Consider the following 53,551-nt stretch of genomic DNA (forward strand, 5'->3'; position numbering starts at 1 on the left):
CTGCCGGGCAGTGACTGCCTGTCTGTCAAAGTCCGTCTGCTCAAGATCGCCTCCCGTTTTTGATCTTGAATCAAACGAAAGATGATTTGGGAATCCCCTAAATGCAGACGCCGCCTAGTCCAGCGACTTCAGCACGTCCGACAGTGTTCCGATCAGTGTGTCGATCTGATCCTTGCTGATGATCAGCGGTGGGCTTAGCGCAATGGTGTCGCCGGTGGTGCGGATCATTACGCCTTTTTCATAGGCGTTCAGGAAGGCGGTGAAGGCGCGCTTGGTGGGCTGGCCTTCGATGGGTTGCAGTTCAACCGCGCCGATCAGGCCCAGGTTTCGGGTGTCGATGACATGCGGATGATCCTTCAGCGAATGCACCGCATCGGCCCAGTATTCCGACATCTCATCCGCGCGGGTCAAAAGACCCTCTTCGGCATAGGTTTCCAGCGTTGCCAGACCAGCGGCTGACGCAACCGGATTGCCGGAATAGGTGTAGCCGTGGAACAGCTCGATCATGTGCTCCGGACCCTGCATGAAGGCGTCGTGAATCTCTTTGGTACACAGAACGGCCCCCATTGGGATCACGCCGTTGGTCAGGCCCTTCGCGCAGGTGATCATATCAGGCATGACATCGAAATATTCCGCTGCAAACGGCGCGCCGATGCGGCCGAAACCGGTGATCACCTCGTCAAAGATCAACAGGATGCCGTGTTTGGTGCAAATCTCGCGCAGGCGTTTCAGATAGCCCTTGGGCGGGATCAGAACGCCGGTGGACCCGGCCACCGGTTCCACGATCACCGCCGCGATGGTCGAGGCATCGTGCAATGCCACGATCCGCTCCAGTTCATCGGCGAACTCCATACCGTGTTCCGGCAAGCCGCGGCTAAAGGCGTTACGCTTGGGGTCATGGGTATGTGGCAGGTGATCGACGCCCGTCAGCAGGGTGCCAAAGCTGCGGCGATTGGTGACGATCCCACCAACCGAAATTCCGCCAAAACCGACACCGTGATAGCCCCGCTCGCGTCCGATCAGGCGGGTACGTGTGCCGTTTCCTTTGGCCTGATGATACGCTAGGGCAAGCTTCAAAGCAGTGTCGACCGCTTCTGACCCGGAATTGACAAAGAACGCGTGTTCAAAAGGCTCCGGTGCCAGGTCAGTCAGTCGGTTAGCCAGTTCGAATGCCTTGGGATGACCCATCTGAAAGGCAGAGGCATAGTCAAGTGTTGCAACCTGTTCCTGCACGGCTTCGGTGATCTTGGGCCGGCAATGGCCGGCATTGCAGCACCACAGGCCGGCGGCACCATCCATCACCTGACGCCCATCGGCAGTGGTGTAATGCATGTCCTTCGCGCCGACGATCAGGCGAGGTTGCTTTTTGAACTGCCGGTTGGCCGTAAACGGCATCCAAAAGGCATTCAGGTCATTCGGTACGCTGCGTTGGGACATCGCCGCCACTCCTGCAAAGGGTTAGATTGCAGTATGCTATGCTTATTGAAATTGACGTCAAGAAAACTCTTAAGTCTTTGGTAAGGGCCGCAGCGCTTTGATATCCTGAACAAGATTGCGCCAGGTGATACCGTCCCGCACGTCAGCCAATCGCAGCGCCCGATACAGTACCAGACAGACCAGCCCGCAGATCAGTGCGGAAAACAGCGTGTCGGACAGGAAATGCCGTCCCATGATGATCCGAAGGCCCGCGCCAATTGTGCCGCCGGCTATGGCTATGCCAAGGATGATCTGCCGCCACCCCCGATCCCGCCCGGTCATGAACAGTATCGCCAGCACAATCGTGGCAACCGTGATCGCCGCCCCCTCGCCCGAGGAAAAGGCGCAGTTGCGGGGGCATTGGTCTGTCATCAACAGGGGGGGCGTGAATTCCATAGGCCCGCCAAACGGCTCAACCAACGCAGGGCGGGCGCGGCCCCAGTGCGATTTCAGGACCAGATTGACGATGGCCCCTGCGCCAATGGCAAAAGAGCCCAATACCCAAACATGAAACCGGCCGGGCAGATGCGGTGCGCGGGCTTTCCATAGGCTGGCGATCAGCAAGACCAGCGATATCAGGATGATCAGGCTGTAGCTGATCTGAAAAACGTGCCGTAGCCCCTGCATCACCGGATTGCGGTTCAGTGGAAAGCTTTTGCCCGGTTCATAGAACAGGCCAGACACGGCGAGGTCGATCTGCGGGGCGGCCAGAAACAGCACCGAACAGCCGAACAGCGCGCCAAAAAACAGCGTCAGGTGAGACATAAAACGGTCGTCAGGCGGCATGTGCGGCAAGTCCAAGCATCCGGCGGGCCTGCGCAGCCGTTGCCACGGGGCGCGCATGTTTTTCGCACAGATCCGCCGCGCGCTGGACCAGCGCTGCGTTTGACGGGGCCAGTGTGGCGCGGTCAAGGCGGATGTTATCCTCCAACCCGGTGCGCACATGGCCCCCGGCGGCGATACACCATTCGTTCAAAACGATTTGCCCCGGGCCGACGCCCGCGCCGCACCATGTCGCATCGGGCAGCAGGCGTTTGGTGGTCTGGACGTAGAAATCAAACACATCGCGATCCACAGGCATCGCGTTCTTGACCCCCATAACGAACTGCACATGCAGCGGGCCGGTCAGCCGCCCGTCATCCAGCATTTTGCGGGTCTGGAATAGATGCGACAGGTCAAACGCCTCGATCTCGGGCCGCACATCATATTTGTGCATTTCCGCTGCCAGCCAATCGACCAGATCGGGCGGGTTTTCATAGACGCGGGTCGGGAAGTTGTTAGAGCCGACGGTCAGCGAGGCCATATCGGGCCGCAGAGACAGCATCCCGCCACGCTCTTGCCCGGCACCAGAGCGCCCCCCCGTTGACAACTGGATGATCATGCCGGGGCAGTGGGTTTTAAGCCCCTCCATCAGTTGCGCGAATCGATCCGGGTCCGAAGTCGGGGTTTCGTCATCGTTGCGCACATGGCAATGCGCGATTGAGGCCCCGGCCTCGAATGCCACCTGCGTGCTTTCGATTTGTTCGGTGATGGTTGTGGGCACCGCCGGATTGTCTGCCTTGCGCGGGACAGAGCCGGTGATGGCAACGCAGATGATACAGGGATCAGACATTCAGATATCCAGAAAAACCGTTTCGTTCGGACCCTGCAGATGAATATCGAAACTGTAAACCCCATCGCCCTGGGCCTGTGCGATCAGGGTTTTGCGCCGCGCCGTCAGCTCAATGCGGTTTAGCAGCGGATCATCGGCATTTGCGGCCTCTTCATCGCTGAAATAGCACCGGGTGTGCAGGCCCAGATTGATGCCGCGTGCCACGATCCACAGGGTGATATGCGGAGCCTGATCCTGACCATCGGGGAAAGGCACCTTGCCCGGCTTGACGGTTTCAAAGCGATACTCGCCGGTCTTGGCATCTGCCGGACAGCGGCCAAACCCGGTGAAATGCGGATCCGGCGTGCCGCGTGTTTCTGCGGGCGCATTGTGAAACCCGTTCGCATCCGCCTGCCAGATCTCCACCATTGCGTCGCGCAGCGGCGTGCCGGTCCCGTCAATTACCCGGCCCGTCAGGGTGATGCGCTGTCCCTGCACATCGCCGGTGATCATGGTTGCGCCCAGATCACCGGGATACACCCCGTCTATCCCGGCGAAATTCGGCGTGCAGCCGATATGAACATAGGGTCCGGCGGTCTGCGAGGGGCTTTCGGGCAGGTATCTGGGTTGGTTGAACATCACGCCCCCTCCGCCCGGTTTTCGAACATGGTCTGGCGACGCCCGCGCAGCACGATGTCAAAGCGGTAGGCCTGCGCATCCATTGGCACAGTCGCGCCCATGTCCAGCTTGGCCGTCAGCTGGTCAATCGCGTCGTTGTTAGGAATGGTGCGCACAATGGGGCAGAGCGGAACCAGTGGGTCGCCCTCGAAATACATCTGGGTAATCAGCCGCTGCGCAAACCCGTCCCCGAAGACCGAGAAATGAATATGCGCCGGGCGCCAGTCGTTTGGCCCGTTTGGCCAAGGATAGGGGCCGGGCCGTACTGTGCGAAAGTGATAATTCCCCTCCGCATCCGTAACGCAGCGCCCGCAGCCGCCGAAATTGGGGTCCAGCGGTGCAAGATAGCTGTCATTGCGGTGCCGATAGCGCCCGCCGGCATTGGCTTGCCAGACCTCGATCAGGGCCCCGGCAACCCCGTGTCCGTTTTCATCCTGCACCCGGCCATGCACAATCAGGCGCGGACCGATGGCAGCCTCGCCCGGTTGGGCGAAATTGACGATCAGGTCATTGTCCTGCGGGCCAAGAACGGTGTGACCAAAGACCGGGCCTGCCACCTCGGACAGGGTGGAGGGCATCGACAGTTTTGGCAGATGCGGTGCCCGCGCGACCGAGGTTTTGTAACCCGGCGCATAGGCGGGTGGGTGCCGCGTCAGGTTGCGGGTCATAAACCGGTCAGAACTGGTCATCCGCTGCCTCCATCTCTGCGTAGGTTTGCTTGATGATCTTGATGGCATGATTGGCCCGTGGCACGCCAGCATAGATCGCGACATGTAGCATCGCTTCAATCAGGTCTTCCTGACTGGCACCGGTATTGACGGTTGCACGGGTGTGCATGGCCAGTTCTTCGAAATTCCCAAGTGCGGCCAGCAGCGACATCGTCACGATGGACCGTTCGCGCATTGTGAAGTGTGGCCGCGACCAGACAGAGCCCCACGCCCCTTCGGTGATCAGGGTCTGGAACGCGTCGTCAAAATCGGTTCTGGAGGCTTCCGCCCGATCCACATGCGCATCCCCCAGCACCTTGCGGCGGATCGCCATGCCTTTTTCATATGTTTCGGACAACCGGTCCTCCCCGCGTATGGTGCTGATATTTCTACAGAGCTTTGCGGGTCTTGTCAGCCAGACAGTTTGCACGCGGGGCTTAGGTTGTGTCCCCGGACAGGCCCTGCAGGATCGGACAATCCGGGCGGTCATCGCCCTGGCAGCGTTGGACAAGCTCTGACAGGGTCGCTTTCATCGCCAGCAACTCCGTGACTTTCTGGTCAATCGTGTCCAGATGCCGGTTCGCTACGGCCTTGACCTCGGACGAGGCCCGCGCGCGGTCATCGTAAAGGGCCAGCAGGGTCCGGCAATCTTCGATACTGAAGCCGAGCGAGCGGGCGCGAGAGATGAAGATCAGGCGGCTGACAGCCTGTTCCGAAAAGTCCCGATACCCATTGGCGCGGCGGTCGGGTGCGATCAGGCCGATCTGCTCGTAATAGCGGATGGTCTTTGGGGGCAGGTCTGCGGCCTTGGCGGCTTGGGCGATGTTCACGACGGCCTCCAGCGTTTCAGCAGCAGAGAGTTGCTGACGACCGAGACGGAGGACAACGCCATGGCCAGCCCGGCCAGCATTGGCGACAGATAGCCAAGGGCGGCGACGGGGATCAGCACCACGTTATAGGCAAAGGCCCAGAACAGGTTTTGCCGGATTTTTGCAGCCGTCGCGCGGGCGATATCCAGCGTGGCGGCAACCAGTGAGGGCCGGGGCCGCATCAGCGTGACACCGGCGGTCTGCAGGGCAACATCTGTGCCGCTGCCCATGGCGATGCCCAGATCGGCCGCTGCCAGGGCCGGGGCATCGTTGATCCCGTCGCCGATCATGGCCGTTTTGGCACCTGCGGCGGCAAACGCCTGAATGGCGGTGGCTTTGTCTTCAGGCCTCATGCGGGCGCAGACCTCATCCAGACCAAGTTTCTCGCCGATTTCGCTGGCGGTGCTTTCTGCATCGCCCGTCAGCAGAACGGTTCGGATGCCACGCGCCTTGAGGCTTTGGATGGCCGCCTTTGCATCCGGTCGCGGCTGATCGGTCAAGGCAATCAGGCCAAGCGCGGTGCCTGAGCGTGCGACCCAGACCACTGTTTTCCCTTGTTCCGTCAGGGCTGCGGCGGATGCTTCGTCCGCATCCGGTGCGGCGAAGTCATGGGTGCCAATCCGAACCTGTTCGTCGTCAACCCTGCCTTCGATCCCGGCCCCGACACGTGCATGGATATCGGCGGCATCAGGCAGCGCTCGGTTGCGGGCCTCTGCCGCTTGCACAATTGCCTTACCCAAAGGGTGTTCTGACCCGATTTGAACGGCTGCGGCGGTTGCCAGCAAAGCCTCGTTCGTGCCGTTGAAGGCCAGAATATCGGTCACAGTCGGTTTGCCCTCGGTCAGGGTGCCGGTCTTGTCGAACACCACAAGATCAATACGGCCCGCCCGCTCCAGCGTGTCGATATCCTTGATCAGGATACCGGCCTTGGCTGCTGCCCCTGTTCCGGCGACCAGGGCGGTTGGTGTGGCAAGGCCAAGCGCACAGGGGCAGGCGATGACCAGAACGGAAATGGCGGCGACCAGCGCAGGCTCAAACCCTGCTCCGGCAAGGATCCAGCCCAATAGCGTCAGCGCCGCGATGCCCAGCACCACCGGAACAAACACGGCGCTGATCCGGTCGATCAGCCGTTGAACGGGGGCTTTGCCTGTTTGCGCGTCGGCGACCATTTGGGCGATGCGCGCGAGTGTCGTATCCGCGCCGATCCGCTCGGCCCGGACCAGAATGCGGCCTGTGCCGTTGATCGCCCCAGCGATCACTGGGTCGCCGGGGCGGCGCAGAACCGGCAGAGGTTCGCCGGTCACAAGGCTTTCGTCCAGCTCGCTATCGCCGTCCAAAACCACACCATCCACGGCAAGGCGCTCGCCCGGGCGCAAAATCACGGTGTCGCCCATCAGAATGTCAGACGCGGGCAGGGTAATTTCCTGCCCGTCGCGCAGCACCTGCGCGCTTTCGGGCCGCAGCGCCAGCAACGTGCGCAGCGCTGCCGCTGCGCTGGTCTTGGCGCGGGCCTCAAGAAACTTGCCCGCCAGCACCAGCGTGATCACGACGGCGGATGCCTCAAAATAGAGATGCCCTGTTGCTGCGGCCCCGTCGCGCAGCAGCACCCAGAGCGAATAGAAAAACGCGGCAGAGGTGCCCATGACCACAAGATGATCCATGGTGCCGGTCCGCGCCTTCAGCGCGGCCCAGGCGCGGATATAGAACTGTCGTCCGATGATGAATTGCACCGGCGCGGCCAGCGCCAGTTCGGCCCAGGGCGGCAGATGCCAGCCCAAACCCAGCCACATCGCGACCATTTGTGCCAGCAGGGGCAGGGTCAGCGCTGCGGCAAGGATCAGTTCGGTCAGCCCGTCCGCGTGATCTTTGTCCGCCGGGGTGGTGTCTTCGGGCAGGCGGCTTTCGAACCCGGCCTCGGTAACGGTGTTGACCAGATTATCCGGGCTGACCCGTGCTGGGTCGAAGGTGATCGCAGCCGTCTCAAGCGCAAGGTTCACGCTGGCATCGGCAACGCCGGGCACAGCGCCCAGCGCGGCCTCCACCCGTCCTGCGCAGGAGGCGCAGTGCATGCCGCTGACCGGTAGGGTGATCCGGGATGTTGGTGGGTGCATACCTGTGACTGTCATAAGGGGGCCTTTCTTATGGCTGGAGATAGTGGTTCCAGTAACTGGAAGGTCAAGGGGTGCAGCGCGGATTGCCAAAGCGCGGTCATCTCTGGCACAAAAGCGCAGGATCATCCCCGGGGGAGTTGCCGGATGCGCGAAACCTTTGTTGTTGCCGATGACGCTCTGGCGGAGGGCTTGTCCGGTGTGCGCATCATGGCGCTGTCCGACTGGGCCGATGGGCTGACCGAAACTTCGCCCGGGCATCTGGCGGCAACGGAGCTGCCATTGGGTTTTCTGCTGACCGATACCAGCCTTGCGGACGACCGGTTGCGGCGGCTGGTCGAAACCCTGCACTGTCCATGCGTTCAGGCAGCAGAGGACCCGTCAGCGGCGCTGCTGACATTGCTGGCCGACGCGGCAGTGACACGTCATGCGGAGGCTGCCGATCTGCGTACAGCGCTGGCCAGCCTCAGGCGAGAGCACGCAGCCATGCAGACCCGGTTCACCCGGTTCGAGGATTTCGTCTATGACGCATTGGCCCCAAAATATGTGCTGGCGCATCACTGGCACCCGACGGAGGAGGCCTTGCGTCTGGAGCCGGGCCAATCCCTGACGCAGGCGCTGCCAGTGTCCTCTGTCGCGTTTGCCGCGCTGGATATCTCGGTAGTTGAGGTCGGGCCCGAGGCGCCGGTGCTGACCCTGACCATTGCCCGCCCCTCTGGCGGGCCGCTGGCTGATCCGGTGGAATTGGAGCTGGCCGAAGATTATCGCGGCTGGGCGCGCTTTCATCTGCCGCGCGCCCTGAAAGGGTTTCCGCAGGATGTGGTGGCAACGATCACAACCAGTGCGGCGGTCAGCCTGACCACAGCCTTGCCCAGCCCGGTGGCGCGGTATCGTTCGCGCCGCGATACCGTTGAACAGGCCGGGCCGCTCGCCCTGCGCGTTTTCAAGGGGCTGCCCGGTGCGCAACTGCCCGAAACCCATCCGCCCCGAACCGCCCCGCCGCTGGATCCCAGACCACGGCTATTCACCGCCTATGACCTGACCCCGGCAGAGTTGCTGCCCGCTGCCCCGGATATGATCATCGAGGCGGACGCAGCGGACTATTTCGCGTGCGAATACTGGGGCAAGGAAAACGCTTTTCTGGTGCATCCCAGTGTGCATTTCCCGGTGGTCGCGGTGGCACAGAACCTGGCAGCGACACGGTTGGTCCGGCTGGCGGCGTCGATCCAGAGCGCCCGGCAGGATTGCGACACCATCGCCTTTGCCATCGGGGCCGCGCCCGCCGGTGTGGTCAGCAATTCTGAGCAGGCGCTGGAATATCTGGGCCCCTGGCAGGTGCTGCGTCCCGGCGAATGGGGCATGTGCGAGGCGATGCCAGCGCAGCCGATCAGCGGGTCTTATGACCTGTTCATGGCCACCTCGATGGAAGGGCATCCCAGCAATCAGAACGCCTGGGCGTTGTTCCGCGACTTCCGCATCACCAATTCCGGAGACACCGCGTGAGCGACGCGCCCCGTATCGCCGTGATCGTGCCGACCTATCGCCAGGGGGCCTTCGCGGCCGAGGCTATCAGCAGTGCCCTGACCCAGGATGCTGCACCGCCTTTTGTCGTGGTTGCGGTGAATGATGGTTGCCCGCAGCCCGAAACTCAGGCGGTGTTGGACGGTCTGACTTTGCGCCATCCCGGCCGTGTTTTCGCGCTGCATCAGCCCAACCGGGGCCTGTCTGGCGCGCGCAATGCTGGCGTTGCGTTTGCGCGGCAGCGCTGGCCGGGGCTTGAGGCGGTGTTCTTTCTGGACTCCGACAACCTGCTGGACCCGCATGCGTTGGGCCTTATGGCGCAGCTGCTGGAAACCGAGCCCGAGGCGGATTGGTTCTATCCGAAATTCGATATGTTCGGATTGCCTCTGGCCCAGCATACCGGCGGCCCGTTCTCGGTCGCCCGGCTGGCGGAAGGGAATTATTGCGAGGCCGGATCACTGGTGCGCTGCCGGGTTTTCGAGGCCGGGGTTCGGTTTGATGAAACCATGCGGCATGGCTATGAGGATTGGGAATTCTGGTTGCAGGCCTGCGCCGCCGGATTTCGCGGTCACCCGATCTATGAGGCTTTCTTTCGCTACCGCAAACGGCCCGGCAGCATGCTGGCCGGGGCGCATCAAAGTGATGCCGTGTTGCGCAATGTGGTCAAATCCCGCCACCGCTGGCTCTATGATAAGGACAAGGTGTTGCGCCATGCCCTGGCAGAGGGGCCTCTGATCAATGTGATCGGGCCGGGCGGCACGGCGTTCCGGATGAGAGACGTCGGCTGCCTTGAGGTGGCAGAGCCCGCCGATCTGATCGAGGAGCTTTATGCGTTTGCCGCCGACGGGCCTCGCCGCCGCACTGCGCCCTATTGGTTGCTGAGCGGTGTAGACGGTCTGGAGCTGCTGCGCGATACATGTCTGGCACCGGGTTTTTTGTGTCACATGATCAATGGGCTGGAAACAGCGCCTGCGACGACGGCCACCTTCACTGGCAACTCTGCGAATACCCTGTCGATCCGACTGACACAGCCCGGGTGGCATAATCGCGAGCCGGTCTGGGATCAGACCACCAACAGGGTCGAGGGGCGGGACTACCGGGTGGCGTGGTTTCTGAACCAGATCGCCCCGGCGCAAATGCTGGTGCTCAGCACCTCGCATCTGTCAGGGGTCGTGACCAAACAGGGGCAGGAGGCGAAGCTGGACCATCTGCTGCGCGATTTGCGCCCGCAGGATGTCACGGTCAGCCGCCCGGATGGCGCGGCGTCCGGCGCAGTGACCGAGGGACTGATCCAGTTGCTGGCAGCGGTGGAAGCGGCACCTTTTGCAGGCTGCGACCCGGCGGCTCTGTCTGGCTGGCGCACGCCGCCCGAAATGTTGGGGCCGCATGATCTGGGCCTGATTCTGCGGCGCAATCTGGCGGGCAATGCGCCCTATCTGGCGGTACAGCGGGACCGCCCGCAGATTGGTTTTGTGGCCGCGCATCTGCAATTCGGCGGGATTGAGAAATGCATGATCGCCATGGCAACCGCGCTGCGCAGCCTTGATGTGGACGCGCATCTGTTTGTCTATGGCGATCAGGATTGTGCCGCGACACCCTGGCTGCGAGAGGCTTTTGCATCGGTCCATATAGTGCGTCATGCGGCGCTTCGGTCGTGGAATGGCCCAGCCTATCTGGGCACCAAGCTGGCGGATCGCCCCTCGGACGAGTTGATGGCGGCCATCGTTGGTCCGCTCTGCGGCATGGACGCGGTTGTCAATTCCGGTTGCTCTGTCCTGAACCACGGGCTGGACCAGTTGCGGCGGCGGGGCATTCGCACGCTGACATGGGAGCATCTGCTTGAAACAGAGACATATGGCCGGTCCTACGGCACCCCTTATCTGGCGCTGGCCTATGAGGCCAGCTATGACCGCGTCCTGACCTGTTCATATCGTCTTGCCGACTGGTTGCGGGCCGAAGGTGTGGCGGCGGAAAAGCTGGTGACGCTGCCAAATGGCCCGGGTTTTGTTTGTGATGCCGACCGATTGGCTGCGGGACGTGCAGACCGGCAGGCCCGTGATACCGCTGCGCCGCTTCGCGTCGGCTTTCTGGGCCGGATGGATCGGCAAAAGGGTCTGGACCGGTTCCTTGATATCGCTACTCGATGCCGCGACGCCAATATGGCGTTTCAGATCACCGGACGCCCTGTTGTCGCCGATCGTGACGTACCCGACATCCCCGACTGGATTGCCCAATATCCCGCCGCCTATGACCGGCCCGAGTTGGAAGCTGCCTATGACCGTATCGATGTGTTGTTGATGCCATCCCGTAACGAAGGTCTGCCCCTGACAATCCTTGAGGCGCAGCGCGCCGGTGTGGTGCCGATCTGTACGGATGTCGGTGCTGTCAGCGAAGCGATTGACCACGGTACCAGCGGCTTTGTTGTGGATGAAACAGAGGCGGTTCCGGCGATGGAACATCTGCTAAGGCATCTAGAACAGGACCGGGCGCGACTGAAACGCATGGCCCGCAAAGCCCCGCCGGATCAGGATATCTGGGCGCAGAACGCGCAGCGCCTGATGGATGCGATTGGCAGCATCAAAGCGAGGTGACAAAGGCCTCCAGCCGGTTCGCGGCGGTGCTCAGTTCCTCATCCGCTGCGGCGAAGGAAATGCGGAAATAGGGGGACAGGCCAAAGCCCGCGCCGCCGACCACGCCCAGATTGGCCTTGTCCAGCAGGGCTGCAACGAACGTGTCTTCATCCGCGATATTACCGCCCAGAAGCTGTTCGATACCGATGAACAGATAAAATGCCCCCTCGGGCCGGTGAACCTGTAAGCCGGGTATACCTGACAGGCGGTCGCAAAGCATGTTCCGTCGCCGCTCAAAGGCGGCGCGCATCCCCACCACGGTTTCCAGCCCGCCGTTCAGCGCGGCGGCGCTGGCGGCCTGGGCAATGGCATTGGGGTTGGTTGTGGACTGCGATTGCAGGGTTTTCATTGCCTGGATCAGATCGCGCGGCCCGCCCGCATACCCCAATCGCCAGCCGGTCATTGCATAAGCCTTCGAGACGCCATTGACCGTCAGCACCCGATCCGCCAGCTCCGGGCAAACCTGCGCCAGCGTGTGAAAATCGCGCCCGTCATACCGCAGATGTTCGTAGATATCGTCGCAGATGGTGAGGATGTTGTGCGGGGCCAGGACTTCGCCGATTGCTTTGAGGGCGGTCTTGTCCAGCATCGCGCCAGTGGGGTTGCTGGGGGCGTTCAGCATCAAAGCCTTGGTTCGTGGTGTGATCAAAGCCGCGATGGCCGCCGCGTCGGGACGGAACCCAGTTTCGGGCCCGCAGGACAGGATAACCGGTGTGCCGCCCGCCAGCCGTACAATATCGACATAGGACACCCAGGCCGGGGTCGGGATAATCACCTCATCCCCGGCACCAATCAGCGCCATCAAAGCATTGAAGATCACCTGTTTGGCCCCGGTCGAGGCGATGACTTCGTCAGCGGCATACGCCAACCCGTTTTCCCGGGCGAACTTGGCACGTATCGCGTCCTTCAGTTCTGGCGTGCCATCAATAGCAGTGTATCTTGTCTGGCCATCCCGCATCGCTTGGATTGCGGCCTCCTGAATATGGGGAGGCGTGTCGAAATCCGGCTCACCTGTCGTCAGCGAAATCACCGGATGGCCTGCGGCTTTCGCATCTGCCGCGCGGGCCATGGCAACGGCCGTGGCCGACGGTCCGATCCGGTGCATCCGGTCTGCAAGTTCGATCATGGCAACACCTCCGCCACTGTAGGTAACGTGGTTCGGTGGCTTTCACCAGATAGCAAGCATCGCACGACTCTGTTCTTGCTATGAAGGGGCTGGGTCGCTAACGACAAGCTACTGGAAGAGAAGCCCGAAAGGCACGACCATCATGAGCGCTCGAAAAGACTATTTCTTTACCTCTGAATCCGTTTCCGAAGGCCATCCGGATAAGGTCTGTGACCAGATCTCGGATGCTGTCATTGACCTGTTGCTGTCAAAAGAACCCGAGGCCCGGGTCGCGGTTGAGACCGCGGCAACCACCAACAAGGTGGTGATGATGGGCGAGGTTAAGGTCAGCGATGACAATGCTGTATCGCAGGACGAAATGATCGACACTGCCCGTAAGGTGATCAAGCAGATCGGCTATCGCCAAAAGGGTTTTCATCACGATACATGCTCTATCGACTGCTATGTGCATGAGCAAAGTGCGGATATCGCGCAGGGCGTCGATGCCGCTGCCAACAAGGATGAGGGCGCGGGCGATCAGGGCATTATGTTCGGCTACGCCACCACCGAAACGCCGGAATTGATGCCGGCCCCGATCCTGTATTCTCACAAGATCCTGAAACGTCTGGCCGAGGTTCGCCATTCCGGCGAAGCCGCGCAGCTGGGCCCTGACGCCAAATCGCAGCTGACCATTGAATATCGCGACGGCAAACCGGTGCGGGTGGACACGATTGTTCTGTCGACCCAGCATCTGGACGGCGACATGACCTCCGATGATGTGTGTGACCTGGTGACGCCTTACATCATGTCCGAACTGCCCGAAGGCTGGGTGGATGCCAACACCGTTTGGCACGTTAACCCGACGGGACGTTTCGTGATCGGTGGGCCGGATGGCGATGCCGGTCTGACCGGACGCAAGATCATTGTGGACACCTATGGCGGTGCGGCCCCGCATGGCGGCGGCGCGTTCTCGGGCAAGGATCCGACCAAGGTTGACCGCTCTGCCGCTTATGCGGCGCGGTATCTGGCCAAGAACATCGTTGCTGCCGGTCTGGCGGAGCGCTGCACCCTGCAGCTGTCCTACGCCATTGGCGTGCCCGAGCCGCTGTCGATCTATGTCGATGCCCATGGCACGGCCGAGGTGGACCCGACCAAGATCGAAGATGCCGTGCGTCAGGTCATGAGCCTGACCCCCCGGGGCATTCGCACGCAGTTGGGCCTGAACAAACCGATCTACCAGCGGACCGCGGCTTATGGCCATTTTGGCCGCCAGCCCGAGGCAGATGGCGGATTTTCCTGGGAACGCACGGATCTGGTCGATGCGCTGAAAGCGGCCATCTGAAGTCTTGAATTATGCAGTAAGCCGGGGCGGCTTGGGTCGCCCCGGCTTTTGAATTGTCTAGCGACTAGTTGTTTCTGACGGGCTATTTTCCGGCTGTTATGCGTCAGCTTTAACGTCCGAATTTCCCGGCGCATCACGCGCAGATAAAGTCGCCTTTTCCCGCATAAAGATCTACCACAAGATCGGTGTTGTTGCGCCTTAGCGCTTGCTGGTTCAGCGATCCCTTTTCGGTGATCTCGCCACGGTCAAAGCTGGGCGCGTGCGGCAGGACCATGGCGCGTCTGACGCGGGTGGCAGAGCCGGTTGCCTCCCTAGCAGCCGCGGCCAATCTGTCGGTCAGCGCCGCCATGCGCGCCGTGCCCTCCATTGTCTCCGCCGTGTCCGACAGGATCAGCAGCGCGCCCAGTTCCGCCTGGTTCTCGCCCACGATAACGGCATCGCGGATCAGGCCCTGCATTGCATCGACAAGACCTGCGCGAACGGCCCCGACCGGGACCCAGGTGCCGGTGCTGAGTTTGAAGTTCTCTGCGATGCGCCCGTCAAAGAAGAAGCCTTTGGAAAAATCCCCCGGATCAGCAGGGCGCAACGCATCGCCCATGCGGTAGTACCCCTCATCGTCGAAGGCCTGCCGTGTCCGTTCAGCATCGCCGTAGTAGCCCGGCGTGATGCTGGGCCCTTTCAGCCGCAATTCCAGCTTGCCACCATTGGGGACCAACTTCATTGAAAGGCCCCGGGCCGGGACGCCGACATTACCGGACTTTTCCTGCACATCGGTACAGGCCAATGCGAAGGGGGCGGTTTCCGTGGCCCCCAGGCTTGTAGAGAGCAGGACCTCATGCCCGGTGGTTTTGCGCCCAATGGCGCGCAGTCGATCCCAGGTGTGCTGCGCCATGCCAGCGCCTGCATAGAACATCATATCGAGGCGACTAAAAAATGTGGCGGCCAGTTCCGCGTCTTTTTCCAGCTCTTCCACCAGCATGTCCCAGCCGATGGGCACGTTGAAATACCAGGTACACGAAATCTCGCGCAGATTGCGCAAGGTTTCATCGAATTTGCCGGGCTGCGGGCGGCCATCATCGATGTAATAGGTCCCCCCATTGGTCAGCACGAAGTAGGAGACTTTGTTGCCAGCTGCGGTGTGGTTCCAAGGGGCCCAGTCCAGCACCACGGGCGGGCCTTTCTGCACGAAACGGTAGCAATCGCGGACCATCGCCTGCATGGCTGAGATCATGCCATTGGTGTTGATCACCGCTTTGGGCGATCCGGTAGAGCCTGAGGTGAACAGGTATTTGACCACCGTATCGGGCTGCAGCTTTGCCCTTGCATCGCGCGCCAGGGCGGGATCGCCCTTCAGCAGGTCATCGAAAACAACACCCCTGTCCGGCGTGTTGGTCCGCGTAATCACATGGTGGTCCTCTGCCGCAATCGCAGCGAAAGCCGCAGCAAAGGCCTGTCCGTCATCGGCATATAGCGCGCCTGGTTGCAGGTTGGCGGCGATGTCTTTCAGCTTTGCATGATCTTTCGACAGTAGCGAATAGGCCGGGGACACGGGCGCATAGGGGATACCAGTGTAAAGGCAGGCTGCCCCCAGCAGCGCGTGTTCAAGACTGTTTTCCGACAGGATCAGAAGCGGCCGTTCGGGCCCTAGACCTAAGGCCAACAGCGCGCCGCCAATGGCCATCGCCTGCTGCCTTGCTGTGCCATAGGAAATGCGTTGCCACGTGCCGTCGGCCCCGCGCCGCGCGATCCAGGTTTGATCCGGCGTCTCCTCTGCCCATTTGTCCAGATAATCTGCCAGTATTGCCGGATGATCCGGCAGCGGTGCCGTCTGCCGCATGATGATCGTGCCATCGGGCTGATGATCATAGGTGAAGTCCGGGGTCCAGACATCCGGGTTGGTCATCTGTTGCCTCCGCACCTAAGTCCTAGTTGTCATCCACGCGGATCTTCCGCAGCAGGGCGAGCAGGGTCTTGCGCTCGTCCGCTGTCAGGCCAGACAGCACCGCATCCTCATGCGCCTGAACCGTCGCCAGCGCGGTGATATAGGTGGCGTGGCCCTGCTCAGTAGGGACCAGTGCATGGACACGCCGGTCGCCGGGCATGGCATCGCGGCGGATCAGGCCGCGTGCCTCAAGTTCGTCAACGATCGCAACCAGACCAGAGCGTTCGATGCCAAGCATGCGCGCCAGACCGCTTTGGGTAATCTCGGGGTGTTGCACAACCAACGACAGCGCTGAAAACACGCGCGGGGCCAGTCCGTCCTGCCCCATGGCGCGGCGAAAGTCTGCCTGGACAGTCACATAGGCGCGTTTCAGATTATACCCGATCAGCTTTTCCAGGTCGGGTGATTTCGGTGACCGAGGGTCGGCGCCCATCCTTTTCCTCCGTCCGTGTTTCGGCAATCAGTAGCGTAGATTGTTAACCTGGTAAACGAAATAACTGGTTTTGCTGCCCGGAAATGCACCAATACAGGTGTCAAACCCATTGACCCACCGCCGCCTGCATCCGAAGATCAGCTTAACAATAACCAACAGGGAGAGCTGAGATGAAGCATCTGGTTCTTTTAACTGCAGTTCTGGCCGCTGGTGCGGCTCAGGCCCAGCAAAGCGATATCACCATCGGTATGCAACTGGAGCCGCCGCATCTGGACCCAACCTCGGCCGCTGCCGCCGCGATTGATGAGGTGGTCTATGCAAATATCTATGAGGGCCTGACCCGGTTCACCGCCGATGGATCGGTTATTCCGGCGCTGGCCGAAAGCTGGGAGATTGCAGAGGACGGGTTGTCTTATACCTTCACCCTGCGTTCTGGTGTGACCTTTCATGATGGCGCGGCCTTTACCGCGGATGACGTGAAGTTTTCGCTTGAGAGGGCAAGGGCCGAGGACAGCACCAACGCACAAAAAGCGCTGTTTGAAGCCATCGACAGTGTCAATGTGATTGATGATACCACGGTGGAGATCACGGTTGCTCAGCCCACTGGTGCGTTGTTGTTCAATCTGGCCTGGGGGGATGCGATTATAATTGACGAAAGCGACGTCGAAACCCTGACCAGCGCGCCTGTGGGAACCGGACCATTCAAGTTCTCGAAATGGACGCAAGGCGACAGTATCGAGATTGTTAGGAATGCCGATTACTGGGGCGAAGCGCCGAAGCTGGAGAAGGCGACCTTCAAGTTCATTCCGGATCCAAACGCAGCCTTTGCCGCGATGATGGCGGGCGATCTGGATGCGTTTCCGGTGTTTCCGGCCCCGGAAAATCTGGCGCAGTTCGAGGCTGATCCACGGTTTAAGGTGATTGTCGGCTCCACCGAGGGTGAGACGATCCTGGCGATTAACAACAAGGCGGAGCCCTTTAACAACGTAAAAGTGCGTCAGGCGATTGCTCATGCCATCGACCGGCAGGCGATCATTGATGGCGCAATGTTCGGGTATGGCACCCCAATCGGCACGCATTTCGCGCCGCATCACCCGGCCTATCTGGATCTGACCTCCCGCTCTGCCTATGACCCTGAAAAGGCCAAGGCGTTGTTGGCTGAGGCTGGGTATGCTGATGGTTTCACTACCACGTTGAAGCTGCCGCCACCTTCATATGCCCGGCGCGGCGGAGAGATCATCGCCAGCCAATTGCGCGCGGTCGGGATCAAGACAGAGATCACCAATCTGGAATGGGCGCAGTGGTTGGAGGAAGTTTTCCGGGGTAAGGATTTCGGCCTGACCATTGTCAGCCATACCGAGCCTATGGATATCGGGATCTACGCGCGCCCGGATTACTATTTTCAGTATGACAATCCCGCAGTTCAGGCGCTAGTCAAGGGACTGGACGGCATGACGGATCCGGCTGACCGCGATGCGATCCTGAAAACCATCGAGGAAACCATCGCTGACGATTACGTCAACGCTTATCTGTTCCAACTGGCCAAAACCGGTGTCGCAGATGCCCGCATTGTCGGGCTGTGGGAAAACGCGCCGACACAGGCAAATGACCTGACCGGGGTTTATTGGGAAGAATGATCCACAAAGCGCCCCGCCTTTGCAGGTGGGGCGCTTTTTGTCTTATTTAGCGGCTTCATGCGCGACCAGCAGGTTGATCGCCATGGTCATGTCCGACAGGAACAGGTCCATTTCTTCACGAAAACGCACCAGATCTTCGCGTGAGATCTGTCCACCGGTTTCAGTCGCTTGGGCCACTTCGGTGATTGCGGTCCAGTGGCTTTTTGCGGTGACCAAACGATCCTTGATCTCTGGCGTCGGTGCCGGCGGGATATTTAGCCCCGGCATGCCGGTTATGAAAGCATCCAGAGAGTTGGAGAAAGTGGAAATGGTGGTGCCGAGGGAGGCACGCATCTCTTCAGTCTGGAAATCACGCGCGATCAGGCAGACCTCTTTCGACAGTTTCTGACCCAACATACGCTGACGCTCATAAAGGTCGATCAACAGTGCGGACATTTGTCCGCCTGACGCTGCGATCTTGTCACCATAGCGCGCGCGTAACTCCGAAACCAAGAGGTTGTTCAACTCAGACATCTCGCCAGTCTGGTCCATAAAGGTCTCGAACTGCGAAGGGGAAAGAGTTTGCCCCTGCCAGGCTGCCTGCCCGATTGGCGATACCCTGACCCATGTCTTGTCGGCCTCTTGCCAGCGACGGATGACGCGCTTGTCAGTTTCAGGGAAAAGTTCCAACTGCGGATTACCGAAATAGATACCCTGATGATACCAGCCATAAACATTCCATGTTACGTAAAGGTTCTGCAGGCTGCCCTTGGCGTCGACTTCGGACTGCGCGTAGCAGGTCGATTTGGCCATGCTTTCGGCCAGCATGCGTTGACGCCCTGCAATTGCAATACGCTTGCCAACGGTTTCAGGCGAGACAGCAATCTGGTCATTTTCATCGGCGGTCGCCAACTGCGGCCCCGCAACGGTCATAAACAAAGCAAGTGCGCCAAGGCACTTGCTTGCGAAGGTGTATGAGTCGGACATTCAAAAAAGCTCCTGCAATGCGCTAAAACACGAAGTGCGGAACCGAAGCCAACGTCCTTTGGTTGGCGTCGCCTCCTGCTCAGCGTGCTTTGATTTGAGTTTACTTAAAATTAGCTGAGGTGGCAGTATTGTGGTCACATTTGGACCAAAAACAGCTATCTTAAATAACAATAGAGTTTCCGCAGAGACAAATTGACGCGCTTGCGACTTTGGTCTCAGGTTCGACCTAGTTCGAACGGGCACAGCGTTTTTTCTATGCCCGCCCAACAACTTAAAAAAGCGGATGTTCTGTCGCTCTTAGGCTTGGGCAGCCTCATGTTCTAGCAACAGCTGGATGGCGGCTTTCATCTCGGACAGGAACTGCTCCATACCGGCGTCGAAGGCGATCAGGTCGTCCTTTGAGACAGGCTGGCCACTTTTTGCCGCCTCCGCCAGCGGAGCGATTCGTGCAAGCTGTTTTGTGCGCTGGCCAGTCTGTCTGCGACGTCCTGCGTCGGTGCTGCCGGAATGCCAAGCTGAGGCATGCCATCCTGAAACGCCGCCATCGAATTGACCAGCATCACTATGGTTTCATCCAGCTTGGCACGAGTTTTGTCTGTCTGGAAATCGCGAGCGATCAGACAAACCTCTTTCGTCAGGAGTTCCCCCAGCATCAACTGGCGCTCATAGAGGTCGATCAGCAGGCCTGTTACGATACCCCCCGTGCCTTCCAGCTCCTGTGCGTGCTGCGCACGAAGGTCGGCGATCAGAATCGAACTGAGGTCGGCCATCTCTGTCCATACTCTGTCGACATCGCGCCAGTGCTGGATCGCCGCTGGCTGCTGCTCAGCAGGGATACCGATTGTGGTGTCTCCATCAAGCAAGGCTTGATGCGTGCGGGCATAGATTTCAGAGTGCGCCACTAAGTCGGCACGATGCGTCTCTGCCTCGATGTCCGACTGCACAAAGCACAACGATTTGGCCATAGTTTCAGCCAGCATCCGCTGATTTCCGGCCAAAGCAATCCGTTTGGCCGTGATATCTGCCGCTGCATTGGTTTGTTCTGCGGCGGCTGGTTGCGCAAGCAGTGCTGCAGTAATGGCGATGGCTGCCCATCGGTTAGGTTTTTTAGAATGGTCCCCGAACATTCTGTTTTCCTGTAAGAATTGGTCATGGCGTTGCACAGCCCGCATTCCGCTTGAAAATACGTGCTGCTGAGTCCTTACCTGCCTGTTTGGGTGGGTCGTTGATCAAGCAGTGCCTGTATCTGGGGATTCCTGGCGCATTTCCAGCAGATTTCTCCCTTGGAACGGGTGAAATATGTCGCATCTCGACCTGAACGTCGCGTCAGGTTAATCATCTCATATTGGCCGATGCGTTTCGGCTGTCAGAAACGAGCCGGAATGCTGAATTATGTCTTACGCCGTGCCCTGACACTTGCCCTGACCCTGTTGGTGGCAAGTCTGGTGGTTTTTCTGACGCTGGAGGTCGTGCCAGGCGATCCGGCCTCTTACATGCTGGGGATTAACGCACAGCCTGAGACAATTGCCGCCTTGCGGACGGAACTGGGCCTCGATCAGGGGCCTGTCGCGCGGTATCTGAGTTGGACAGGCGGCATGCTGGTGGGGGATTTCGGCATATCTTACACCTACCGGACAGAAGTTGCGGGGATGGTGGCCGACCGGCTGAAAGTCTCATTGCCACTGACGATCTATGCACTGGTTCTGACCGTTGTCATCGCGTTTCCTGCGGGCATTCTGGCCGCGTCGCGCCGTGGGCGTCCGGCGGATTTCGGTGTGATGAGCATCACGCAACTGGGCATCGCAGTGCCGAATTTCTGGTTCGCAATGCTGCTGGTTTTGATGTTTGCGATTAACCTTGGTTTGCTGCCCCCGGGTGGGTTTCCGGGGTGGGAAAATGGCATTTGGCCCGGTCTTAAGGCCCTAACCCTGCCCGCCATAGCGCTGGCGCTGCCCCAGGCCTCTATTCTGGCACGGGTAATGCGCTCAGCGTTGATCGACACGCTAAGCGAGGATTTTATCCGCACCGCCCGGGCGCGGGGCCTTAGCCGGTCACAGGTATTGCGGCGCCACGCATTGCGTAACGCCCTGATCCCGGTGCTAACCATTCTGGGGCTGCAATTTTCCTTCCTTCTGGCCGGGGCGATCATAATCGAGCAGGTCTTCTATCTGCCAGGTCTGGGTCGTCTGATTTTTCAGTCTGTCGCCCAGCGTGATCTGATCGTGGTGGAAAGTGTCCTTATGATGCTGGTCTTTGCCGTGGTCATGGTGACATTTCTCGTCGACATAGCCTACGCCTGGGTCGATCCGCGACTGCGGGGACGACGCTGATGCGGGTTCTGATCTTTGGTGCGGCACTGGCAGGGGTATTTGTGGCGGCGGCCCTTCTGTCCTTTTTCTGGACGCCGTATGATGTCGAAGCACTGGAAATCTCTAGAAAGCTGATCCGCCCAGGTGCTGAACATCTTTTTGGCACGGATCATTTCGGACGCGATATTCTGTCGATGATTATGGTGGGCGCGCGGATTTCTATCGCGGTGGCGCTGGTGGCCGTTGGGATCGGCATGGGCGCGGGTGTTCCGCTGGGTCTTCTGGCGGCAGCGCGGCGCGGCGGCTGGCTGGACGAAGTGATCATGCGCGGCAATGACCTGATCTTTGCCTTCCCGTCATTGCTGATCGCGATCATGATCACAGCGGTATTCGGACACTCGGCAATCAATGCGATCATCGCGATCGGTATTTTCAACATTCCCGTCTTTGCCCGTTTGACACGCGGTGCGGCGCTGTCCCTTTGGTCGCGGGAATTCATCATGGCCGCACGGGTGTCGGGCAAGGGGGCAGGGCGGATCAGCGTCGAACATATTCTGCCGAACATCACCAATATCCTGATCGTTCAGGGCACTATCCAGTTCAGCCTTGGTATTCTGGCCGAGGCGGGTTTGTCCTATGTCGGGCTGGGCGCGCAGCCACCAATGCCCAGCTGGGGCCGGATGCTGGCAGAAAGTCAGACATTGATCTATGGCCACCCCCATCTGGCCTTGTTCCCCGGACTGGCAATCGTGCTGACCGTTCTGGGCCTGAACCTGATAGGCGACGGGTTGCGCGATGTGCTGGACCCCCGTTTGCGAAGGGGCGCGCGATGAGCCTTTTGTCGATCCGCGATCTAAGCCTGTCGATCCACGGCCAGAGTATTCTTGATAACGTTAATATCGAGGTTCAGGCAGGCCGGATTCATGGTCTGATCGGGGAAAGTGGCTCGGGCAAGTCGATGACAGCCCTTTCGGTGATGCGGCTGCTGCCCTATGGCAGCGAGATGCGTGGGTCGATCCAACTGAGCGGGCAGGAGCTGACCGGTCTGAGCGAGGCTGAGATGTGCGGCCTGCGCGGGGATGAAATCGGCATGGTCTTTCAGGAGCCGATGACCGCGCTGAACCCGGTGCAGACCATCGGTGCGCAGGTGGCCGAAACGGTGCTGCAGCACCATGGCGGATCACGCCGCGCGGCGCAGCAGGAGGCCCAGGCCGCCCTGATCCGCGTTGGGCTGACGCCGGACCGGGTGCCCATGCAGCGCTATCCGCATCAGCTGTCGGGCGGGCAGCGGCAACGCGTTGTGATTGCTGCGGCCATAGTCCGGCATCCGAAACTGCTGATCGCAGATGAGCCGACCACCGCGCTGGATGTGACGACGCAGGCGCAGATCCTGCAACTGATCCGCAAGCTGGTGAATGAGGATGGCATGGGCGCGATTTTCATCACGCATGACCTTGCTGTGGTGTCTGGGCTGGCGGACGATATCTCGATCATGCGGCACGGGCGGGTGGTAGAGGCCGGCCCGGTGCACGAGGTCTTTGGCGCTATCCGGCACCCCTATACCAAAGCCCTGTTCGAGGCCTCAGTGCATCAACCCGACCGGGCCACTGAAAGCCATGACGCGCCGATGCTGGAGCTGCGCGATCTTGTGCGGCGCTATCCCGCGCGCGGCACCACGCTTTTCCGTGCGTTGCCAGATGTCACCGCAGTGGATGGTGTTAGCCTGACTATCAGGCGCGGCGAAAGTGTTGGTCTGGTAGGGGAAAGCGGCTGCGGCAAGTCCACGCTGACCCGCGCCCTTCTGGGGCTTGAGGCCTGGCAGGGCGGGACGATGCAATTCGACGGCCAGCCGGTGCCCGCCCCGATGCCGCGCCATATCCGCGCCCGCATGCAGGTCGTGTTTCAGGACCCCTACGGCAGCTTTAACCCGCGGCATAAGGTGTCTCGCCTAGTGGCCGAACCGTTTCATCTGCTGGACGCACCGCCTAAGGGCGACGCCCGCCGTACCGCTGTGGCCGAGGCGCTGGAAAGCGTCGGGCTGCAGGCGTCGGATGCGGACAAATACATCCATGAATTCTCGGGCGGGCAACGCCAGCGGATTGCCATCGCCCGTGTGCTTATCATCAAGCCGGAGCTGATCATTCTGGACGAGGCGGTCTCGGCCCTCGATGTGTCGATCCGGGCGCAGATCCTCGATCTGCTGGCGGATCTGTCGGAACGCTTCGGCCTGAGCTATCTGTTTATCTCTCATGATCTGCATGTGGTGCGCCGGATTACGGACCGGGTGTTGGTGATGAAAGCGGGCAAGATCGTCGAAGAAGGCCCGACAGAAGACGTGCTGTCTGATCCCCAGCACCCCTACACGATAGAGTTGATGGCCGCAGCGCCGGTTCTGGAGGTGGGATGATCCGCTTACGCGCCGCCAATGACGCAAAGGCCGAGGTTGCGGCCCTGATGCAGGCCTATCTGGCCGAGATGGCGGAGTTCACTGGCGCGGAACCTGATGCAGACGGGATCTGGCATGATCGGTATTTCGATCTCTATTGGACGGAAACCACCCGCTGGCCTTTTCTGATCGCGGATGGAGATCAGACCATCGGCTTTGCGCTGGTTCGGTTGGATGGAGAGGCGATGCAGGTGGCGGAGTTCTATATCCGCCCCGAACACTGCCGCATCGGTAAAGGTGCAGCAGCAGCGCAGATGTTGTTTGATCAGTTTCCCGGCACGTGGCATGTCGCGCAACTTTCCAAAAATTACGCTGCTCAGATGTTCTGGGAGACGGTGATCAGCACCTATTCAGCGGGCGCATTTCGCACCCTTGGCAGTGGCGATAAACGGTGGCAGGAATTTCGAAATGATGGAGGGCCGGATGAACGATAGCGCAATATGGTTCGATCCCACTGAAATGCTGATCGGTGGGGTCTGGGAGCCGGCCGCAGCGACATTGCCGGTCGAAGACCCGTCAACAGGTCAGGAGTTCGCAGCCATCGCCAGCGGCACGGCAGCGGATATCGACAAAGCTGTGGCCGCTGCCGCCCAGGCGCGCGACGGTGTCTGGGGGTGTACTCAGGCGGTCGAGCGGGGGCGAATTCTGACTCGGATCGGCAGGCTGGTGGAGGCACGCATTGACGAGCTTGCTGAGATCGAGGCGCGCGATGTCGGCAAACCCCTGACCCAGGCGCGCAATGATGCCATCGCGCTGGCGCGCTACATGGAGTTTTATGGCGGTGCGGCGGATAAAGTGATGGGCGAAACTATCCCCTATCAGGACGGCTACACCGTTTATACGCTTCGCGAACCGCATGGTGTGACGGCGCATATCATACCCTGGAACTACCCGATGCAAATCATCGGCCGGTCTGTCGGGGCAGCGCTGGCCATGGGCAATGCCTGTGTGCTGAAACCAGCCGAAGAGGCGTCGCTGACCGCACTCGCCTTCGCGCGTCTGGCGGTAGAGGCCGGTCTGCCGGATGGCGCGCTGAATGTGGTACCCGGAACCGGGGAAGACGCAGGGGCGGCCCTGTCTGCGCATCCCTGCATTCAGCATATTTCTTTCACAGGATCGGTGGCGATCGGCGCGCTGATCCAGAAAGCGGCGGCTGACAATGTTGTGCCGGTGACATTGGAGCTGGGGGGCAAGTCTCCGCAGATCGTATTTGATGATGCGGATCTGGAAGCTGCATTGCCGTTTTTGGTTAATGCCGGGGTGCAGAATGCGGGCCAGACCTGCTCGGCCGCATCGCGCATTCTGATCCAGCGGCCGATCTGGGATGAGCTGACGGCCCGCATGGCCGAAGCCTATCGCGCCATGCAGGCAGGTCCCGCAAAGCACGACCTGACGCTCGGCCCGCTCATCTCTGCTCGCCAAAAACAGATCGTCGAAGGGTATCTGAACCTTGCTGACCCCGCCGAGATTCTTGCCTCTGGCGAAGTCACCGCCGACGCACCCGTCGGTGGCCACTATCTTGCTCCGCATCTGCTGGCCGGCCCCGGCCCCGATAGTTGCTTGGCGCAGGAAGAGATTTTCGGCCCTGTACAACTCTGCCTGCCATTTGATACCGAGGCGGAGGCCATAGCGATCGCAAACAACACGCAATACGGCCTGGTCGCTGCAGTCTGGACGGCAGACGGCGCGCGCCAGATGCGGTTGGCAAAAGCGTTGCAGGCCGGGCAGGTCTTTCTGAACAACTACGGTGCGGGCGGCGGTGTTGAATTGCCGTTCGGGGGGGTTGGGAAATCGGGGCATGGCCGCGAAAAGGGCTTTGAGGCGCTCTATGGCTTTTCTACCCTGAAAACCGTCGCGGCTCGGCACGGCTGATCCGCCAGAATGCGCCGCCTGACGGAGGCAAGACTATCTTTGGCCTTCGGCCCGAGCCTGCCGGCGGCGGATATTTGCAGAACAGTGAAGGTGGCTCTGGCATCTTCTCTTCATTGTTCCAAAAATATCCCCGCCGGAGGCATGGTCCGAAAGGGCCATTTCCAGCATAGACCTTTGATCAGTAACACCGCACTATCGGCAGATGTTACCGATCCGGGATCATAATCCGTCTCGTCGAATGCCATTTGTCACCTGGGGTCTGATGGTGGTCAATATCGTCGTTTTTGTCAGCTATGCGGGTATTCTGGATCAGCCTCGCCAACTGGCCGGTTTTTTGGCGAGTATGCAATGATCCCGGCAATGGTTACCCAGCAGGGGGATTATCAATCGGTGCTGACCTCTATGTTTTTGCATGGCGGCTTCATGCATCTGGCGGGCAACATGCTGTTCTTGTGGATTTTTGGCGACAATCTGGAGGACAGTTTTGGGCATATCTGGTTTTTGATCTTTTATCTTTTGTCCGGGCTCGGTGCAGCGGCGGCGCATATTGTTGCGGACCCGACATCGACCGTCCCGACGGTTGGAGCTTCGGGGGCGATTGCGGGGGTTATGGGTGGCTATTTATTGCTGTTTCCGAAAGCGCGGGTCGATGTGCTTCTGGTGCTTGGGTTTTTCTGGCGGCTGATTGCACTTCCGGCCTGGGTAGTTCTGGGCGTCTGGTTTGGTTTGCAGGTGTTCAGTGGTGCATCGCAGGTCGGTGTTGGCGGCGGCGGTGTTGCCTATTGGGCGCATGTCGGGGGATTCGTCGCGGGGGTCGCGATGGTGGTGCCCTACTTTCTGCGTCAGGGCGGTGGACAATTTTGGATACGGGTGGACGGTCATCCGCCACATCCTCCGACCTTTGAGGGCGTTAGTTCCATTCCGGTTGTGCGCCGCCGCCGCTGATGCTGGCCGGACGCAGGGACAGATGCTAGGCTAACCCCTATGCTGACGCCGTTACACAACCCTATTTATCGTCGGCTTTTTGCCGCCCAGATACTTTCCTTGGCCGGAACCGGCCTGATCACGGTCGCATTGGGTTTGCTGGCCTATGACCTTGCCGGGGACCGGGCTGGCCTTGTTCTTGGGACGGTTTTGTTCATCAAGATGGTGGCCTATGTCGGGTTGGCCCCGCTGGCGCAGGCCGCAGCGGCTCGGATATCGCGGCGACGGTTTTTGGTGAGTCTTGATCTGCTGCGTGCCGGGTTGGTTCTGTGCCTGCCGTTTGTCTCGCAAATCTGGCAGATATATTTGCTGGTGTTTCTGATGCAGGCGGCCTCGGCGGCATTTACGCCCGCCTTTCAGGCCACCATTCCGGAGCTTCTGCCGGACGAGAACACCTATACAAAAGCGCTGACCCTGTCGCGTCTGGCCTATGAAATGGAGGCATTGCTGAGCCCGCTCCTGGCTGCTGTGCTGCTGCTGGTGATGCCGTTTAGCGCGCTGTTTGCCGGCACGGCGCTGGGGTTTGTCGCGTCTGCCGTTCTGATCCTAAGTGTAACCCTGCCGCAAAGCGCCCCTCAGGGCGGGCGTTTCATCGACAGGGCGACCCGAGGGGTGCGCATCTTTCTGGCTACGCCGCGACTGCGCGGGTTGCTGGCGCTGAACCTTGTGGCCGCGGCAGCCAGTTCTATGGTGATCGTCAACTCGGTGGTGATTGTGCAAAGCGATCTGGGTTTGGGCGAGACTGATCTGGCCTTGTCCCTTGCTGCCTATGGGGTGGGCTCTATCCTTGCGGCTATGGCTCTGCCGGGCCTGTTGGAGCGGGTGCCTGACCGTCAGGTAATGACGCTTGGCGCAGTGATCATGGCCGCTGGACTTGGTGCATATGCGGTGACCCCGCCGGGATGGGCCGGGTTGCTGGCAATCTGGATTGTGTTGGGGCTGGGCTTTTCCATGGTTGTGACGCCATCGGGGCGGTTGCTGCGCCGCTCAGCGCATCATGTTGATCTACCTGCAGTATTTGCTGCGCAATTCGCGTTGTCACATCTTTGCTGGCTGATTACCTATCCACTGGCGGGCTGGCTCGGCTCTGTCTGGGGGGCAGGTGTTGCTGCGATGGGGTTGGCAGGGATGAGTGTTCCGGCGATCCTGCTGGCCTGGCTTCTCTGGCCCGGAGAGACCAGTGGCGATCTGCCTCATGACCACCCCGATTTATCACCAGATCACCCGCATCTGCAAGGGCCGGTGCCGCACCGGCATCGGGTGATTATTGATGATCTGCATCGGCACTGGCCATTGCGGGGCTAAGCGTACTTGCCTTTGCTCGGGCTTCTGTCACCTTGCAAAAAGACGGGGAGGATGGCGATGAGACTTAAGGGAAAGAGAGTAATTGTAACTGGTGGGGCCTCGGGCTTTGGCGCTGGGATTGTGCGCAAGTTCGTCGTCGAGGGCGCGGATGTTATGATCGCGGATATCAACGCAGATGCGGCTGCGGAACTGGCGGCTGATCTGGGGCAGACTGCGCAGCAGGTCGACGTCGCGAGTGACGCAAGCGTGGCTGCGATGGCAAAGCTTTGGCCGGAGGTCGATATCTTGGTCAACAATGCCGGGATCACCCATCTGCCCGCGTTGATGGAGGATGTTGCCGAGGACGACTTCGACCGGATTTTCGCGGTGAACGCCAAGTCGGTTTACCTGACCGCAAAGCACTTTGTTCCAGCGATGAAAGCGCGTGGATCAGGCGCAATCCTGAATGTTGCTTCGACAGCCGGCCTTAGCCCGCGGCCAAAGCTAAGCTGGTACAATGCCTCCAAAGGCTGGATGATCACCGCGACCAAGGCGATGGCGGTGGAGCTCGCCCCCCATGGTGTCCGGGTCAATGCGCTGTGTCCCGTTGCGGGGGAGACGCCGCTGCTTGCCAGTTTCATGGGTGAGGATACGCCGGAAATGCGGGCGAAGTTTCTGTCAACGATCCCGCTGGGTCGGTTTTCAACGCCTGAGGATATGGGCAACACCGCCGCGTTTTTATGCTCGGACGAGGCGGGTATGATCACCGGTGCTGCACTTGAGGTTGATGGGGGGCGTTGCGTTTGATGGGCAAGGTTAATCTAAAAGAGAAGGCACAGAGGATCAGCGGCTATTACCAGCCGGGGATCGTCGGGACATATAACGGGAATGAGGTGTTTCTGGCCAAGATGAAGGGGCCGTTTGAATGGCACTCTCATCCTGATACCGATGACTGCTTTCTTGTGATCAAGGGACAAATCCAGATTGAGCTGCGCGACCGGGTTGTCGATCTGTCCGGGGGGGAGATGTTCGTTGTACCCAAAGGCGTGGAACATCGCCCGGTTGCCGATGAGGAGGCGCTGGTGCTGTTGATCGAACCAGCCGGTGAGCCGAATACCGGTGATGCCGCGACCGCCGCGCCAAAGGTCTGGTTATGAAAGCAGGGCCGCGCAATCTGATTACCGATATCGCCGGGTTGCGTGTCGGGAATGCTGAAGATGCGGCGATCAAGACCGGGGTTACCGTGCTGACGGCGGATGCACCTTTTGCCGCTGCGGTGCATGTTATGGGCGGTGCGCCCGGAACGCGGGATACGGAGTTGCTGGCCCCGGATAAGACCGTTGCTGGTGTGGATGCGTTGGTTCTGTCAGGCGGGTCTGCTTTTGGGCTGGATGCGGCCTCTGGCGTGTCAGAGGGATTGCGGGCCGCGGGCCGGGGCTTTGCCGTCGGCGACGTGCGTGTGCCGATTGTGCCCGCTGCGATTCTGTTTGATCTTATGAATGGCGGTGACAAGGGTTGGGCAGAAAACCCATACTGCGGGCTTGGCGCGCAGGCATTTGTCTCCGCCGGGCCGGGGTTTCTGATTGGCAGCCATGGTGCCGGGACCGGGGCGATCACGGCACGGCTGAAGGGGGGGCTTGGCTCGGCCTCCGTCATTTTGGACAACGGAATTACCGTCGGGGCATTGGTCGCAGTCAATCCTGTGGGCCATGTCTGCCCGCCGGGCAGTCGACAGTTCTGGGCAGGCGCGTTCGAGATCGGGGAGGAGTTTGGCGGGCTCGGCGCACCTGCGACACCGCACCGTCCCGTTGGCCTGAGCGATACCAAACTGTCTGCCGCCTTGTCGCCAGGGACGGCCACAACCATCGCGATAGTCGCCACAGATGCGCATCTGACCAAGGCGGAGCTGACGCGGGTTGCGACTGCGGCGCATGACGGGCTGGCGCGGGCTATTGTTCCGGCGCATACACCTTTAGATGGGGATCTGGTTTTTGCTGTCTCGACGGGCAGGCCCGACGCCACGCCGGGACCGGCGGATCTGGCGATGCTGGGACATGAGGCCGCAACCGTCCTGGCGCGGGCCATCGCGCGCGGTGTATTTGCCGCAACACCAGCGGCAGGTGATCAACTGCCCTGCTGGTCTGGCTCGTCGGCCTGAATGGCGCGCCCCAGCGCCAGCTTCATCTCATCCGGCGGTCCCTCGGTCAGTTTCAAAACCTTGCGCCCTTCGTATGCACCTAGGCGACCCTTGGCGACGACCGCCTGCTCCTCTTGGCCAAGGCTTTGGACCAGTTGCAGTTTCTGCATCGCCTCGCGCCGGAATGTCAGCACCTGACCGGGGGTAAGCGCTTGCACTTCAGCAAGCGACATCTGGTGTTGATGAATGATTGCATGCAGTCCCACCGAAGCGTCGGCAGCAGAGCTGCGCATCTGCTTCATCCAAAGATCGTTTGGCGAGTCAATTTGCGCGGGGTCCACCCGCAGGGTTGACGCCCGCACGATATCAAGGATCGAAAGGGGCAAGATCAGATCGAAATCGCCGCTGCGCGCGGCCTCGCCGATATCCAGACTCACGCTTAGCAACAGCACATCCGCCGATTTGGGCGCGATACGGACGGTATTCACATCCTGTTTATGGCCCAGAATGGAAAACCGTGTGTCCAGCGGAACGCCCAGACTTTCCTCAAGCGACTTGGAGAACGCATCGAGGATGCCGTCGAAGATATCCATGCAAAGCTGCGCATCAATCGCGGTAAAGCCCCGCGTTGTCGGCAAAGGGGCAGAGTTGGCATCCCCGCCCATGCGCATGTCGACAATGTGATAGACAAGGTTGGAGCTGAGATTGATCAGCGCCATCCGGTCGGTGCTTTCGTTTTCCACCACGCCCAACATTGCGGGCACAGGGATCGAATCGATCACATCGGCAAGCTTGGTAATCTCACACTCCATGATCAGCGCGCCGACGATGGTTTTCAGCAGCGGGCGCAGGGCATCTTCCAGCAGGCGGCCGAAATTCTCGCCTATCAGGTCAAGGTCGGGCAGCGGAGAGCGCCCCACTCGCCGTTCACTTAGCTTTTTCTTCAGGACGTCGCCGGACATCGTGTTCGCATTCTGCAAAGGATCATTCACGGGTGTTAGAGCGGTTCGGGGTTGAGAATCCCTTAATTCGGTTCCCAGCTTCTTAGCTAAAATGCGTCACACCTCGAAATGCTGACGTAACCTTGCCGTAACGTCTTGCCGCCAGACTGCACCTTGGGTGAATCAAAGGGTGTGGCGATGGCAGATGACAACCGGCCGATCATAGTCAAGCGCAAGAAGGTGATCGCCGGGGGCGGCCATCATGGTGGCGCGTGGAAGGTGGCGTATGCGGATTTCGTGACCGCGATGATGGCGTTCTTTCTGTTGATGTGGCTGCTGAACGCTACAACCGAAGAACAGCGCAAGGGGATTGCGGACTATTTCAACCCGTCGATTCCGATTCACCGGACATCCGGCGGAGGCGACGGTGCCTTTGGCGGCCCCTCGGTCACGGCCGAGCTGACATTGGCCCAGAATGGAACCGGTGCAACCCGTGAAAAACCCAGCCAGGAAGCGCAGGCAAAGGGGGAAACCGGTGTCGCGGACAGTGACGGCACCGACAACATGTTCACGGAACTGGAAAGCGAGCTGGACGCGCGCGGCGGCGAAAGCGTAATCGCGGATTCGCTGCTGAAGCATGTGCGTACCCGGGTCACGGATGAGGGTCTGGTCATCGAAATTTTCGAACTGGAAGAGTCTCCGCTTTTTGACAAGGACGGTGTTCACCCCAATGCCACGCTGCGCGATATCCTTATTCTGATCGCTGATGTCTCGAACCTGGTGACCAACAAGATTGCGGTCACCGCACATCTTAAGGCCGTCACGCTGGAAGGGCCGGAGTTTGCGGGTTGGACCATATCAACTGACCGGGCCCTGATCAGCCGACAAATTCTGGGTGCGGCAGGCATCGCGCAGAGGCGCTTTGCCAAGGTCATCGGTCAGGCGGATCGTGCGCCGCGCCATAAGGACCGGTTCGACATTCGCAACAGTCGGCTTGAGATCACCCTTTTACGTGCGGATCTGGATTGAGGAATAGTTTCAATTTTAGGTTTAGCGGCTTGTTAAGCCCAGGTCCTGATTATGGGGTTCAGAGGTCCGTGGACCGGAACTGAAAAAAGGACGCAGGATGAGTATCTCTTCGGCATTGAATGCAGGTGTCAGCGGGCTTCGCGCCAATAGCAGCCGCCTGGCCACGATCTCCGATAATATCGCGAATTCAAGCACTTTTGGCTATCGTCGTGCGGATGTGGATTTCTCCTCCGTCGTGATTTCGCAAAATCAGGGACGCTATTCGGCAGGCGGTGTGACGGTTGATTCGTTCCGCGATGTCGAATCGCGCGGCTCTCTGGTTTCAACGTCCAATTCAACCGATCTGGCCGTTGGCGGGCGCGGAATGATCCCGGTGACGACGATTGCCTCGATTGACGATGCCGATCCGGAGTTTCCGCTGCAGATGGTGGCAACAGGCTCGTTCCGGCCCGACGCCGACGGGGTTTTGCGAACCGAAAGCGGGTTGGTCCTCATGGGCTTCCCTGCAGATGTTGATGGCAATATCCCCGCACAGCCGCGCGACAGCTCTGCCGGGCTGGAGCCTGTGCAAATCAACCGCAATCAGTTCGCCGCCAGCCCGACGACGGAAATCTCGCTGGGCGCGAACCTGCCGGCCGAGGCGACGCAGGCCGGGTCCTCGGGTGATCCTTATGAACTGACCATCGAGTATTTTGACAATGTGGGCGCGTCCCAGACGATGACGCTGGTGTTTACGCCCAATGTCCCGGGGGCCGGGCAATCCAATACATGGACGGTCGAAGTTCAGGATGGCGCCCAGGGCGGGGCTGTCATCGGTCAGTTTGATATCGAGTTTGATAACTCGACCGGGACTGGCGGTTCGATCCTTGCAGTGACGCCCACCACCGGCAGCTATGATGGTGTGACAGGTATTGCGACAGTTGCAGCGGATCGCGGCCCGATTGATATCAGCATCGGGGCGCTGGGCTCCAATGGGGCGTTGACACAGCTGTCAGCCTCCTTCGCACCGACCTCTGTCACCAAGAACGGCTCGCCTGTCGGGAACCTGACAACAGTCGAGGTTGATCCGAACGGAATGGTCGTGGCGTCTTATGACACCGGCTACACGCGGGTGATCTATCAGGTGCCCTTGATCGACGTGGCCAATCCCAATGGTCTGACCGCGCTGGATAATCAGGCCTTTGCCATCTCGGATGAAAGCGGCCCGCTTTATTTGTGGGACGCAGGGCAGGGCCCGACGGGTGAGGTGATCGGCTATGCCCGCGAAGAAAGCACCTCGGACATTGCTGAGGAATTGACCATGCTGATCCAGACCCAGCGGGCCTATTCGTCAAACGCCAAGATCATCCAGACCGTGGATGAGATGTTGCAGGAAACCACCAACCTCAAGAGGTAAGGCCTTGTTCCGTGAGGGGGACATATCATGAGCATATCTTCCACACTTTCCAACGCCCTGTCCGGGCTGACTGCCGCCTCGCGCAGCGCAGAGATGATCTCGAACAACGTCGCCAATGCGATGACCCCGGGATATTCGCGCCGCACGCTCGAACTCACGGCGACATCTGTCGATGGGCGCGGCACCGGTGTTGCGGTTTCCGGTGTCCGTCTGGGTCAGGATCCGGTTGCCATCGCCGCGCGACGTCGCAACGATGCAGAGCTTGGGCAAGCAACGACACGCGCGGCAACTGTGTCCCAGATAACTGCAGCATTGGGCACGCCTGATCAGGCGGGGGCCTTGGCCAATCGCGCAGCTGACTTTGAGGCAGCGTTGATTGCCGCGGCCAATGATCCGGCCTCTTCTTCTGCGCTTTCCAATCTCGCATCGCGCGCGGCGCAATATGGCAGCACCATCGCGCAAATCTCGACCGAGACACGGCGGATGCGCATGGATGCTGACGCACAAATCGCACGGCAGGTCGGGGAGGTGAACACCTCTCTGAAGGCGATCGAGTTGATCAACCGCGAGATCAAGCTGCGCACCACCGCAGGCGGTGAAACCGCAGCCTTGATCGATGAGCGGCAACAACTGATCGACCGGGTGTCCTCGATCCTGCCGATCAAGACTGCGCAGCGCCAGGGTGGTGAAATTGCCCTGTTCACGTCAAATGGCGCTGTCTTGCTTGACGGACCGGCGGCGGAACTCGGCTTTGAGGCGACAGGGTTGATCACACAGGACATGACCCTTGGTTCTGGCGCACTGTCGGGTCTTACGCTTAACGGGCGCGAGATCACGATTGGCGATGGCACCGGGTCAGGTCTGATGGATGGCGGCTCTCTGAGTGCGCTGTTTGAGAAACGCGACGTGTCTGTGCCCGCATTTGCGGATCAGCTTGATGCGCTGGCCGAGGATCTTGTGCTGCGTTTTCAGGATCCGGGCGTTGACCCGACCCTGGCGCTCGGCGATCCGGGCCTGTTTACGGATGCAGGCGGGGCCTATGACCCAATGGATCGGCAGGGTCTGGCAGGCCGATTGGCCCTGAACGCGGCGGTTGATCCTTCCGCCGGGGGCGCGGTTTGGCGTTTGCGCGATGGTTTGAATGCAGCAATCCCCGGCAACAGTGGGTCGGGTGCGATACTTTCCAACCTGCTGGAGGCTGCCCAAAGCGCCCGCACGCCAGCGACAGGGCTGGGCATGATGGCAGCATCCGATGTTGCTGGATTTGCGACAGAACTCACCTCTCAATTCGCCACCCGCCAGTATCAGGAGGAAGACACAACCGCCTATCTCAACGCGCTGGGCAATACGTTGACCGAGGCGGAAACCGCCGCGTCCGGTGTCGATACCGATGCTGAAATGTCGAAACTGCTGCTGGTCGAGCAAAGCTATGCCGCAAATGCGCGGGTCGTGTCGGTGGTCGATACGCTGATCCAGCGCCTGTTGGAGATTTAATGATGGTCAGTTTCCCACTTCCCGATCTGGCACAGTTTCTTGTGCAACAGCGCAACAGCAGCGCTGTCCGAGCCGACCTGCAGCGCGCAGGACAGGAGATGTCTACCGGCCGCCGCAGTGATCTTGTTGAAGCAACGCAGGGCGATCTTGGCCGCGTCTTTTCCATCGACCGCTCGCTGGCGGTGCTGGAACAGCAGAGCTTTGACCTGACCAAGGCGCAGGGACGGGCAGAAGCCAGTCAGCTTTACCTTGAAACCATTCAAAAAACCGCCAGTCCCTTTGGGGCCGATCTTTTGGCGGCCGTAGGGCGGGAGGATATGGTCTCTGCCCGCACGTTTGCGACCAATGCCGAAGCCGAACTGCAAGCCGTGGTCCGCACGCTGAATGGTGAGTTCGGTGGACGGCATCTGTTTTCCGGCGCGGCAGAGGACCGTCCGGCCATGGCAAGTGCAGCCACGATCATTGCAGAAGTCGACACAATTATCAGCAGTGCTGCGGATGCGACGACTGCACTGGCCGCGATTGACGCCTATTTCGACACGCCTGCCGGTGGGTTCGGAACAACGCTCTACACCGGCGCGACGGAGGATGCCGCAGCAGTAACCACCCCAGAAGGCGAACGCGTTGCTTATCTGATGCGCGCCGATGCTGCGCCGATCCGAGATATCATCAAGGGCCTTGCGATCTCGGCCACGGTCACCGACACGACATTTGGCGGCAGCCGGAGCCAGATCACGACACTGCTTCGCGGCTCCGCTCAGGCTCTGGTCTATGGATCTGACGGGGTTGTCGGCCTGCGGTCTGAGGTTGGCGCGGCCGAGGCAGGTATCGCGCACGCACAGGCTTACATTTCTACCCAGAAAAACGCACTGGATATGTCACGCAACGACATCGTTGCCGTGGATGTTTATGATGCTGCAGCGAAATTTGCGGAACTGGAGACACAGCTGACCGCAGTTTATACGGTCACGTCCCGGCTATCGTCGCTGAGTATTACAAACTTCTTGCGCTGACCCACCGATAGGAACCGCTTCATGAGATCGCTGATCAAACTTGCCCTGCTCATCGTTATCGTATTCACCGCCGCTGCGAAGGCCAATCAGGCCCGTATCAAGGATCTGGTGGAATTTGACGGCGTTCGCGGAAACGACCTTGTCGGGTATGGTCTGGTGGTTGGTCTGAACGGAACCGGTGACGGTTTGCGTAACTCTCCTTTTACCGAGGAGGCCATGGTTAACCTGCTGGAACGGCTGGGCATCAATGTGACGGGCGAGCAGTTTCGCGCCCGCAATGTGGCCGCCGTTCTGGTGACCGGTGCGCTGCCGCCCTTTGCGCGTGCGGGCGGCAAGTTGGATGTGACGGTGTCCACAATCGGGGATGCCACAAGTCTGCTGGGCGGTACCCTGATCATGACCCCGCTTAACGCGGCGGACGGGCAGATCTATGCGGTGGCACAGGGGTCTGTGATCGCGGGCGGTGCCTCGGCTGAGGGAGATGCGGGCAGTGTGACGCAGGGTGTGCCTACCGCAGGTGTGATCCCATCCGGTGCGCGGATCGAACGCGAGATCGACTTTACTTTTGCCAATGTCGGGACGATGCGGCTGGCATTGCGCGATCCCGATTTCACAACGGCTGCGCGGATTGAGCGGGCGGTAAACGGGGGGCTGGGGCGTTCCGTGGCGCGGATGCTCGATTCTGGCACGGTGCAACTTGATCTTGACACGCCGGGTCTGCCGCCACTGCCGAGACTGATCAGCCTGATCGAGAATATCGAAGTTGCCCCGGCACAAAAGGCGCGGGTTGTGGTGGACCAGCGTTCCGGCACCATCGTGCTGGGCGCTGATGTGCGTATCTCGCGCGTTGCGGTCAGCCAGGGCAACCTGACGCTGCGTGTCAGCGAAGAAGCACTGGCGGTGCAACCTAACCCCTTTGCGCCGAACGGTGCCCCGATCATTCTGCCCCGGACACAGGCCGAGCTCAATGAGGAACCGGGTATCGGTCTGGCGATGGTCGATAACTCGGTGAACCTGCCACAGGTAATTGAGGGGCTGAATGCCCTGGGCGTTTCACCTCGCGATATGATCGACATCCTCAAAGCCATCAAGGCAGCGGGTGCGCTGCATGCAGAGTTCGTTGTGCAGTAGCGTTTATCTGGGTTGCGTGGTCGATACTCCGCGACTTGTTTCAGGAGAGTGGATGAAGATCTTCTCGTGGGACAGAACTCCCGTGAAATACCAACGCCCTTAATCTGCATAGAGAAGTGATTTAAGGTTTAGTTGGATTTTGCGATCAAATGACACCTCTCTGTTGCCAGTCTTCAAACCCGGTCTGAAGGTCTGGCAGTAAGGAGTATTCTGATCCCGACGACGGTCGTCATAGGCGGCTTAGCCCATCACAGTGCTTGGGCAGACGGAGGACGTTGCTTTAGCAAGAGATAATGGCGTGGGTCGTTTTGATCTTACGTACGGAAAAAGGTTGTATCTGACCAATATGCAGATTTACGCCTGTCTCGTACGTCATGGGAGGCAGCGGATGGATCAGGTAAAAGCGTGCGTTTTTGACATTGGCAATGTGTTGATGTCCTGGGAGCCGGACCGGCTTTATGCGCAACTGGTCCCTGACGCGGCGAAGCGCGCTGCCTTGTTCGACGAGGTGGATCTGAACGGCATGAACGAAAGAATTGATCTTGGTGCGCCGTTTCGGCAAACGGTCTATGATCTGGCAGATGCAACACCGGACCGGGCTGATCTGATCCGGGCTTGGCATGACCGGTGGTTTGAGATGTTCGGGCCGCCGATCACCGGCAGCTGGCGTATTCTGCAAAAACTGCGCGCGGGCGGCATGCCGGTTTTCGCCCTTTCGAATTTTGGCAACGAAAGCTTTGTGATGGCCGAGGAGCACCATCCTGAACTGGCTGAATTTGACAGGCGCTATATCTCGGGCCAATTGGGGGTGATCAAGCCGGACCCTGAAATCTATCAAATTGTTGAACGCGATAGCGGGCTGTCCGGCGGGTCGCTGTTTTTCATTGACGATCGCGCGGACAACATTGCTGCAGCGGCTGAGCGCGGCTGGCAAACGCATCTGTTTACCGGGGCTGACGGCCTGGAGGTTGCCTTGCACGATGCAGGAGTTGCAATCTAAGCTTGCATCACCGGTCTGGAGGCGTTAAACGCCGCGACCTTGATCAAAAGCACCCAAGCTTGGCTATCGTGCTAGGGACCAAACCACGTACTATTGTACAGTACCGCGACATGCCTCGGGCTTGAGATGCCTTTTAGTAACCCCCCTCAGGTCTGCCTAGGACCGCAAAAAACGGATGACATGATGCCCCGCCCACTTATTGCCGGTGCGGCCGCAATGGCCGCAATCGTTGTTACCTCCAATATTCTGGTGCAGTTTCTATTGGGAGATTGGCTGACCTGGGGCGCGCTGACCTATCCGCTGGCTTTTCTTGTCACCGACCTCATGAACCGCTTTTATGGTGCTCGGCGTGCCCGGGCGGTGGTTTTTGTCGGTTTTCTGGTCGGGGTCATCTGTTCGCTTATCGGAAGTCAAATTCATGGTGATTTTGGCCCACTTGTTTCGGTCCGGGTTGCCATCGGGTCCGGCATAGCATTCCTGACTGCGCAGCTTCTGGATGTTGGGATTTTCGCGTGCCTTCGCGAAGGCAAATGGTGGCGCGCGCCGCTGATCTCAAGCTTTGTCGGTGGGGCGGTGGACACAGCGCTGTTCTTTGGTATTGCCTTTTCCGCTGGGCTGTCCGGCCTGTTCCCCGCCACCGATGTTGCCTGGGCGAACGAGGCGCTGCCGCTGTTGGGCTTTGGGCCTGTCGTCCCGCTTTGGATCAGCCTTGCCATAGCGGATTTCAGCGTCAAACTGGCGATTGCCTTGCTGGCCCTGATCCCGTTCCGGGTGATCAGTGAACGGTGGCGCGGTCCACAAAGCGTTTGACTTTCGCACCAATTGTGGCACGCTAAAAAGCAACGGAAACAAGCGAAAGGAGGTGATCCAATGTCGAGTGTGATTTTGGAGAAAGTGGTCGGGTTTAAGCACGAGGGTATCGCCTGACGGGCAGCCCCAACGGGCAGATGCACGGGCTTTCGGTTTGAACCGGCCTTGCACCACCGCCTCCAGACACGCGAATTGGGAAGGCCGTGGCACTTGCTGCGGCCTTCTGCGTTGAGGTTAGACATGATCCGTATCACCGACAGCATTCAGATCGAGGATTGGGAACTGACCGAGACCTTTACCCGTTCCTCCGGTCCGGGTGGTCAAAATGTCAACAAGGTCGCGACCGCCGTCGAACTGCGGTTCGAGGCAGAGCGATCACCAAACCTGCCACCTGCGGTCAAATCACGCCTGCGCCGTCTGGCTGGACGGCGTTGGACCAATGATGGGGCGGTGATCATTCGCGCCGAAGCGCATCGTAGTCAGGCGCGCAATCGGGAGGATGCACTGGCGCGACTTTCGGAACTGATTGAAAAGGCCACGCAAGCACCGAAGCGCCGGATCCGGACCCGCCCGACCCTGGCCTCCAAGAAACGGCGGCTGGAGGCAAAGACACGGCGGGGTGAGGTCAAGAAACTGCGGGGGTCGGTCAAGCCGTCTTGAACATGACAAAGGTGAAGGCATGACACTAACGATCAGACCTGCCGCAGAGGCAGACGGCCCTGCGATCTGGGACATCCTGCGTCCGGTATTCCGCGCTGGCGACACCTATGCCGTTGATCCCAGGATCAGTCGGGACGACGCCCTGACCTACTGGCACTGCAATCACGAGGTTTTTGTCTATTGCGCGGAAGATGCCCTGCTGGGTACCTACTATATCGGCCCCAACCAGGCTGGCGGTGGCGATCATGTTTGCAACTGCGGCTTCGCAACAGCCGAGGCCGCGCGCGGTCAGGGTGTTGCGCGGGCCATGCTGGAGCATGCACTGACCCATGGGGCGAACAGCGGGTTTGCAGCAATGCAGTTCAACTTTGTTGTCGCCACCAATACGCGGGCGATCGCGATCTGGACCCGCTATGGGTTCCAGGTTGTCGGGCGGCTACCGGGCGCATTTCGACATCCTCAGCAGGGAATGGTGGACGCGCTTGTCCTGTTTCGCCCACTCTCCGACCTTGATCGGGGTTGATGCATGACGCGGTGCATTGTTAAAGCGTTTTGCGAATGGTCTGAGATATCGGCATCAGCGACCTGCTCAGGAGGATATCATGGAAACCGGTTCAGAGAATGCAGCCTTTGGTGGCACACAGGGCGTTTACACCCATAAATCGACCGCTTGCGGTTGCGAGATGACCTTTGCCGTCTACCTGCCGCCGGTCGCGAAGCTGACCAAGGTGCCGGTGCTGTGGTATCTGTCTGGTCTGACTTGCACACATGAAAACGCGATGACCAAAGCCGGGGCGCAAGCCTGGGCGGCAGAGGCTGGCATTGCGCTGATCTTTCCCGATACGTCGCCGCGCGGCGACGCCATCGCCAACCATGAGGATTACGATCTAGGGCAGGGCGCGGGGTTTTATGTCGATGCCAGCGAAAGCCCCTGGGCCCCGCATTTCAATATGTGGACCTATGTGACGCAGGAATTGCCGCAACTGGTTTTTGCAGAATTCCCACTGCTGGAAGAGGCGCAAGGCATCACCGGCCATTCCATGGGTGGGCATGGGGCGCTGACCATTGCGCTGAGCTTGCCGGATCAGTTCAAGTCCGTTTCAGCCTTTGCACCGATTGCCAATCCCATGGGATCGGACTGGGGGCGCAAGCAGTTGTCTGCCTATCTGGGCGCGGATGAGGCGAAGTGGCGGATGCATGACAGTGCCGTTCTGATGGAAGACAAGGGGTGGCATGGCCATGTGCTGATTGATCAGGGCGCGTCGGACCAGTTTCTGGACCTTCTGAAGCCCGAGGCGCTGGCCAACGCCATCGCCAAACGTCGCCAGCCCGCAACCTTCCGTATGCAGGAAGGCTATGACCACAGCTATTTCTTTGTGGCCAGCTTTATGGAAGATCACGTGCAATTCCACGCTGAGGCGCTTTACGGGTGACGCTGTATATCGACGCTGATGCCTGCCCGGTGAAGGCCGAGGCGCTGCGGGTCGCGCAGCACCATCGCATGCCCGTCTTTCTGGTGTGCAATGGTGGATTGCGTCCCGACCCCAATCCGCTGGTGCAGGTGGTTGTCGTGCCCGAAGGCCCTGATGAGGCCGATATGTGGATCGCCGAGCGCGCAAGCCCCGGCGATATCTGCATCACCGGCGATCTGCCACTTGCGGCAAAATGCATCGAGGCCGGGGCGGCTGTACTGACCCACGCGGGCGAGGAACTGACGGCAGCCAATATCGGCAACCGGCTGGCGACACGGGACCTGATGGCGGACCTGCGGGCCTCAGACCCTTTTCTGCAGGGCGGCGGAAAACCGTTTGGCAAAGCAGAACGGTCGCGGTTTCTCGATCAGCTTGAAACCGTGATGCGGCGGGTCGCAACGGCGCGATAAGACCGGCGTGTTGCTTGCCTCAGGCGTTGTCGAAACGCACATCCTGACCGGACGGGCGGGTCACCGTCACCTCAAGCCAAGACAGGGCGTCCGTCCTCTTTGCCTGATACAGATCGGCGGCGCCGAGTTTGCCAAGGTCTGCATGCACGGCGTCCCGCCCGTGGATGGTAAAGCCGGACAGGCGCAGACCGTTTTCGGGCAGTGACTTTTGCGGCTGGGTCACATCCTCGGGCCATTCGATAAGGGTCGGATAGACCCCGCGATGGTTCATATGGCCTGTGGTGGGCACCGTCAGTGTCCAGCGCAGATCGCCCCGCGTTACCTGCAAGGCAGGGCCGGGGTCCAGTGGGCTGGCGGCCATGGCGGCCTGCAGATCAGTGGTCTGCGCCACCCATGTCACCGGGCGGGGGTGATCGGCGAAACCGGCCTGCACCTCCGGGTTATCAAGACCATACCAGCGGGGACGCCCCGGATCGGCGGCCTGCGGGTCAATCGCGATCACCTCCAGATAGATGTCGCCAAGCCGCCACAGACTGTTATGCGTGCCCATCAATGGATGCACCCCGCCGCCACCGGGTGCGACGCCCAGTTGATCGGTCATCCATTCGGTTCCGGCGGCCAGATCTGATGTGCCAAAGACGAGGTGGTCAATGCTCAGCATGATGCGAATCCCTGTTGCCTCTGAGCTTGTCTTACGGCACGATCCGCGCGCGGGGCAAGCGATCCCCCGGACCTCGGCATTCGCCCAAGCATCGCGTGACCTGATATGAGAAACTTAGGAGCGCTAAAGCGTTTCGGGATAAACCTGAGACAAAAGATTATCCTGAAACGCAGTGATAAGCCTATATGGTGTACGCGTTTCGATTTTATGTGATGTCTCAAGGTAAACTCGAAACGCTTTATGTTATGCCTGACTACTCCCTCCCCTCAATTCTGGCCGAAGATGCCCTGACCGGTGCATTCCATTTGGTGGATGTCCGCAAGGCCCCGGCGCGCAGGGCGTCGGCCAAGGCGATTGTCGATACTGCCTGGATTGACCCATATACGCTGGGGTTTGATCACCCTATCCACGCGCATCCAGGCCCGGTTGCTTATTTCTGTGTTCATGGGCATGAGGTCAGCAATTTTGCCGCCGCGCTTGCCCGGGTCGCCGGACAGGATGCGGTTTTTGTGCGCGGCGGATTTGACGCGCTGATCTTGGCGGGCGCCAGAACGGAGGATATCGCATGAAGCCGGGTCTTTGGGATGCCGTTCCGGTCTATATCAAGATCGGCCTTTTGTCCTTTGGCGGGCCGGCCGGTCAGATTGGTTTGATGAATGACGAGATCGTGCAACGTCGCGGCTGGGTTCAGGGGGAGGCGTTTCAGCGGGGCCTGAACGTCGCCATGCTGCTGCCGGGCCCCGAGGCGCAGCAATTGGCGACCTGGCTGGGCTGGCGGCTGCACGGGGTGATCGGCGGGCTGGCGGCGGGGCTGGCCTTTGTTCTGCCGGGGGCGGCGCTGATGATCCTGCTGGCGTGGATCGCGGCGGCTTATGGACAGGTTCCGCTGATCGGTGCGGTTTTTTATGGCGTGCAACCGGCGGTGCTGGTGATCGTGGCGATTGCGCTGTTTCGCATTGCGCAGCGCGCGCTGAAACTGCCGGTGCATTGGGCGCTGGCGCTAGCCGCATTCTTGGGCATCTGGGCGCTGGGTCTGCCGTTTCCACTGATCGTGGCGCTGGCGGCGATTGCCGGGGTATTTCTGCCGGGTGATGAAGCAGGAGAGGTCACACAGGATGCGCCGACAGTCAGCCGGTCCTATCTGATCGGGGTGTTCGCGGTCTCTATCCTGCTGATCGCGGGCGTCTGGCTGATCACACGCGCCAGTCTTGGCCCTGATCCTTATGATGGGGTGGCCGAGCTGTTCACCTCCGCTGCCTTTGTGTCTTTTGGCGGCGCGTATGCCCTGCTGCCTTACGTCGCTGATCGCGCGGTTGAGACCTATCAGTGGCTAAGCGCTGAACAGATGCTGAACGGTCTGGCGATTGCCGAGGCGACACCCGGTCCGCTGATCCTTGTGAATGTCTATGCCGGGTTTTTCGCGGGTTGGCCGGGGGGCGGCGTGCTGACCGCCTGTCTGGCCTGTTTCTACACTTTTGCACCCAGCTTTATGCTGATCCTTGCTGCCGCCCCTTATGTGGAGGTGATGCAGCGCCTTGCCTGGGTGCGGCGCGCCTTGGCTGGGGTGTCGGCTGCGGTCGTGGGTGTGATCGCCAATCTGGCGGTCTATCTGGGCGAGGCAGCGCTGTTCCCCGATGGGTTTGCCGCGCCGGAATGGCCAAAGCTGGCTTTGCTGGCGGTGTTCGCCGGGTTGGTTGTCTGGCGGCAACTGCCGATGCTGGTTCTGGTGGCTTTGGGAGCGATCAGCGGTGTGCTGCTGCTGGGGCTTGGTGTGATCTAAGGCGCACCCGGGTCAGGCAGGGCGAATGGGACCGCGCAGTATGCGCTCTCCGTCTTCGATCCGGTCGGTCGGCTCAAGCCCGAATTTCTGATAGAAGGGCAAGGCACTTCCCTCGCGCTCAACGACGCTAAGCGTCATCACCGTGCGGCCCCATGTCCGTGCCATGTCAAAGGCCAGGTCCATCGCGGCTTTCCCGTACCCTTTGCCTTGATGATCCGCGCTGATCATCAAGCGCCAGATATAGGCGGCGTTTTCGGGATCATCCGAGGACTGTTGGCTGTCCACTTTTTCAAGATCAATCATCGCCAGCAAGCCAACGGGGGTCTCGCCATCGGCCAGACCTCAAACAAATCCGCCGGGTTCATAGGCGCATTGCGCAACCGTAATCGGATTGGGCGCGACCAGATCTTTCTGATCTGCGCGCACATGCATGGTGAGATGGGGCGTCAGGTTTGCCGCGTTCAGCTCTACCAGACGCAGCACGCCCATCACCGGTGCCGGTTTCGGGCCGCCAGCAGTTTCAGCCGCAGGGCGTTGATCTTGATAAAGCCCGCCGCGTCTGCCTGATCATAGGCCCCTGCGTCATCTTCGAAGGTCACATGCGCCTCGGAATAGAGGCTTTCGTCGGACCAGCGGCCAACAACATCGGCGCGGCCTTTGTAAAGCTTGATCCGAACGGTGCCGGACACATGTTCCTGGCTTTTGTCGATGGCGGCTTGCAGCATCTCCCGCTCGGGGCTGAACCAGAAGCCGTTATAAATCAGTTCGGCATAGCGGGGCATCAGCTCATCCTTCAGATGCGCGGCCCCCCGGTCCAGCGTGATGCTTTCGATCCCGCGATGCGCGGCCAGCAGAACTGTCCCGCCTGGTGTTTCGTAAATGCCGCGGGACTTCATGCCGACAAAACGGCCCTCGACCAGATCAAGGATACCAACGCCATGCTTGGAGCCGTATTCGTTGAGGCGGGTCAGCAGGGTCGCGGGCGAGAGGGCCTCCCCATTGATGGCAACCGCATCCCCCTTTTCGAAGCTGACTTCGATATACTCTGGCTGATCCGGCGCGTCTTCGGGCAAGGTGGTGCGCTGCACGACATAGTCAGGCGCTTCCTTGGCCGGGTCCTCCAACACCTTACCTTCTGAGGAGGTATGCAAGAGGTTCGCATCGACGCTGAACGGCGCTTCGCCGCGTTTGTCCTTGGCGATGGGGATCTGGTGCGCCTCGGCGAATTCCAGCAGGCGGGTGCGGCTGGTCAGGTCCCATTCGCGCCAGGGGGCAATCACCTTGATATCAGGGTTCAGGGCATAGGCGGACAGTTCGAACCGCACCTGATCATTGCCCTTGCCGGTCGCCCCATGGGCAACTGCATCAGCGCCGGTTTCGGCGGCAATTTCGACCAGCCGCTTGGAAATCAGCGGGCGCGCGATGGAGGTCCCCAGCAGGTATAGCCCCTCGTACACGGCATTGGCGTGGAACATGGGGAAAACGAAATCGCGGACGAATTCTTCGCGCACATCCTCAATGTAGATGTTTTCCGGCTTGATCCCCAGAAGCTCCGCCTTTTGACGTGCGGGCTCCAGTTCTTCGCCCTGGCCAAGATCGGCGGTGAAGGTGACAACCTCGCAATCATACTCGGTCTTCAGCCATTTCAGGATGATGGAGGTATCAAGGCCACCGGAATAGGCCAGGACCACCTTTTTGGGAGCCGAAATCTCAGACATCTTTTACCCCTTCGCCAGCGTGTCACGGCGGGGTAGTCGGTTTTTGGGATAGCTGCAAGACGGATTGCGTGGATAGAAAAGACCCGGCGAAGGTCCCAAGACCCGCGCCGGATCGAAATATTTAGCGCACAAGGTGTTGTCGACGGATAATTCCCCCCTGCACCCCACAGTCATAAAGATCGGCGAAACGCACCGCTACAATTACGCTGACGCCCGTGTTTTGGACCTTTTGTCGGCCCAGCGGACCAATCTGTCCGACGCCAGTAAGAGAAATTTACGGGATCGCAGACGGGCTGAATGTAAGAATTATCACAGTTCCCCGGGTCAGATCGCGGGGCAGGGGCGGTTTCTGTCGGCTATGCGACCATGTGACGATGTTTCCGGGGTCTTTTCATTGCCCCGGTTCTGACATTTGATGGCGGTAGGAGGGTCCGGGATGAGAGAATTCAGTTTTAACACCACGCCGGGGATCAGATTCGGGGTTGGACTTGCCAGGGATCTGAGCGGGGAATGTGCAGCACGGCTGGGCCCGCGCATCCTGTTCATTACTGACCCGGGCCTGCGAAAGCTGGGCCTGGCGGACGCGGCTATGGCTTCTTTGCAAGGGCTTGCAGAGGTGACGGTCTTCGATGGTGTTGAGGCTGATCCGTCGAGGATCACTTTGGAGGCGGCGATAGACGCTGGGCGCGCAGTCTCGGTCACCGGGGTTATCGGGTTTGGTGGCGGCTCTCCTATGGACGTGGCGAAACTGGCAGCGCTGGTGCTGGGGTCGAACGAGGACCTCGATGGGGCCTGGGGCGTCGGTATGGCCTCTGGTCCACGGCTTCCGCTGGTGCTGGTGCCGACAACGGCGGGTACGGGGTCGGAGGTGACGCCGGTTTCAATCATTACGGTTGAGGATGATGAGAAGCGCGGCGTTGTGTCCCCGGTGATCCTGCCCGATCTGGCGATCCTTGATCCGGACCTGACACTTGGCCTGCCGCCGGAGGTCACGGCTGCGACCGGCGTGGATGCGATGGTGCATGCGATTGAGGCCTATACCTCCCGGTCGGCCAATCTGAACCCGATCTCGCAGATGCTGGCGGTGGAGGCGCTGCGGCTGCTGGGGGCGAATATTGAGCGCGCGGTTTCGGATGGCCATGATGTGGAGGCGCGTGGTGCGATGCTGATGGGGTCCATGCTGGCGGGACAAGCCTTTGCCAATGCGCCTGTGGCCGCCGTGCATGCGCTGGCCTATCCGCTGGGCGGGCGGTTCCATATCCCGCATGGGCTGTCCAATGCGCTGGTGCTGGCTGAGGTTATGCGATTCAATGCGCCAGAGGCGATGACGGACTACGCAAACTTGGCCCCGCATGTCTTTCCCAACCTGCCGCAAGGCGGGGCGCAGGATACCTGCATGGCATTTATTGAGGAACTGAGCGCGCTAACCGCGCGTCTGGGCTTGCCGCCGCGTTTGCGCGATGTTGGCATTGAGGAAACCGCCTTGGCCGGTATGGCGGCGGATGCAATGAAGCAGACGCGGCTTTTGGTGAACAATCCGCGCGACGTGACGGAAGCGGACGCATTGGCGATCTATCGGGCTGCTTGGTGAGGGCGATGCTGAATACAATTGTGACAGGTGAGACAAGCGACGCGGTGCCGTTGCTGATTGCGCATGGCTTGTTCGGGTCCGCCCGAAACTGGGGTGTGGTGGCCAAGCGGCTGGCGGCAGAGCGCCAAGTGATTGCTGTGGATGTGCGCAATCACGGAGCCTCTCCGCATTTTGACACGCATAGTTATTCAGAGATGGCCGATGATCTGGCGGCCGTGATCGACGGGATTGGGCGTCCGGTTGCTGTGATGGGGCATTCCATGGGCGGCAAGGCGGCGATGGTGCTGGCGCTGACCCGGCCCGAATTGGTGGCACGCCTGATCGTGGTCGACATTGCGCCCGTCACCTATCAGCACACGCAGATGCCGGTGGTTGATGCGATGCGCTCGGTTGACCTTAGCTGTGTCGGGCGGCGGGCGGATGCAGATGTGCAGCTTGCCGAACATCTGGATAATCCAGCCCTACGGGCGTTCCTGTTGCAGAGTCTGGATGTGTCCGGAGATAGGCCGCAATGGCGTCTGAACCTTGAGGTTTTGGCCGCTGAGATGGCAAAGATCATCGGCTTTCCGGAGGTTTCAGGGCAGTATGATGGGGCTGTGGATTTCGTGCTGGGCGCATGCTCGGACTATGTGACGGGGGAAGGCTGGGCGGTGTCGACGGATTTGTTCCCTGGGGCGCAGCGCCATGTGATTGAGGGGGCCGGGCATTGGGTGCATGCCGAGGCCCCGAGGCCATTCGTCGATCTGGTGGCGCGCCTTTTACAAAAATGAGCGCGCGTGACCGCGCGCAAGATTTTGTCTCGGCTTTCGTGCCTTGCAGGCACGACGCCTCGGGCTGGTGCCCGGGCCTTTCAGAGGCGCTCTATCGCTAGGGCGATGCCTTGCCCACCGCCGATGCACATGGTGATCAGGGCGCGTTTGCCGTTGATACGCTCAAGCTCATAGAGCGCTTTAACGGTGATTATGGCACCTGTGGCCCCGACCGGGTGGCCAAGGGCGATAGCGCCACCGTTGGGATTGACCTTGGCCGGGTCGAGGCCAAGTCCAGCGGTGACCGCGCAGGCCTGTGCCGCAAAGGCTTCGTTTGATTCGATTGTGTCGAAATCGTCAGGGCCGAGGCCGGTGCGTTCAAACAGGGTGGTCACGGCGGGTATTGGGCCGATGCCCATCACCTCGGGCCGGACCCCGGCATGGGCATAGCCCAGGATTCGGGCCTTGGGTTTGAGGCCTGCTTTCTCGACGGCCTCGGCGCGGGCCAGGATCAGTGCTGCCGCGCCATCATTGATGCCTGATGCGTTACCAGCGGTGACGGTGCCGTCCTTCTTGAACACGGCGCGCAGACCGGCCAGTGCTTCGGCGGATGTGGCCTTTGGGTGTTCATCGGTGTCGAAGGATACGGTCTCGCGGCCTTTTCTGACCTCGACCGGGACGATCTGCGAGGCAAATCGACCTTCGGCGATGGCGGTGGCCGCGCGGGTCTGGCTTTGCAGGGCGAAGGTATCTTGCGTTTCACGGCTGATGCCATGTTCAGCGGCAACATTTTCCGCTGTCACGCCCATATGGCCCGTGCCGAAGGGACAGTTGAGCGCCCCCAGCATCATATCCAGCGACGCGACATCGCCCATCTTCTGCCCCCAGCGGGTCTGGGGCAGGATATAGGGTGACCGCGACATGGCCTCGGCCCCGCCTGCCAGTGCGAAATCAGCATCGCCCAGCATCAGGGACTGTGTGGCAGACACGATGGCCTGCGCACCGGATCCGCAAAGCCGGTTAACATTCATCGCCGGGGTGCTGTCGGGGATACCTGCGTCAATCGCGGCAATGCGCGACAAATACATATCGCGGGGTTCCGTGTTGATCACATGGCCAACGACAACATGGCCGATCTGATCCGGGCTGACGCCAGCGCGGTCCATCGCGGCAGCGCTGATTTTTGCCGCCAGTTCAGCGGGCGGGGTTACCGCCAAAGCGCCACCGAAGGTGCCAATAGCGCTGCGCGCGCCGTCCAGGATTACGATATCGTTTTGTGTCATGATTGGCCTCCGGGTTTTGTACCGCGACTGTGAGGGCTGGCAGCGGCGCTGGCAAGTCTGAACCAAGCGAAAGGACGCGTGGTCATTTGGTCCCATTTGGTAATGCGGATCGGAGTTGCTTCGTACTATCGCCTTTCGGGAATAGGCTACAAAATCTATAAGTCTTTTACGCCGTTTTAATCCTTTGTTAATCCCTTCCATAAAGATTGAGTAAAAGGCGGCGTGTTGGATGGGCTGTCTTTGGATGTGGAGGGGAGCACTGTGCACATTCTCGTTGTACAGGATAATCGTGATCTTGGCGCGATCTGGTGCCGTTTTCTGAACCGCCATGGGGTCAGTGCGAATCTGGCGACCAGTGAAGCAGAAGCGACTGAGGCGTTGGAAGCGCAATCGTTTGACGCGCTGGTTCTGGAACCTGTGCTGGATGGCGGCGGCGGCTTGTGTGTTGCCGATATTGCTGCCTATCGTCAGCCTGATCTGCCGATCATTGCGGTGACAAAGTCGGAGTTTTTCTCGGACGGGTCGATCTTTTCGATTATTCCGAATGCGCGGGGGTTTCTAAGGACACCTGTGCGACCGGAAGACTTGTTCGCGTATCTGGAACACTGCACAACACGCAAACCCGAGGCGGGGCAGATCCGGGCCTGACAGACGGTGCCGGGCGGAGGTCCGCGCATTTTTTCGCCGGAACGCCGGCGAAATCGCCGTTCGCTAACTTTCCCGTAATCCGTTTGTTGTTTTGCAACATTTCTGCGCTACAGTGCTTGAAATAGGGCAGTGCCGGGGGGCATCATGGCGACGCAACGGTTAGTAGCAGGACAGTAGCGATGGATGTGCATTTTCCTGAAGGGATGAATTTCAAGCCCAATCGCTCCAATCGTAAACGCAAGCACAGGCTGCATCTTCAGGATGGCGATCTGACCATCCGCATCAATGAGATGTGGGATGGCGGGTTTACCATTCCGCTAGACGCTGAGTTGCCGCAACATGGGTTTGTCGATCTGTTTGACGGTCCGCGTCATCTGGCACATGCCCTGATCATGCAAACCGGCACGGACGCCGAAGAGCGCCATTTCGAATTCAAGATCGTCCGGGATGCGACACTCGGCGCACCGCGTGATTTTTCCGAAGATGGGCAAGCGCCGGTCGCGGCCATTGGCTTTCTTGGGCGATTGCCGAACACGGCGTGAAGAGCAAGCGCATTCGTTGTAATACAGCTTTAAGCCATGACAACGGGGCGGAATGAGGTTTTGACGAAGGTAGCGATGTCTGAGTCGTCATTAGAAACTGACTCATCTAACGCTGCCAGAAACCGGAAGTCTCAACGCGTTTGGTGATGATTGGTGTCTCAGGTGTTTTGCGAGGCGTCAAAGCCTGCTTCGCCTTGAGGTGGCCATGCGGCAGTCCTGCAATCGGGCATCTTGAGGCTTTTCCAGATTTCGAAGGCCGTCTCAGTCTCGGACGCGAGGAACAACGACATTATGGTGCCGTGCGTCACGACCAGTTCATCGCCCTTGCCCTCAGACATCAGGTCGGATGCCGCACCCCGAAACCGCCGCAACGCGTCGGTCGCAGTTTCGCTGCCGAAGACGAGCCTGTCGGGGTCTGCGAAGAACTGCGTTAGCTTTGTCTCGAACTGCGTGTCGCTTTGGATGAAGAGTTCGTTCTCGCGATGATGCTCTTCAAAGCCGTCTCTGATATCCAAGGCGCAGTCGAAATGCTCAGCCAGAATTCTTGCGGTTCCCACAGCCTTGCTTAGGGGGCTTGAGACAATTCGCTTTGGCGGCGCTACCAACACTGTGGTGGCAAGCGTGCGAACAGTTTGTTCGGCACCCGGGGCCAGCAACCAGTCAGCAGATTCGATGTCTGGATCGATACGCACCGCAGCATGTCTGAAAAGGTGCAAGTTGGCCATCTTGGTTCCGGGTGGGGTAGCTTTTGGGTTGTTCGGGTAGATATGCGACTTGGTGCGATGCAGAGTCTGGTCTGTTTTGACCGACATTAACCTAACGATGCCGGTCGCGGCCAGTTCAGACAGCTTGCAGCGCAAAGGCCTTGTTCTTGTCCTCTTGTCGGCTTAGTGCCAATGCCGTGATCGAATTCTTGATTTTCTGCTCCATTGCCAGGGCGGAGTGGTTTCCCTGAACCCAGTCAAGTGCTTGTTGCTGAAGCCCCTGATAGCGTTCTGCGTCTTTGGCGATAGCACTGGCCTGATGGGCAATCTCGTCTACGGTTTCGGCCTGAATGAACTCAGTGCCGGGTGTTGCCTCCAACCCTTCGGCGCCGATGGCTGTGGTGATGACCGGCAGGCCGTAGGCCATCGCCTCTAGTATTTTCAGCGGCGTGCCGCCGCCGATGCGCAGCGGGATCAGCACGATATCTGCAGCTTCGTAGAGTGCTGCGACACAGGGCGGGGTGTCCAGAAGTGTGATGCCGTCCTGTCCTTGGGCCGCTTCCAGAACGGTCCGATGTGGCATCCGCCCGGCAATTGTCAGGTGGGCCTGTGGCAAGCTTTGGCGGATCTGCGGGAAAATCTTCTGAATAAGTTCCAGTGCCGCAAGGATGTTGGGTTTGTAACCCAGATGGCCAAGAAACAGATAATGTGGTGTGGTCATGGGGCCGGATTTGGCAAGCGGTTCGACCTGCGGCGCGGGATTGGGCACGATGTCGACCTGCGCAGCGTTCGGCGCGATGACCTTTAACCGCTGCCGGTCCTTGTCCGAGCAGACCCACACGGCCTGAGCATGTTCGGCTAGTCGCTGCTCTTCCTGCCGGGAGCGCCGCAGCCGCCGCACATATCGCAGCGGTGCAGTTGCTTGCTTAAGCTTCCCACCCTTTATTTGATGAATCTTCTGGCAGAGGTCACTTTCGACATTATGCATATCCAGAACAACAGCCAGACTGGCGTCAATCAGCGCATGTGCTGCGTCGGCAAGGAACATGCCCTCGACAACAACCAGATCGGGATTGTGCTTCGTGATCTCTGCAAGCAGACCCTCAACCGCTCCGTCCGGCATGACCCCTGTTACAACTGTGTTCTTGCGGAATTCGGGCTCCCACTTGGGATCGTCGATATGATGGTCGATATAATGCTCTGTCGTTGAACCTAATGTTCCCAAAGCGCGACATATCGCCGAGTTTCTAAGATGTGCCCCTGTCAAGACTGGCCCAGGCCGGTCAAAAAGAACCTGACAAATCCTCATCATGGTATCCTATGATTCCCGGAACTATCCATCAGACTTGGCGTGACCACGATCTTCCTGTCCCCGCAGAGTTTCCCGAAAGCTGGCAACACCACAACCCTGGCTGGAACTATCGGTTCTGGACAGACGCGGATCTTGCTACATTCGTCGCGACTGAATTTCCCAAGCTTGAGGGGTTGTATACCTCCTTCGCCACGGGGGTCCAACGCGCTGATCTGGCGCGGTATCTTTTACTGGCGGGGTTTATGCGGATATCGACACCAAATGCTTGGGTGATTTGGATGCGATCAAGGGCGAAGATCGGGTCGTTTTGTGCGAAGAGCCGGTAGAACACTTCTATTTTGCAACAAAACTGGGGTTGGAGCGGCTGGTCTTTAACGGTGTGATGGCCAGCCCCGCCGGGCATCCATTCTGGGCTCATGTGCTGGCAACGATCCGCCGATCTGTGCCAGGCAATGACGATGTGATCGAAACAACTGGTCCGCTGATGTTGAGCGGCAGCATCGCCACCTATGCGCATCCCGATCAACTGGCGATCAGTTCCTGTCATTTGTTTACGCTGCGAACCAAAACAGGGCAGGATAGCCAGGCAAAGCCGCACGGCCCACATTGTGGCCTGCGGATATGCGACCATGTCTGGCATGGCAGCTGGCTGGATGAAGAAAGAACTGTAACCCTGCCGCAAAAGCTGAAACACATGTTCTATAAATCGCGCTACTACGCGACGCGCGGTTCGATCCTAAGCTTTGCGGATTTTGAAAAGCGCGTGGATCAGACCCTTTTGGCAAGCGGTAAAAAATGGCCAGAGGAAGATTTGCCGCAAATTGCCGTCTTCATGCCTGTCCGTGATGCGGAACCATTTTTGGACCGCGCGATGGAGCTGCTTTTGGCACTGGATTATCCAAAGGACCGGCTGCGCCTTGTCTTTTGTGAGGGCGACAGTGTGGATGGAACGCGGCAAGCGATTGCGGATATTCAGGAGCGTTTTACCACCACATTTGCGGGGATCGAACTGCTGACTTTTACATCCGGCTATTCGCTGGATCGCGCGACTCGCTTGACCTGCCCCCCGAAACTTCCCTCGTTCTGATGTAGAGTTTGCTCAACCTTTTGAAGGAGCAAACGAATGCGAAAGAGCCGTTTCACGGAAGTCCAAATCATTGGGATGATCAA

The 53,551-nt window shown here is 59.8% G+C and carries 53 protein-coding genes; 32 read left to right on the forward strand and 21 right to left on the reverse strand.

Translation table 11 applies throughout. The annotated features are described in order from the left end of the window. Positions 1–114: 114 nt before the first annotated feature. From aptA to ACW9UQ_RS08900, 8 genes are all read right to left on the reverse strand, one after another. Complete coding sequence (gene aptA, locus ACW9UQ_RS08865) at positions 115–1,437, reverse strand: omega-aminotransferase AptA (protein WP_458930658.1); 1,323 nt, start codon at positions 1,435–1,437, stop codon at positions 115–117. A gap of 69 nt (positions 1,438–1,506) precedes the next feature. After that, the gene (locus ACW9UQ_RS08870) at positions 1,507–2,262 is read right to left on the reverse strand and encodes a phosphatase PAP2 family protein (protein WP_458930659.1); all 756 of its coding nucleotides are present in this window, start codon (positions 2,260–2,262) and stop codon (positions 1,507–1,509) included. After that, on the reverse strand, positions 2,252–3,088 hold the full coding sequence (locus ACW9UQ_RS08875; RefSeq protein ID WP_458930660.1) for a beta-keto acid cleavage family enzyme: 837 nt from the start codon (positions 3,086–3,088) through the stop codon (positions 2,252–2,254). Before ACW9UQ_RS08875 ends, ACW9UQ_RS08870 begins: the two co-directional genes overlap by 11 nt. Further along, positions 3,089–3,706, reverse strand: a complete 618-nt coding sequence (pcaG, locus tag ACW9UQ_RS08880; RefSeq protein ID WP_458930661.1) for a protocatechuate 3,4-dioxygenase subunit alpha — start codon at positions 3,704–3,706, stop codon at positions 3,089–3,091. After that, complete coding sequence (gene pcaH / locus ACW9UQ_RS08885; RefSeq protein ID WP_458930662.1) at positions 3,706–4,434, reverse strand: protocatechuate 3,4-dioxygenase subunit beta; 729 nt, start codon at positions 4,432–4,434, stop codon at positions 3,706–3,708. The genes pcaG and pcaH overlap by 1 nt, the downstream gene beginning before the upstream one ends. Then, complete coding sequence (gene pcaC, locus ACW9UQ_RS08890; RefSeq protein ID WP_458930663.1) at positions 4,421–4,810, reverse strand: 4-carboxymuconolactone decarboxylase; 390 nt, start codon at positions 4,808–4,810, stop codon at positions 4,421–4,423. The genes pcaH and pcaC overlap by 14 nt, the downstream gene beginning before the upstream one ends. 79 nt (positions 4,811–4,889) lie before the next feature. Then, positions 4,890–5,282: a Cu(I)-responsive transcriptional regulator gene (cueR, locus tag ACW9UQ_RS08895; protein WP_458930664.1), complete on the reverse strand. Its 393-nt coding sequence runs from the start codon at positions 5,280–5,282 to the stop codon at positions 4,890–4,892. Continuing rightward, on the reverse strand, positions 5,279–7,447 hold the full coding sequence (locus ACW9UQ_RS08900; RefSeq protein WP_458930665.1) for a heavy metal translocating P-type ATPase: 2,169 nt from the start codon (positions 7,445–7,447) through the stop codon (positions 5,279–5,281). Before ACW9UQ_RS08900 ends, cueR begins: the two co-directional genes overlap by 4 nt. A 129-nt stretch (positions 7,448–7,576) precedes the next feature. On the opposite strand from ACW9UQ_RS08900, the gene ACW9UQ_RS08905 reads away from it, so the two are divergent. Further along, positions 7,577–8,932: a DUF6212 domain-containing protein gene (locus tag ACW9UQ_RS08905; RefSeq protein ID WP_458930666.1), complete on the forward strand. Its 1,356-nt coding sequence runs from the start codon at positions 7,577–7,579 to the stop codon at positions 8,930–8,932. Then, positions 8,929–11,541 carry a glycosyltransferase gene (locus tag ACW9UQ_RS08910; protein WP_458930667.1) on the forward strand — a complete coding sequence of 871 codons (2,613 nt, stop codon included), beginning with the start codon at positions 8,929–8,931 and terminating at the stop codon, positions 11,539–11,541. The genes ACW9UQ_RS08905 and ACW9UQ_RS08910 overlap by 4 nt, the downstream gene beginning before the upstream one ends. Here the strand turns inward: ACW9UQ_RS08910 and ACW9UQ_RS08915 are convergent. Then, entirely contained in the window at positions 11,528–12,706 is a 1,179-nt protein-coding gene (locus tag ACW9UQ_RS08915; protein ID WP_458930668.1) for a pyridoxal phosphate-dependent aminotransferase, read from the reverse strand. The genes ACW9UQ_RS08910 and ACW9UQ_RS08915 overlap by 14 nt on opposite strands. 142 nt (positions 12,707–12,848) lie before the next feature. Between ACW9UQ_RS08915 and metK the strand changes: the two genes are divergently transcribed. Continuing rightward, entirely contained in the window at positions 12,849–14,027 is a 1,179-nt protein-coding gene (gene metK / locus ACW9UQ_RS08920) for a methionine adenosyltransferase (protein WP_458930669.1), read from the forward strand. A gap of 133 nt (positions 14,028–14,160) precedes the next feature. On the opposite strand, the gene ACW9UQ_RS08925 is transcribed toward metK, so the two are convergent. Both ACW9UQ_RS08925 and ACW9UQ_RS08930 read right to left on the reverse strand, forming a co-directional pair. Beyond that, positions 14,161–15,930: a feruloyl-CoA synthase gene (locus ACW9UQ_RS08925; protein WP_458930670.1), complete on the reverse strand. Its 1,770-nt coding sequence runs from the start codon at positions 15,928–15,930 to the stop codon at positions 14,161–14,163. A 22-nt stretch (positions 15,931–15,952) separates the two neighbouring features. Continuing rightward, on the reverse strand, positions 15,953–16,402 hold the full coding sequence (locus tag ACW9UQ_RS08930) for a MarR family winged helix-turn-helix transcriptional regulator (RefSeq protein ID WP_458930671.1): 450 nt from the start codon (positions 16,400–16,402) through the stop codon (positions 15,953–15,955). A 170-nt stretch (positions 16,403–16,572) separates the two neighbouring features. Between ACW9UQ_RS08930 and ACW9UQ_RS08935 the strand changes: the two genes are divergently transcribed. Then, the gene (locus ACW9UQ_RS08935) at positions 16,573–18,039 is read left to right on the forward strand and encodes an ABC transporter substrate-binding protein (RefSeq protein ID WP_458930672.1); all 1,467 of its coding nucleotides are present in this window, start codon (positions 16,573–16,575) and stop codon (positions 18,037–18,039) included. A gap of 42 nt (positions 18,040–18,081) precedes the next feature. On the opposite strand, the gene ACW9UQ_RS08940 is transcribed toward ACW9UQ_RS08935, so the two are convergent. Both ACW9UQ_RS08940 and ACW9UQ_RS08945 read right to left on the reverse strand, forming a co-directional pair. Then, complete coding sequence (locus tag ACW9UQ_RS08940) at positions 18,082–19,005, reverse strand: hypothetical protein (RefSeq protein WP_458930673.1); 924 nt, start codon at positions 19,003–19,005, stop codon at positions 18,082–18,084. Positions 19,006–19,391: 386 nt separating this feature from the next. Next, the gene (locus ACW9UQ_RS08945; RefSeq protein ID WP_458930674.1) at positions 19,392–20,132 is read right to left on the reverse strand and encodes a type IV pili methyl-accepting chemotaxis transducer N-terminal domain-containing protein; all 741 of its coding nucleotides are present in this window, start codon (positions 20,130–20,132) and stop codon (positions 19,392–19,394) included. Between the two features lie 255 nt (positions 20,133–20,387). Between ACW9UQ_RS08945 and ACW9UQ_RS08950 the strand changes: the two genes are divergently transcribed. The 10 genes from ACW9UQ_RS08950 to ACW9UQ_RS08995 all read left to right on the forward strand — a co-directional run bounded on the left by ACW9UQ_RS08950 (position 20,388) and on the right by ACW9UQ_RS08995 (position 30,058). Next, the gene (locus ACW9UQ_RS08950; RefSeq protein ID WP_458930675.1) at positions 20,388–21,335 is read left to right on the forward strand and encodes an ABC transporter permease; all 948 of its coding nucleotides are present in this window, start codon (positions 20,388–20,390) and stop codon (positions 21,333–21,335) included. Next, on the forward strand, positions 21,332–22,147 hold the full coding sequence (locus ACW9UQ_RS08955) for an ABC transporter permease (RefSeq protein ID WP_458930708.1): 816 nt from the start codon (positions 21,332–21,334) through the stop codon (positions 22,145–22,147). The genes ACW9UQ_RS08950 and ACW9UQ_RS08955 overlap by 4 nt, the downstream gene beginning before the upstream one ends. Next, a complete protein-coding gene (locus ACW9UQ_RS08960) occupies positions 22,144–23,721 on the forward strand; it encodes an ABC transporter ATP-binding protein (protein WP_458930676.1) in 1,578 nt (525 codons plus the stop codon). The genes ACW9UQ_RS08955 and ACW9UQ_RS08960 overlap by 4 nt, the downstream gene beginning before the upstream one ends. Then, entirely contained in the window at positions 23,718–24,194 is a 477-nt protein-coding gene (locus ACW9UQ_RS08965; RefSeq protein WP_458930677.1) for a hypothetical protein, read from the forward strand. Before ACW9UQ_RS08960 ends, ACW9UQ_RS08965 begins: the two co-directional genes overlap by 4 nt. Then, entirely contained in the window at positions 24,184–25,632 is a 1,449-nt protein-coding gene (locus ACW9UQ_RS08970; RefSeq protein WP_458930678.1) for an aldehyde dehydrogenase family protein, read from the forward strand. Before ACW9UQ_RS08965 ends, ACW9UQ_RS08970 begins: the two co-directional genes overlap by 11 nt. Positions 25,633–25,980: 348 nt before the next feature. After that, entirely contained in the window at positions 25,981–26,577 is a 597-nt protein-coding gene (locus ACW9UQ_RS08975) for a rhomboid family intramembrane serine protease (RefSeq protein WP_458930679.1), read from the forward strand. A gap of 39 nt (positions 26,578–26,616) precedes the next feature. Continuing rightward, positions 26,617–27,921, forward strand: coding sequence for an MFS transporter (locus tag ACW9UQ_RS08980; protein WP_458930680.1), 1,305 nt, complete (start codon positions 26,617–26,619; stop codon positions 27,919–27,921). Between the two features lie 57 nt (positions 27,922–27,978). Then, complete coding sequence (locus ACW9UQ_RS08985; protein ID WP_458930681.1) at positions 27,979–28,707, forward strand: glucose 1-dehydrogenase; 729 nt, start codon at positions 27,979–27,981, stop codon at positions 28,705–28,707. Then, positions 28,707–29,057: a cupin domain-containing protein gene (locus ACW9UQ_RS08990; RefSeq protein WP_458930682.1), complete on the forward strand. Its 351-nt coding sequence runs from the start codon at positions 28,707–28,709 to the stop codon at positions 29,055–29,057. The genes ACW9UQ_RS08985 and ACW9UQ_RS08990 overlap by 1 nt, the downstream gene beginning before the upstream one ends. Beyond that, on the forward strand, positions 29,054–30,058 hold the full coding sequence (locus ACW9UQ_RS08995) for a P1 family peptidase (RefSeq protein ID WP_458930683.1): 1,005 nt from the start codon (positions 29,054–29,056) through the stop codon (positions 30,056–30,058). Before ACW9UQ_RS08990 ends, ACW9UQ_RS08995 begins: the two co-directional genes overlap by 4 nt. On the opposite strand, the gene ACW9UQ_RS09000 is transcribed toward ACW9UQ_RS08995, so the two are convergent. Then, positions 30,025–30,999, reverse strand: coding sequence for a flagellar motor switch protein FliM (locus ACW9UQ_RS09000; RefSeq protein WP_458930684.1), 975 nt, complete (start codon positions 30,997–30,999; stop codon positions 30,025–30,027). The two genes, ACW9UQ_RS08995 and ACW9UQ_RS09000, sit on opposite strands and share 34 nt — an antisense overlap. Positions 31,000–31,176: 177 nt before the next feature. Between ACW9UQ_RS09000 and ACW9UQ_RS09005 the strand changes: the two genes are divergently transcribed. The 11 genes from ACW9UQ_RS09005 (at position 31,177) to ACW9UQ_RS09055 (ending at position 41,393) form a co-directional block, all read left to right on the forward strand. Further along, on the forward strand, positions 31,177–32,007 hold the full coding sequence (locus tag ACW9UQ_RS09005) for a flagellar motor protein MotB (protein ID WP_458930685.1): 831 nt from the start codon (positions 31,177–31,179) through the stop codon (positions 32,005–32,007). A 97-nt stretch (positions 32,008–32,104) separates the two neighbouring features. Further along, entirely contained in the window at positions 32,105–33,403 is a 1,299-nt protein-coding gene (locus tag ACW9UQ_RS09010; RefSeq protein WP_458930686.1) for a flagellar hook protein FlgE, read from the forward strand. 27 nt (positions 33,404–33,430) lie between these two features. Continuing rightward, a complete protein-coding gene (gene flgK, locus ACW9UQ_RS09015) occupies positions 33,431–34,897 on the forward strand; it encodes a flagellar hook-associated protein FlgK (RefSeq protein ID WP_458930687.1) in 1,467 nt (488 codons plus the stop codon). A 2-nt stretch (positions 34,898–34,899) separates the two neighbouring features. Beyond that, positions 34,900–35,910: a flagellin gene (locus tag ACW9UQ_RS09020; protein ID WP_458930688.1), complete on the forward strand. Its 1,011-nt coding sequence runs from the start codon at positions 34,900–34,902 to the stop codon at positions 35,908–35,910. Positions 35,911–35,931: 21 nt separating this feature from the next. Next, complete coding sequence (locus ACW9UQ_RS09025) at positions 35,932–37,041, forward strand: flagellar basal body P-ring protein FlgI (RefSeq protein WP_458930689.1); 1,110 nt, start codon at positions 35,932–35,934, stop codon at positions 37,039–37,041. A 388-nt stretch (positions 37,042–37,429) separates the two neighbouring features. Continuing rightward, a complete protein-coding gene (locus ACW9UQ_RS09030) occupies positions 37,430–38,041 on the forward strand; it encodes an HAD family hydrolase (RefSeq protein ID WP_458930690.1) in 612 nt (203 codons plus the stop codon). 183 nt (positions 38,042–38,224) lie between these two features. Beyond that, positions 38,225–38,851, forward strand: a complete 627-nt coding sequence (locus ACW9UQ_RS09035) for a queuosine precursor transporter (protein ID WP_458930691.1) — start codon at positions 38,225–38,227, stop codon at positions 38,849–38,851. A gap of 240 nt (positions 38,852–39,091) precedes the next feature. Then, entirely contained in the window at positions 39,092–39,511 is a 420-nt protein-coding gene (arfB, locus tag ACW9UQ_RS09040) for an alternative ribosome rescue aminoacyl-tRNA hydrolase ArfB (protein WP_458930692.1), read from the forward strand. Positions 39,512–39,530: 19 nt separating this feature from the next. Further along, positions 39,531–40,034 (forward strand): GNAT family N-acetyltransferase, encoded by a 504-nt coding sequence (locus ACW9UQ_RS09045; RefSeq protein ID WP_458930693.1) that lies wholly within the window; start codon positions 39,531–39,533, stop codon positions 40,032–40,034. 79 nt (positions 40,035–40,113) lie between these two features. Further along, positions 40,114–40,944 carry an S-formylglutathione hydrolase gene (fghA, locus tag ACW9UQ_RS09050; protein ID WP_458930694.1) on the forward strand — a complete coding sequence of 277 codons (831 nt, stop codon included), beginning with the start codon at positions 40,114–40,116 and terminating at the stop codon, positions 40,942–40,944. Further along, positions 40,941–41,393 (forward strand): YaiI/YqxD family protein, encoded by a 453-nt coding sequence (locus ACW9UQ_RS09055; RefSeq protein ID WP_458930695.1) that lies wholly within the window; start codon positions 40,941–40,943, stop codon positions 41,391–41,393. Before fghA ends, ACW9UQ_RS09055 begins: the two co-directional genes overlap by 4 nt. A gap of 19 nt (positions 41,394–41,412) precedes the next feature. Here ACW9UQ_RS09055 and ACW9UQ_RS09060 read toward each other — a convergent pair whose 3' ends face one another. Beyond that, positions 41,413–42,054: a VOC family protein gene (locus ACW9UQ_RS09060; protein WP_458930696.1), complete on the reverse strand. Its 642-nt coding sequence runs from the start codon at positions 42,052–42,054 to the stop codon at positions 41,413–41,415. Positions 42,055–42,299: 245 nt separating this feature from the next. Here ACW9UQ_RS09060 and ACW9UQ_RS09065 point away from each other — a divergent pair, with 245 nt between their 5' ends. After that, a complete protein-coding gene (locus tag ACW9UQ_RS09065) occupies positions 42,300–42,623 on the forward strand; it encodes a rhodanese-like domain-containing protein (RefSeq protein ID WP_458930697.1) in 324 nt (107 codons plus the stop codon). Further along, complete coding sequence (gene chrA, locus ACW9UQ_RS09070; protein WP_458930698.1) at positions 42,620–43,834, forward strand: chromate efflux transporter; 1,215 nt, start codon at positions 42,620–42,622, stop codon at positions 43,832–43,834. Before ACW9UQ_RS09065 ends, chrA begins: the two co-directional genes overlap by 4 nt. Before the next feature lie 12 nt (positions 43,835–43,846). Here chrA and ACW9UQ_RS09075 read toward each other — a convergent pair whose 3' ends face one another. The 3 genes from ACW9UQ_RS09075 to ACW9UQ_RS09085 are packed head-to-tail and all read right to left on the reverse strand — an operon-like array spanning position 43,847 to position 45,543. Further along, complete coding sequence (locus ACW9UQ_RS09075) at positions 43,847–44,173, reverse strand: GNAT family N-acetyltransferase (RefSeq protein WP_458930709.1); 327 nt, start codon at positions 44,171–44,173, stop codon at positions 43,847–43,849. Between the two features lie 3 nt (positions 44,174–44,176). Continuing rightward, positions 44,177–44,317, reverse strand: coding sequence for a hypothetical protein (locus ACW9UQ_RS09080; protein WP_458930699.1), 141 nt, complete (start codon positions 44,315–44,317; stop codon positions 44,177–44,179). Positions 44,318–44,322: 5 nt separating this feature from the next. After that, positions 44,323–45,543 carry an argininosuccinate synthase gene (locus ACW9UQ_RS09085; RefSeq protein WP_458930710.1) on the reverse strand — a complete coding sequence of 407 codons (1,221 nt, stop codon included), beginning with the start codon at positions 45,541–45,543 and terminating at the stop codon, positions 44,323–44,325. Positions 45,544–45,988: 445 nt separating this feature from the next. On the opposite strand from ACW9UQ_RS09085, the gene ACW9UQ_RS09090 reads away from it, so the two are divergent. Both ACW9UQ_RS09090 and ACW9UQ_RS09095 read left to right on the forward strand, forming a co-directional pair. Next, on the forward strand, positions 45,989–47,143 hold the full coding sequence (locus tag ACW9UQ_RS09090; protein ID WP_458930700.1) for an iron-containing alcohol dehydrogenase: 1,155 nt from the start codon (positions 45,989–45,991) through the stop codon (positions 47,141–47,143). A 5-nt stretch (positions 47,144–47,148) separates the two neighbouring features. Continuing rightward, the gene (locus tag ACW9UQ_RS09095; protein WP_458930701.1) at positions 47,149–47,913 is read left to right on the forward strand and encodes an alpha/beta fold hydrolase; all 765 of its coding nucleotides are present in this window, start codon (positions 47,149–47,151) and stop codon (positions 47,911–47,913) included. Positions 47,914–47,993: 80 nt separating this feature from the next. On the opposite strand, the gene ACW9UQ_RS09100 is transcribed toward ACW9UQ_RS09095, so the two are convergent. Beyond that, positions 47,994–49,175 carry an acetyl-CoA C-acyltransferase family protein gene (locus ACW9UQ_RS09100; RefSeq protein ID WP_458930702.1) on the reverse strand — a complete coding sequence of 394 codons (1,182 nt, stop codon included), beginning with the start codon at positions 49,173–49,175 and terminating at the stop codon, positions 47,994–47,996. Between the two features lie 261 nt (positions 49,176–49,436). Between ACW9UQ_RS09100 and ACW9UQ_RS09105 the strand changes: the two genes are divergently transcribed. Further along, on the forward strand, positions 49,437–49,823 hold the full coding sequence (locus ACW9UQ_RS09105) for a response regulator (protein ID WP_458930703.1): 387 nt from the start codon (positions 49,437–49,439) through the stop codon (positions 49,821–49,823). A 179-nt stretch (positions 49,824–50,002) separates the two neighbouring features. After that, positions 50,003–50,365 carry a hypothetical protein gene (locus tag ACW9UQ_RS09110; protein WP_458930704.1) on the forward strand — a complete coding sequence of 121 codons (363 nt, stop codon included), beginning with the start codon at positions 50,003–50,005 and terminating at the stop codon, positions 50,363–50,365. Between the two features lie 158 nt (positions 50,366–50,523). Here ACW9UQ_RS09110 and ACW9UQ_RS09115 read toward each other — a convergent pair whose 3' ends face one another. After that, positions 50,524–51,177, reverse strand: a complete 654-nt coding sequence (locus ACW9UQ_RS09115; RefSeq protein ID WP_458930705.1) for a histidine phosphatase family protein — start codon at positions 51,175–51,177, stop codon at positions 50,524–50,526. A 28-nt stretch (positions 51,178–51,205) separates the two neighbouring features. Further along, positions 51,206–52,192 carry a glycosyltransferase family 4 protein gene (locus ACW9UQ_RS09120; protein WP_458930706.1) on the reverse strand — a complete coding sequence of 329 codons (987 nt, stop codon included), beginning with the start codon at positions 52,190–52,192 and terminating at the stop codon, positions 51,206–51,208. Between the two features lie 454 nt (positions 52,193–52,646). On the opposite strand from ACW9UQ_RS09120, the gene ACW9UQ_RS09125 reads away from it, so the two are divergent. Continuing rightward, the gene (locus ACW9UQ_RS09125) at positions 52,647–53,468 is read left to right on the forward strand and encodes a glycosyltransferase family 2 protein (protein WP_458930707.1); all 822 of its coding nucleotides are present in this window, start codon (positions 52,647–52,649) and stop codon (positions 53,466–53,468) included. Positions 53,469–53,551: the final 83 nt, after the last annotated feature.

The organism is Halovulum sp. GXIMD14793 (assembly GCF_054457435.1).

Bases quoted from the DNA above. Each gene is read 5' to 3' on its own strand.
- ACW9UQ_RS08970 (WP_458930678.1), top strand. From the start codon at position 24,184: ATGAACGATAGCGCAATATGGTTCGATCCCACTGAAATGCTGATCGGT.
- arfB (WP_458930692.1), top strand. From the start codon at position 39,092: ATGATCCGTATCACCGACAGCATTCAGATCGAGGATTGGGAACTGACC.
- ACW9UQ_RS09025 (WP_458930689.1), top strand. From the start codon at position 35,932: ATGAGATCGCTGATCAAACTTGCCCTGCTCATCGTTATCGTATTCACC.
- ACW9UQ_RS08875 (WP_458930660.1), bottom strand. From the start codon at position 3,088: ATGTCTGATCCCTGTATCATCTGCGTTGCCATCACCGGCTCTGTCCCG.
- ACW9UQ_RS09095 (WP_458930701.1), top strand. From the start codon at position 47,149: ATGCTGAATACAATTGTGACAGGTGAGACAAGCGACGCGGTGCCGTTG.
- ACW9UQ_RS09110 (WP_458930704.1), top strand. From the start codon at position 50,003: ATGGATGTGCATTTTCCTGAAGGGATGAATTTCAAGCCCAATCGCTCC.
- fghA (WP_458930694.1), top strand. From the start codon at position 40,114: ATGGAAACCGGTTCAGAGAATGCAGCCTTTGGTGGCACACAGGGCGTT.
- aptA (WP_458930658.1), bottom strand. From the start codon at position 1,437: ATGTCCCAACGCAGCGTACCGAATGACCTGAATGCCTTTTGGATGCCG.
- ACW9UQ_RS08990 (WP_458930682.1), top strand. From the start codon at position 28,707: ATGGGCAAGGTTAATCTAAAAGAGAAGGCACAGAGGATCAGCGGCTAT.
- ACW9UQ_RS08945 (WP_458930674.1), bottom strand. From the start codon at position 20,132: ATGTTCGGGGACCATTCTAAAAAACCTAACCGATGGGCAGCCATCGCC.
- metK (WP_458930669.1), top strand. From the start codon at position 12,849: ATGAGCGCTCGAAAAGACTATTTCTTTACCTCTGAATCCGTTTCCGAA.
- ACW9UQ_RS08925 (WP_458930670.1), bottom strand. From the start codon at position 15,930: ATGACCAACCCGGATGTCTGGACCCCGGACTTCACCTATGATCATCAG.
- ACW9UQ_RS09045 (WP_458930693.1), top strand. From the start codon at position 39,531: ATGACACTAACGATCAGACCTGCCGCAGAGGCAGACGGCCCTGCGATC.
- ACW9UQ_RS08940 (WP_458930673.1), bottom strand. From the start codon at position 19,005: ATGTCCGACTCATACACCTTCGCAAGCAAGTGCCTTGGCGCACTTGCT.
- ACW9UQ_RS08950 (WP_458930675.1), top strand. From the start codon at position 20,388: ATGCTGAATTATGTCTTACGCCGTGCCCTGACACTTGCCCTGACCCTG.
- ACW9UQ_RS09090 (WP_458930700.1), top strand. From the start codon at position 45,989: ATGAGAGAATTCAGTTTTAACACCACGCCGGGGATCAGATTCGGGGTT.
- ACW9UQ_RS08905 (WP_458930666.1), top strand. From the start codon at position 7,577: ATGCGCGAAACCTTTGTTGTTGCCGATGACGCTCTGGCGGAGGGCTTG.
- ACW9UQ_RS08965 (WP_458930677.1), top strand. From the start codon at position 23,718: ATGATCCGCTTACGCGCCGCCAATGACGCAAAGGCCGAGGTTGCGGCC.
- ACW9UQ_RS08930 (WP_458930671.1), bottom strand. From the start codon at position 16,402: ATGGGCGCCGACCCTCGGTCACCGAAATCACCCGACCTGGAAAAGCTG.
- ACW9UQ_RS08995 (WP_458930683.1), top strand. From the start codon at position 29,054: ATGAAAGCAGGGCCGCGCAATCTGATTACCGATATCGCCGGGTTGCGT.
- ACW9UQ_RS08870 (WP_458930659.1), bottom strand. From the start codon at position 2,262: ATGCCGCCTGACGACCGTTTTATGTCTCACCTGACGCTGTTTTTTGGC.
- ACW9UQ_RS09020 (WP_458930688.1), top strand. From the start codon at position 34,900: ATGGTCAGTTTCCCACTTCCCGATCTGGCACAGTTTCTTGTGCAACAG.
- flgK (WP_458930687.1), top strand. From the start codon at position 33,431: ATGAGCATATCTTCCACACTTTCCAACGCCCTGTCCGGGCTGACTGCC.
- ACW9UQ_RS09100 (WP_458930702.1), bottom strand. From the start codon at position 49,175: ATGACACAAAACGATATCGTAATCCTGGACGGCGCGCGCAGCGCTATT.
- pcaH (WP_458930662.1), bottom strand. From the start codon at position 4,434: ATGACCAGTTCTGACCGGTTTATGACCCGCAACCTGACGCGGCACCCA.
- ACW9UQ_RS08980 (WP_458930680.1), top strand. From the start codon at position 26,617: ATGCTGACGCCGTTACACAACCCTATTTATCGTCGGCTTTTTGCCGCC.
- ACW9UQ_RS09060 (WP_458930696.1), bottom strand. From the start codon at position 42,054: ATGCTGAGCATTGACCACCTCGTCTTTGGCACATCAGATCTGGCCGCC.
- ACW9UQ_RS08985 (WP_458930681.1), top strand. From the start codon at position 27,979: ATGAGACTTAAGGGAAAGAGAGTAATTGTAACTGGTGGGGCCTCGGGC.
- ACW9UQ_RS09005 (WP_458930685.1), top strand. From the start codon at position 31,177: ATGGCAGATGACAACCGGCCGATCATAGTCAAGCGCAAGAAGGTGATC.
- ACW9UQ_RS09115 (WP_458930705.1), bottom strand. From the start codon at position 51,177: ATGTCGGTCAAAACAGACCAGACTCTGCATCGCACCAAGTCGCATATC.
- ACW9UQ_RS08975 (WP_458930679.1), top strand. From the start codon at position 25,981: ATGATCCCGGCAATGGTTACCCAGCAGGGGGATTATCAATCGGTGCTG.
- pcaG (WP_458930661.1), bottom strand. From the start codon at position 3,706: ATGTTCAACCAACCCAGATACCTGCCCGAAAGCCCCTCGCAGACCGCC.
- ACW9UQ_RS09120 (WP_458930706.1), bottom strand. From the start codon at position 52,192: ATGCCGGACGGAGCGGTTGAGGGTCTGCTTGCAGAGATCACGAAGCAC.
- ACW9UQ_RS09010 (WP_458930686.1), top strand. From the start codon at position 32,105: ATGAGTATCTCTTCGGCATTGAATGCAGGTGTCAGCGGGCTTCGCGCC.
- ACW9UQ_RS09030 (WP_458930690.1), top strand. From the start codon at position 37,430: ATGGATCAGGTAAAAGCGTGCGTTTTTGACATTGGCAATGTGTTGATG.
- ACW9UQ_RS09035 (WP_458930691.1), top strand. From the start codon at position 38,225: ATGCCCCGCCCACTTATTGCCGGTGCGGCCGCAATGGCCGCAATCGTT.
- ACW9UQ_RS09065 (WP_458930697.1), top strand. From the start codon at position 42,300: ATGCCTGACTACTCCCTCCCCTCAATTCTGGCCGAAGATGCCCTGACC.
- ACW9UQ_RS08900 (WP_458930665.1), bottom strand. From the start codon at position 7,447: ATGACAGTCACAGGTATGCACCCACCAACATCCCGGATCACCCTACCG.
- ACW9UQ_RS08935 (WP_458930672.1), top strand. From the start codon at position 16,573: ATGAAGCATCTGGTTCTTTTAACTGCAGTTCTGGCCGCTGGTGCGGCT.
- chrA (WP_458930698.1), top strand. From the start codon at position 42,620: ATGAAGCCGGGTCTTTGGGATGCCGTTCCGGTCTATATCAAGATCGGC.
- ACW9UQ_RS08915 (WP_458930668.1), bottom strand. From the start codon at position 12,706: ATGATCGAACTTGCAGACCGGATGCACCGGATCGGACCGTCGGCCACG.
- ACW9UQ_RS08960 (WP_458930676.1), top strand. From the start codon at position 22,144: ATGAGCCTTTTGTCGATCCGCGATCTAAGCCTGTCGATCCACGGCCAG.
- ACW9UQ_RS09000 (WP_458930684.1), bottom strand. From the start codon at position 30,999: ATGTCCGGCGACGTCCTGAAGAAAAAGCTAAGTGAACGGCGAGTGGGG.